Source organism: Thermodesulfobacterium hveragerdense DSM 12571 (genome assembly GCF_000423845.1).
GTDB lineage: Bacteria > Desulfobacterota > Thermodesulfobacteria > Thermodesulfobacteriales > Thermodesulfobacteriaceae > Thermodesulfobacterium > Thermodesulfobacterium hveragerdense.
Genome location: NZ_AUIT01000011.1, coordinates 12,919 through 54,418 on the forward strand (window position 1 = coordinate 12,919; position 41,500 = coordinate 54,418).

At 37.7% G+C, this 41,500-nt stretch carries 46 protein-coding genes, 1 tRNA gene and 1 pseudogene; 12 read left to right on the plus strand and 36 right to left on the minus strand.

Features of this window, described 5'->3' with window-relative positions:
- Positions 1-353: 353 nt before the first annotated feature.
- Both G580_RS11845 and G580_RS0104845 read right to left on the minus strand, forming a co-directional pair.
- On the minus strand, positions 354-476 hold the full coding sequence (locus G580_RS11845; protein ID WP_281168578.1) for a hypothetical protein: 123 nt from the start codon (positions 474-476) through the stop codon (positions 354-356).
- A gap of 107 nt (positions 477-583) precedes the next feature.
- Positions 584-790: pseudogene (locus G580_RS0104845) on the minus strand (transposase); the annotation flags it as partial.
- A gap of 308 nt (positions 791-1,098) precedes the next feature.
- Here G580_RS0104845 and G580_RS0104855 point away from each other — a divergent pair.
- From G580_RS0104855 to ribD, 4 genes are read left to right on the plus strand one after another with little or no spacing between them, the layout of a single operon-like run.
- A complete protein-coding gene (locus G580_RS0104855) occupies positions 1,099-1,578 on the plus strand; it encodes a flavin reductase family protein (RefSeq protein WP_028841264.1) in 480 nt (159 codons plus the stop codon).
- Positions 1,579-1,581: 3 nt separating this feature from the next.
- Entirely contained in the window at positions 1,582-2,190 is a 609-nt protein-coding gene (locus G580_RS0104860) for a tetratricopeptide repeat protein (protein ID WP_028841265.1), read from the plus strand.
- 3 nt (positions 2,191-2,193) lie between these two features.
- Positions 2,194-2,655 (plus strand): DnaJ family domain-containing protein, encoded by a 462-nt coding sequence (locus G580_RS10065; protein WP_083960806.1) that lies wholly within the window; start codon positions 2,194-2,196, stop codon positions 2,653-2,655.
- 3 nt (positions 2,656-2,658) lie between these two features.
- Positions 2,659-3,792 (plus strand): bifunctional diaminohydroxyphosphoribosylaminopyrimidine deaminase/5-amino-6-(5-phosphoribosylamino)uracil reductase RibD, encoded by a 1,134-nt coding sequence (gene ribD / locus G580_RS10070; protein ID WP_051173113.1) that lies wholly within the window; start codon positions 2,659-2,661, stop codon positions 3,790-3,792.
- Here the strand turns inward: ribD and coaE are convergent.
- The 3 genes from coaE to G580_RS0104885 are packed head-to-tail and all read right to left on the minus strand — an operon-like array spanning position 3,770 to position 6,303.
- Positions 3,770-4,330: a dephospho-CoA kinase gene (coaE, locus tag G580_RS0104875; RefSeq protein ID WP_028841266.1), complete on the minus strand. Its 561-nt coding sequence runs from the start codon at positions 4,328-4,330 to the stop codon at positions 3,770-3,772. The genes ribD and coaE overlap by 23 nt on opposite strands.
- On the minus strand, positions 4,327-5,244 hold the full coding sequence (locus tag G580_RS0104880) for an RluA family pseudouridine synthase (protein ID WP_028841267.1): 918 nt from the start codon (positions 5,242-5,244) through the stop codon (positions 4,327-4,329). The genes coaE and G580_RS0104880 overlap by 4 nt, the downstream gene beginning before the upstream one ends.
- Positions 5,245-5,256: 12 nt before the next feature.
- Positions 5,257-6,303, minus strand: a complete 1,047-nt coding sequence (locus tag G580_RS0104885) for a histone deacetylase family protein (RefSeq protein WP_028841268.1) — start codon at positions 6,301-6,303, stop codon at positions 5,257-5,259.
- Positions 6,304-6,649: 346 nt separating this feature from the next.
- On the opposite strand from G580_RS0104885, the gene G580_RS0104895 reads away from it, so the two are divergent.
- Entirely contained in the window at positions 6,650-6,877 is a 228-nt protein-coding gene (locus G580_RS0104895; RefSeq protein ID WP_028841269.1) for a MarR family transcriptional regulator, read from the plus strand.
- A gap of 3 nt (positions 6,878-6,880) precedes the next feature.
- Here the strand turns inward: G580_RS0104895 and G580_RS0104900 are convergent, their stop codons facing one another.
- From G580_RS0104900 to G580_RS0104950, 10 genes are all read right to left on the minus strand, one after another.
- The gene (locus G580_RS0104900) at positions 6,881-7,801 is read right to left on the minus strand and encodes a bifunctional riboflavin kinase/FAD synthetase (protein WP_038041611.1); all 921 of its coding nucleotides are present in this window, start codon (positions 7,799-7,801) and stop codon (positions 6,881-6,883) included.
- Positions 7,782-8,915 (minus strand): glutamine-hydrolyzing carbamoyl-phosphate synthase small subunit, encoded by a 1,134-nt coding sequence (gene carA, locus G580_RS0104905; protein WP_028841271.1) that lies wholly within the window; start codon positions 8,913-8,915, stop codon positions 7,782-7,784. Before carA ends, G580_RS0104900 begins: the two co-directional genes overlap by 20 nt.
- A 17-nt stretch (positions 8,916-8,932) precedes the next feature.
- Positions 8,933-10,076, minus strand: a protein-coding gene (prfB, locus tag G580_RS10075) for a peptide chain release factor 2 (protein ID WP_211211364.1) whose coding sequence is annotated in 2 segments (ribosomal slippage) — positions 8,933-9,982 and positions 9,984-10,076 — 1,143 coding nt in all. Because the reading frame shifts where the segments join, the coding sequence is not laid out codon by codon here.
- 32 nt (positions 10,077-10,108) lie between these two features.
- Positions 10,109-10,786, minus strand: a complete 678-nt coding sequence (locus tag G580_RS10080) for a DVU0298 family protein (protein ID WP_156874787.1) — start codon at positions 10,784-10,786, stop codon at positions 10,109-10,111.
- Between the two features lie 61 nt (positions 10,787-10,847).
- Positions 10,848-12,038 carry an FprA family A-type flavoprotein gene (locus tag G580_RS0104925; protein ID WP_028841272.1) on the minus strand — a complete coding sequence of 397 codons (1,191 nt, stop codon included), beginning with the start codon at positions 12,036-12,038 and terminating at the stop codon, positions 10,848-10,850.
- 38 nt (positions 12,039-12,076) lie between these two features.
- The gene (locus G580_RS0104930; protein WP_028841273.1) at positions 12,077-12,424 is read right to left on the minus strand and encodes a hypothetical protein; all 348 of its coding nucleotides are present in this window, start codon (positions 12,422-12,424) and stop codon (positions 12,077-12,079) included.
- A gap of 62 nt (positions 12,425-12,486) precedes the next feature.
- Positions 12,487-12,648, minus strand: coding sequence for a rubredoxin (rd, locus tag G580_RS11275; RefSeq protein ID WP_022855307.1), 162 nt, complete (start codon positions 12,646-12,648; stop codon positions 12,487-12,489).
- Between the two features lie 49 nt (positions 12,649-12,697).
- Entirely contained in the window at positions 12,698-12,919 is a 222-nt protein-coding gene (locus G580_RS0104940; protein ID WP_425425822.1) for a rubredoxin, read from the minus strand.
- Positions 12,919-13,095, minus strand: a complete 177-nt coding sequence (locus G580_RS11280; RefSeq protein WP_083960807.1) for a rubredoxin — start codon at positions 13,093-13,095, stop codon at positions 12,919-12,921. The genes G580_RS0104940 and G580_RS11280 overlap by 1 nt, the downstream gene beginning before the upstream one ends.
- Positions 13,096-13,118: 23 nt before the next feature.
- Entirely contained in the window at positions 13,119-13,499 is a 381-nt protein-coding gene (locus G580_RS0104950) for a desulfoferrodoxin (protein ID WP_028841275.1), read from the minus strand.
- Positions 13,500-13,717: 218 nt separating this feature from the next.
- Here G580_RS0104950 and G580_RS11445 point away from each other — a divergent pair, with 218 nt between their 5' ends.
- Together G580_RS11445 and G580_RS11965 are read left to right on the plus strand one after the other, a co-directional pair.
- The gene (locus tag G580_RS11445; RefSeq protein ID WP_156874788.1) at positions 13,718-13,885 is read left to right on the plus strand and encodes a hypothetical protein; all 168 of its coding nucleotides are present in this window, start codon (positions 13,718-13,720) and stop codon (positions 13,883-13,885) included.
- 4 nt (positions 13,886-13,889) lie between these two features.
- On the plus strand, positions 13,890-14,051 hold the full coding sequence (locus tag G580_RS11965) for a transposase (protein ID WP_156874789.1): 162 nt from the start codon (positions 13,890-13,892) through the stop codon (positions 14,049-14,051).
- 168 nt (positions 14,052-14,219) lie between these two features.
- On the opposite strand, the gene G580_RS0104970 is transcribed toward G580_RS11965, so the two are convergent.
- On the minus strand, positions 14,220-14,534 hold the full coding sequence (locus G580_RS0104970) for a hypothetical protein (RefSeq protein ID WP_028841276.1): 315 nt from the start codon (positions 14,532-14,534) through the stop codon (positions 14,220-14,222).
- Positions 14,535-14,815: 281 nt separating this feature from the next.
- Between G580_RS0104970 and G580_RS0104975 the strand changes: the two genes are divergently transcribed.
- The 3 genes from G580_RS0104975 (at position 14,816) to hslU (ending at position 17,887) form a co-directional block, all read left to right on the plus strand.
- Entirely contained in the window at positions 14,816-15,850 is a 1,035-nt protein-coding gene (locus G580_RS0104975) for an alcohol dehydrogenase catalytic domain-containing protein (protein WP_028841277.1), read from the plus strand.
- Between the two features lie 184 nt (positions 15,851-16,034).
- Positions 16,035-16,562 (plus strand): ATP-dependent protease subunit HslV, encoded by a 528-nt coding sequence (gene hslV / locus G580_RS0104980; protein ID WP_022855295.1) that lies wholly within the window; start codon positions 16,035-16,037, stop codon positions 16,560-16,562.
- Positions 16,559-17,887: an ATP-dependent protease ATPase subunit HslU gene (gene hslU, locus G580_RS0104985; RefSeq protein ID WP_028841278.1), complete on the plus strand. Its 1,329-nt coding sequence runs from the start codon at positions 16,559-16,561 to the stop codon at positions 17,885-17,887. The genes hslV and hslU overlap by 4 nt, the downstream gene beginning before the upstream one ends.
- Here hslU and rimO read toward each other — a convergent pair.
- From rimO to G580_RS0105005, 4 genes are read right to left on the minus strand one after another with little or no spacing between them, the layout of a single operon-like run.
- A complete protein-coding gene (rimO, locus tag G580_RS0104990; protein WP_028841279.1) occupies positions 17,877-19,163 on the minus strand; it encodes a 30S ribosomal protein S12 methylthiotransferase RimO in 1,287 nt (428 codons plus the stop codon). The genes hslU and rimO overlap by 11 nt on opposite strands.
- Positions 19,164-19,168: 5 nt before the next feature.
- A complete protein-coding gene (gene panD / locus G580_RS0104995; RefSeq protein WP_028841280.1) occupies positions 19,169-19,531 on the minus strand; it encodes an aspartate 1-decarboxylase in 363 nt (120 codons plus the stop codon).
- Positions 19,532-19,547: 16 nt separating this feature from the next.
- The gene (panC, locus tag G580_RS0105000) at positions 19,548-20,393 is read right to left on the minus strand and encodes a pantoate--beta-alanine ligase (RefSeq protein WP_028841281.1); all 846 of its coding nucleotides are present in this window, start codon (positions 20,391-20,393) and stop codon (positions 19,548-19,550) included.
- A 5-nt stretch (positions 20,394-20,398) separates the two neighbouring features.
- The gene (locus tag G580_RS0105005) at positions 20,399-21,274 is read right to left on the minus strand and encodes a L,D-transpeptidase family protein (protein ID WP_028841282.1); all 876 of its coding nucleotides are present in this window, start codon (positions 21,272-21,274) and stop codon (positions 20,399-20,401) included.
- Positions 21,275-21,463: 189 nt separating this feature from the next.
- Between G580_RS0105005 and flgM the strand changes: the two genes are divergently transcribed.
- Positions 21,464-21,784, plus strand: coding sequence for a flagellar biosynthesis anti-sigma factor FlgM (gene flgM / locus G580_RS0105015; RefSeq protein ID WP_028841283.1), 321 nt, complete (start codon positions 21,464-21,466; stop codon positions 21,782-21,784).
- Here the strand turns inward: flgM and rfaE2 are convergent.
- The 5 genes from rfaE2 to G580_RS0105040 form a co-directional block, all read right to left on the minus strand.
- Complete coding sequence (gene rfaE2, locus G580_RS11285) at positions 21,768-22,949, minus strand: D-glycero-beta-D-manno-heptose 1-phosphate adenylyltransferase (protein ID WP_083960808.1); 1,182 nt, start codon at positions 22,947-22,949, stop codon at positions 21,768-21,770. The genes flgM and rfaE2 overlap by 17 nt on opposite strands.
- 11 nt (positions 22,950-22,960) lie before the next feature.
- Complete coding sequence (locus tag G580_RS0105025) at positions 22,961-23,674, minus strand: ComF family protein (RefSeq protein WP_028841285.1); 714 nt, start codon at positions 23,672-23,674, stop codon at positions 22,961-22,963.
- A complete protein-coding gene (locus G580_RS0105030) occupies positions 23,658-24,797 on the minus strand; it encodes a M20/M25/M40 family metallo-hydrolase (protein WP_028841286.1) in 1,140 nt (379 codons plus the stop codon). The genes G580_RS0105025 and G580_RS0105030 overlap by 17 nt, the downstream gene beginning before the upstream one ends.
- Positions 24,797-25,069: an acylphosphatase gene (locus G580_RS0105035; protein WP_028841287.1), complete on the minus strand. Its 273-nt coding sequence runs from the start codon at positions 25,067-25,069 to the stop codon at positions 24,797-24,799. The genes G580_RS0105030 and G580_RS0105035 overlap by 1 nt, the downstream gene beginning before the upstream one ends.
- 91 nt (positions 25,070-25,160) lie before the next feature.
- On the minus strand, positions 25,161-28,379 hold the full coding sequence (locus G580_RS0105040; RefSeq protein WP_028841288.1) for a PDZ domain-containing protein: 3,219 nt from the start codon (positions 28,377-28,379) through the stop codon (positions 25,161-25,163).
- A 295-nt stretch (positions 28,380-28,674) separates the two neighbouring features.
- Between G580_RS0105040 and rpsO the strand changes: the two genes are divergently transcribed.
- Positions 28,675-28,944 (plus strand): 30S ribosomal protein S15, encoded by a 270-nt coding sequence (rpsO, locus tag G580_RS0105045; protein ID WP_022855282.1) that lies wholly within the window; start codon positions 28,675-28,677, stop codon positions 28,942-28,944.
- 84 nt (positions 28,945-29,028) lie between these two features.
- Here rpsO and rpoC read toward each other — a convergent pair whose 3' ends face one another.
- From rpoC to G580_RS0105100, 11 genes are all read right to left on the minus strand, one after another.
- Positions 29,029-33,090 (minus strand): DNA-directed RNA polymerase subunit beta', encoded by a 4,062-nt coding sequence (gene rpoC, locus G580_RS0105050; RefSeq protein ID WP_028841289.1) that lies wholly within the window; start codon positions 33,088-33,090, stop codon positions 29,029-29,031.
- 24 nt (positions 33,091-33,114) lie between these two features.
- Positions 33,115-37,203 (minus strand): DNA-directed RNA polymerase subunit beta, encoded by a 4,089-nt coding sequence (gene rpoB, locus G580_RS0105055; RefSeq protein WP_038041612.1) that lies wholly within the window; start codon positions 37,201-37,203, stop codon positions 33,115-33,117.
- A 114-nt stretch (positions 37,204-37,317) separates the two neighbouring features.
- Positions 37,318-37,710 carry a 50S ribosomal protein L7/L12 gene (gene rplL, locus G580_RS0105060; protein WP_022855279.1) on the minus strand — a complete coding sequence of 131 codons (393 nt, stop codon included), beginning with the start codon at positions 37,708-37,710 and terminating at the stop codon, positions 37,318-37,320.
- 41 nt (positions 37,711-37,751) lie between these two features.
- On the minus strand, positions 37,752-38,279 hold the full coding sequence (gene rplJ, locus G580_RS0105065; protein WP_028841291.1) for a 50S ribosomal protein L10: 528 nt from the start codon (positions 38,277-38,279) through the stop codon (positions 37,752-37,754).
- Between the two features lie 160 nt (positions 38,280-38,439).
- Positions 38,440-39,162 carry a 50S ribosomal protein L1 gene (rplA, locus tag G580_RS0105070; RefSeq protein ID WP_028841292.1) on the minus strand — a complete coding sequence of 241 codons (723 nt, stop codon included), beginning with the start codon at positions 39,160-39,162 and terminating at the stop codon, positions 38,440-38,442.
- Between the two features lie 11 nt (positions 39,163-39,173).
- Entirely contained in the window at positions 39,174-39,599 is a 426-nt protein-coding gene (gene rplK / locus G580_RS0105075; protein ID WP_028841293.1) for a 50S ribosomal protein L11, read from the minus strand.
- A 15-nt stretch (positions 39,600-39,614) separates the two neighbouring features.
- On the minus strand, positions 39,615-40,142 hold the full coding sequence (gene nusG / locus G580_RS0105080; protein WP_028841294.1) for a transcription termination/antitermination protein NusG: 528 nt from the start codon (positions 40,140-40,142) through the stop codon (positions 39,615-39,617).
- 1 nt (position 40,143) lies between these two features.
- A complete protein-coding gene (secE, locus tag G580_RS11290) occupies positions 40,144-40,365 on the minus strand; it encodes a preprotein translocase subunit SecE (protein WP_083960809.1) in 222 nt (73 codons plus the stop codon).
- 28 nt (positions 40,366-40,393) lie between these two features.
- Positions 40,394-40,470, minus strand: a tRNA-Trp gene (locus G580_RS0105090).
- Positions 40,471-40,475: 5 nt separating this feature from the next.
- Positions 40,476-40,646, minus strand: a complete 171-nt coding sequence (rpmG, locus tag G580_RS0105095; RefSeq protein ID WP_022855273.1) for a 50S ribosomal protein L33 — start codon at positions 40,644-40,646, stop codon at positions 40,476-40,478.
- A 17-nt stretch (positions 40,647-40,663) separates the two neighbouring features.
- Positions 40,664-41,500, minus strand: an 837-nt coding sequence (locus G580_RS0105100; protein WP_028841295.1) for an elongation factor Tu, incomplete at its 5' end; no start/stop codon positions are given.

Sequence of the window (41,500 nt, forward strand, 5' to 3'; positions counted from 1 at the left end):
AACCACTTCCTTTAATTAAGTCTGCTTTATACGAATTGAGGCAAATGTTTGTAAAGAGATTTTATAAGGAGACACAATTCTCTTGACAAGTGTCTATCTTTTTCTTAAAATTCTTAACCATAAAACCTTCCCTGTAAGATTTTATAGTAATTAAAGAATAAAACAATTTCTAAGAAAAGCCAATATTAGGGTTACATTAATCGACACTTTAAATCACAACGTCTTGTTCTTATGTTCTTTATATACCTAAAATAATACCTAACATAGTGTTTATTTAATTGTGTCTACCAATTTGGTGTAAGAAAGCCTCCCTCCTAAAATTAGATATCGCTTCTTTAAATCCAGGTAAACTCCTACTCCTGTATCTCTCGTTCATCTCCAACAATACAAAATATACCACCTTGTAAACTACAATCTACCCCTGAAAATACCTCTATCACCTTAGCCCTCATCAAGATATCCTTCATTAGCCCCATCTCTACTTAAACTTCATCACCCCCTGCCTCGCTTCCTCTCGATTGAGGCGATTTCACTGCCTCCTTTAGCCCCCTCAATCCGTCTCCTATGACTACCTCTACCCTCTTTAGCCCCCTACCTTAAGCTCTACCAATACCTCCCTCCAATTAATCGCGATTTTCCCCTCAGAACCAAAAAGCCAAAAACCCAATATCTCCCTCCTCCCCTCACACGTAAGCATAACAACCACGTATACCGGCTCTTTACTAACACCCCCTCTCCTTACACTTAAAAACGTAGCATCTACATACAAAGCAAAATACTCCTTTTCAACCTCTCGATTCCTCTATTTATCTATCTCTTGAGTCGTTACCTCTATAAGTCGACTAATGCTTGCAGGAGAGTAATAGAGGAAGGATTTTCGGTTTAAAATCTCTTTTAAGTCTTTCATAGGCTTCCCCTCCTTCTTAATTTTGGGTTTAACTTTATCATTTTTACCAGGAAGGGAAGCCCTTTACCCCTAAAATTTAGACACAATTAATGAAACACTACCTCGGGAAAATCGGAACTGCATTTTCCTTTTTCTAATTTTATAGTAAAATTAAATTACATAAGCTTTAAATTTCATCAAGGAGGGAAACGATGGGGCTTCAAAAAATAATAACTCAATATCTTCCGCAAGGCGTTTTTATCATTACCTCTAAAGCTAACGATAAGATAAACGGGATGACGGCAGCCTGGGTGTCTCAAGTATCTTTTAGACCAAGACTCATAGCCGTCTCCATCGCTCCTCAAAGATATACCTATGAACTTATCAAAGAATCTGGATTTTTTTGCATCAACGTCTTAGGCAAAGGGCAACAGGACCTTGCTAAACACTTTGGTTTTAAAAGTGGAAAAACCTACAACAAATTCGAAAACATACCCTACACCTTTTCGTTAAACGGGATGCCTGTGTTAAAAGACGCCATAGCCTACTTTGAGTGTGAGGTCTACGGAGAATGTAAAGCAGGAGACCACATCATAGTAATCGGAGAGGTTGGAGATTATAAGATTTTAAAAGAAGGGCAAGAGCCTCTTATTTTTAACTGGGATGATTATTTTGGTGGACTTGAGGGATAGACCATGAACTTAGGAGACAAACTTTTGTACTATACTGAACGATTGCAACATTTTTTTGACCGCTATCTAAGGCTTATCTTAGCCTGTGTGGTAATTCTTATAGCTATAGGAATTCTATGGGGTGGGGTTAAATACTATTTTGCTAAAAAAGAAAAGGAAGCTGCTTTTGAGCTTTTAAAAGCTGTAAGCAGCCCTAACTTGATAGCCTCATTGGAAGAGGTAACCAAAAAACATAAAAACACCTCAGCTGGATTAATATCTGCCATGATCCTCTCAGACCATTATTACCAACAAAAGAATTTTAACAAAACCCAGAAACTTTTACCTGTCTTAGAGAAAAAATATCCTGAAAAAATCAAAGGACTTGTTTGGTATTACCAAGCTAAAATAGCCGAATCTCAAGGTAAATGGGACCAAGCCTTTGAACTTTATCAGAAAATCGACCAGAAATATCCTGACCTTCAAAATTTAATATTACTAGACTTAGGTCGAGCGGCTGAAAAAATCGGTAAAACCCATATAGCTAAAGAGTGTTATCAAAAGGCTCTAAATCAAACTCAAGATGAGGTTTTAAAAGGCATTGCCGAAACCAAAATAAAAAACCTAAACTAAACCATGAGCCTTCTTATTTTTAAAAAGTTGGCTGAAGAAAAAATAAGAGAAGCCATGGAAAACGGAGAGTTTGACCATCTTGAGCTTAAAGGGAAACCCCTTAAACTTGAAGAAAATCCTTTTGTTCCTGAAGACCTAAGGATAGTCTATAAAATACTTCAAAACGCAGGCTTTCTCCCTAAGGAAGTAGAGCTTCGAAAAGAGATCGCTAAATTAGAAGAACTTTTAGAAGAAGACTTGCAAGATGCTTATTCAAAGGTTAAAAAACTTTCAACCCTTCTTTTTCATCTAAACCAGATAAGAAAAGGCCCGATAAACATTCCTGACGAATATTTTTGCAAAGTAGCTGAAAAAATCAAGCTGGCTAAAGAAAGTAACAAAGAACCTGCAGAAAAGAAAGAAATCGACTGGATGAAACTTCAAACTTTTTTATACATTTCTTCTTTAAAGCCAAGAAGAAAATAAACGATGAAAAAGTTGTCTGACGAATTTTTCATGCAACTTGCTATCAAAGAGGCAGAAAAAGGATTAGGCTACACTTCTCCTAATCCAGTGGTAGGAGCGGTCCTAGTAGATCCTGTTACTCAAACAGTAATCTCCAAAGGTTATCATAAGCACTACGGAGGACCTCATGCAGAAATAGTAGCCATAGAAAAAGCAAGGGGGAAAACCCAAGGAGCTATCCTTTATGTTACCTTAGAGCCTTGCAACCATCATGGGAAAACCCCTCCGTGCACTGAAAAAATTTTAGCAAGCGGGATAAAAAAAGTGGTCTGTGGAATAAAGGACCCAAACCCTGTAGCTAAAGGAGGCCTTGAGTTTCTTGCCTCAAAAGGAATAGAAGTCAAAGCCGGGGTATTAGAAAGGAAAGTAAAAGTTTTAACCCGTTTTTTTCTTAGCAGAATCCTAAGAAAAAGACCCTGGATTTTACTAAAAGTTGCGGCAAGTTTAGACGGCAAGATTGCTACTTCTACCGGTGATTCAAAATGGATAACCGGGAAAAAAGCAAGAGCATACGCCCATAAGCTAAGAGGGATGTTTGATGCCATCCTAGTTGGGAAAAACACGGTAAGTAAAGACAATCCCCTTCTTACCTGCAGGTTAAAAAAAGGAAAAAATCCTATAAGGATTATTCTTGATACCAATCTAAGTCTTAGCTTGGATTATAAGGTCTTTCAAACCTTAGATGAAGCTCAAACGATTATAGTATGCCAGGAAAAGGTGCCTCAAGAAAAAGTAAAAGCCTTTCAAAACGCAGGGGTTCTCGTTTGGAAACTTCCGTTAAAAACCAGCAAAGTAGACCTGAACTTTTTGATGGAAAAATGTTTAGAACATGGTATCAACTCAATAATGGTTGAAGGAGGAGCCAAAGTTCATGGGAGTTTTTTAGAAGAAGGTTTGGTGGATGAAGTTTGTTACATAATCGGTCCTATGATTATTGGAGATAAAAGAGGAACTTCTGCGATAGAAAGAAACCCGATATCAAGCCTTCAAGAGGCTATACGCCTTTACGAGTTACGTTTAAAAAAATTATATGACTCTTATATGTTTAATGGATACACAGAACAAGGGATTAGTCTTATCGAAACTCCTTTAAAATAGTCATAATTTCTTCTTTAAGAACCTCTAAAGGTTTTTCTGAAGAAAAAACTCTATGAGCCCTTTTGGCTTTTTCTTCTAAGGGAAGTTGTAAACTTGCTAGTTTTAAAGAGAGGTCAGGACAGGTTGACCTTGTCTTAATCCTTTCTTGCTGGGTTTTTGAGGAACAAACAACCACCCAAACCTCATCAAACATCTTCTCCCATACACATTCAAACAAAAGCGGGACCTCCACAAAAACCACCCTTTCTCCTTTTTGATTACAGGCTTCAAGAAAGCTTTTTAATTCAACCCTGACCGCTGGATGCAAAACCTCCTCTAAAGACTTTTTTGCCTTTTCATCTGCTATGATTCTTTCCAAAATCTTTTTTTTATCTAAAGTCCCAAACAACTGGAAAATTTTTTCTCTAATCTCAGGTTGTTCATAGAGTTTTTTTACTACTTCATCACAAGAAAACACAGGATAGTCTAATCCTTTTAAAAGGTTTAGTAAAGTGGTCTTACCTGTAGCAACTCCTCCGGTGATGGCTATTTTTTTCATTTTTTAACCAGATTTAAATAGACTTGGAAATCCTCAGGAATAGGGGCCTCAAATTCCATCTCTATGTTTGAGATAGGATGGAAAATTTTTAACCGAAAGGCATGAAGCATCAGCCTTGGTGGTTTAGGAGCATCAGGCTTTAACCCTCCATAGATAGGATCTCCCAGGATTGGGTGCCCTAAAAAAGAAAAATGAACCCTTAGTTGATGGGTTCTTCCGGTAACAGGTTTGGCAACAACCAAACACGCTTTGTTAAGATACTTTTTTACCTCATATAAAGTAATAGCAAGCCTTCCTTCTTTCAAAACCGCCATCTTTTTTCTGTGGGTAGGATGGCGTCCGATAAAGTTTTCTATTTTACCTTGCTGGGGTTTAAGGTGTTTGTAGAGAATGGCTAAATAGTTTTTCTCTATTAATCTTTGCTTAAAAGCCTCTACCAGCAACTTATGAGACATGTCATTTTTGGCAACCAGCATAAGACCTGAGGTATCCTTGTCTAAACGGTGCACTATCCCAGGACGTATTTTCCCTCCGATGGCTGAGAGATTCTTAAGTTTTTTTAATAAGCCATGGACCAAAGTATCGTCCAAATGCCCTGGGGCAGGATGAACGACAATTCCAGCAGGTTTGTTGATAACAGCTATATGTTCATCTTCATAAATTATATCAAAAGGAACATCCTTAGGATTAAGCTCTAAAGGTTTAGGATCAGGAATTTTAACCTGAATAAAGTCTTGCATCTTGATTTTATAACTTGGTTTTACTGGTCTACCGTTTACTAAAACCAAAGACGTTTCGATCAACTCTTGGACTCTACTTCGACTTAGGTCTGAAATTTTTTCTTTTAAAAAAACATCTAACCTTTTTCCTCCATCATGTTCCTCTACCCTAAGTTCTAACATTTTTTCTTCCATAGCTACATAACCTTAAATCTCCCAAAATCCTTTAAAAGCAAGCAAATCCTTTATTTTTCTAAAAAGCTCTAAAGCATAAGTGGAAGGGGAAACCTCATAAGAAGAATATTTTGTTTCTTCTTCTACCAGTTTTTTGATTATGGTAACAATCCCTTCTGAAAGATTGTTAAGGTCATACCCTCCTTCTAAAGAAAACAAAATTTTACCATCACAAAAATTATAGGCTATCTCTTTAAAGATCTCGGTAATCCTGACGATTCCTTTAGCAGTGACCTCGAGATCTCCTAAAGGGTCACCTACCATACAATCAAAACCTGCAGAGATAAGTATTAACTGAGGTTTATATTGAAACGCTATAGGTTTAAGAAGGTTTTGATAAAAGAAAATAAAGTCGTCATCTCCACATCCATGCTTCAGGGGAACATTTATCGTATAGCCTCTTCCATAACCTGTTCCTATTTCATCATAGTTTCCAGTTCCTGGATAATAAGGATATTGATGGGTAGAGAAAAATAAAACTTCATCAGTATGATAAAAAGACTTTTGGGTCCCATTTCCATGATGAAGGTCAAAGTCTACTATTAAAATCCTTTTAATTCCGTAATAATTTCTTGCATAATAAGCTGCAAGAGCTATGTTGTTAAAAAGGCAAAAACCCATGGCCCGATCTCTTTCTGCATGATGTCCAGGTGGTCTAACTAAGGCCAACACGTAATTTAATCCCTCTTCAAAAAGAAGCCTTAATCCTGTTTTTTGAGCACCGACTGCATAACAAGCAGCCTCAAAAGAATGTTCATTTACTGCTGTATCTCCATCTATCTGAAAAAAACCCTTTTCTGAAGAGGTCTTTATTAAATTATACAAACCTTCTGTATGGTTCCAAAGTATTTCTTCCTTAGTGGCTCTATCAGGAGAAAAAATCTCTATCATGTGGTTTACATCTCTCTCCTTTAGTCTCTTCACTATAAATCTAAGCCTTTCAGGACTTTCAGGATGAAAATTACCAGCCCTATGTTTAAAAAAAATTTCATCAAAAATAACAGCTACCTTCTTTAACATCGTAGCTCCCTACATTTTTTAATTTTACTCAATTTAGTATAAAACTAATTATCTTTAAAGCAACACTCCCTATAAATTTGTGTCCTTTTTTTCATAAAAGTGTTTAAGAGGAGAGCAGCAGACATTCTTACACCTTCTATGGATTCATTTCTTGAGTTTTCATCAAGTACTTTTTTCAGTTTTAGTTTTATGTTTTTTTATTTCTAAAATATTTGCTACACTAAATATTATATATACAATTTCTATCATAACTTTCCCTTTTAAAAAGTATCTATTTCTGGTTGTTTTCTTTACGATTTATAGTACAATTGTATAACATAACAAAACCCTACCAGGGAGATGTAAGATGAAAAAAAGAAGCAGATTTGTTACCATAGATGATGTAAAATTTGTGTATGAAAATTATGCCAAGATGAGAGCATCTGAAATAGCGGAAAAATTAGGGATTAGTAAATTTCAAGTAAACAAAATAGTAAATGAACTGAGAAAAAGAGGTATTAATATTCCTAAAAAAATCGGTAAAAAGATGAATGTTTATGATCAATTTGTAGAAATGTTAAAAGAAGGAAAATAAAGCTTAATCGTTTAAGATTGTTTCTATCAATTCACAATCTTTACTAATTTGGGTCTTAAGTTCTTCTATAGAGCCAAATTTCCTTTCTGGTCTGATTTTTTTGACAAATTCTACCTTAAGTTGTTTTCCATACAATTCTTGGTTAAATCCTAACAGGTGGACTTCTACAGAGAGTTCTTTTTGTTCAAAGGTAGGTTTAAAGCCGATGTTCATAGCTCCTTTAAACCTTTGATTTTGGTAGTAAACCCACACTGCGTAAACCCCTGAGGGGGGCAAAAGTTTGTTTTTAGGGATTTCTATGTTAGCCGTAGGAAATCCAAGTTTTTTCCCTATCCCTTGACCTTTTATCACCTTTCCTATCAGAAAGTAGCGATGTCCAAGGAAAAGGTTGGTCTTTTCTATATCTCCTTTTTCGATGGTCTGTCTTATCAAAGTACTTGAAACAGTTGTATGGTCAACAGTAACAGGATTTACCATCTTTACCACAAAACCAAACCTTTCTCCTAATCTTTTTAAAAATTCTGGGTCACCCTCTCTTTTTCTGCCAAACCTAAAGTTAAAACCTATGACTATCCCTTTAGCCTTAAAGTTATCTACTAAGTATTCTTCTACAAAAAGATCTGGGGTAAGTTGAGCTACGCTAACTGAAAAAGGTATTATAGCGATATTTTCTATGTTTAGACGAAAAAAAAGGTCAAGTTTTTCTTCAAAGGTGGTTAAAAGTTTAAAGTTGGCCTCAGGGAACAAAACAGTTCGAGGATGGGGGTCAAAAGAAACTAACAAAGGGGTTACACCTAATTCTTTACTAAGGGCAAAAGTTTCTCTAAACAGGTTTTTATGTCCTAAATGAATACCATCAAAACTTCCTATGGTAACAGCGGTTTCGAAAGGCAAAGGGAAATCCTTAGGGGTATATATTTTCAACCTTCCCCTCCACCAACTTTAAAAAGCTGTCAAAAAGATAGACTGAATCATGAGGCCCCGGGGCGTTTTCAGGATGGTATTGGACTGACATTGCCCTAAGGTCTGGCACAAAAATTCCTTCAAGGGTATCATCATTAAGATTTACATGGGTAATCACCGTATCCTTAGGAAGCTCTTCTTTTCTAACGCAAAAACCGTGGTTTTGAGAGGTAATTTCTACCTTTTTGTTTATAAGGTTTAAAACAGGATGGTTTATGCCTCTATGTCCAAACTTTAGTTTATAAGTAGTAGCTCCTAAGGCTTGCCCTAAGATCTGATGACCTAAACATATACCGAAAAAGGGTTTTTTACCTAAAAGTTGTTTTACCGTTTTTACGATGTGTTGTAAAGGTGCAGGATCTCCTGGACCGTTAGAAAGAAAAATTCCGTCAGGGTTATGGGCAAGGATCTCTTCAGCTGAAGTATAGCAAGGAAATACCAAGCACTCAGCATCTCTTTCTACAAACAACTTTAACTGATTAAACTTTAAACCACAATCTAACACCGCTATTTTATATTTAGCTTCACCCTTAAAAGAGGCTAACCTTTCCTTCCCCTGTTTTCCGTAATAATAAGGCTCTTTACAGGTAACATATTGAACTAAGTCTCTACCTACATAATCAGGACTTTCTTTTATCTTTTCTAAAAATTTTTTAGGATCCAAAGTCTCAGTGGTTATCCCTCCCTTCATAGAACCGTAAAGTCTAAGGTGCCTGGTTAAAGCCCTGGTATCTATACCCTCTACACCTAAAACGTTATTTTCAGTCAACCACTCTCCTAAGGACTTTTTAGCTCTCCAGTTGCTGTAAAAAGGTTGATACTCTCTTATGATAAATCCTGCTACCTGAACTCTTTCGCTTTCCATATCTTCAGAATTGATCCCATAGTTTCCGATAAGAGGATAAGTCATGGTCACTATCTGACCATAATAAGAGGGGTCGGTGAGTATTTCTTGATAACCGGTCATCCCTGTGTTAAACACTATCTCACCATAGGTTTCTCCGGTTATGGTAAAAGACTTACCCCAAAAATAGGTACCATCTTCAAGCATTACCAAGGCCTTGTGTCTGTCCATAGGGCACCTCTTATTTTTTAATTTTTATGGTTAAGCCTTTGTTTTGCTTCCCACAATAAATAATCTCGGATAAAGTCGTCTATCTCTCCGTCTAAAACATCTTCCACCTTAAAAACCTCTAACTGGGTACGATGGTCTTTAATCACCCTGTAAGGATGTAAGATATAACTTCTTATTTGATTGCCCCAACCTATCTCTTTTTTTTCTCCGATCAGGCTTTCTTTTTTCTGTTCAAGTTTTTGTTTTTCTAATTGATATAGTCTTGATTTTAATATTTTCAAAGCTATGGCCTTGTTAAGATGTTGGCTTCTCTCGTTTTGGCAAGTAACCACTATCCCTGTAGGAATGTGGGTAATTCTAACCGCACTTTCTGTTTTGTTTACATGCTGACCTCCATGACCTCCTGCCCTCATGGTTTCAATCCTTAAGTCTTCGGGCCTTATTTCTACTTCTATGTTTTCCTCTATTTCAGGAATTACCGTTACCGAAGCAAAAGAGGTATGTCTCCTTGCGTTGGCGTCAAAAGGCGAAATCCTAACCAACCTATGAACACCCTTTTCTCCTTTAAGATGGCCATAAGCCCAAGGGCCTTCAACCAAAACCACCGCACTTTTTATCCCTGCCTCTTCTCCAGGAAGACTGTCTACCAATTTTACAGAAAATCCTTTTTTTTCAGCCCACTTCACATACATCTTTAGCAACATATAAGCCCAGTCCTGAGCGTCTGTCCCCCCTGTACCAGCATGGATGCTTAAAATGGCAGAAGAATAGTCATACTCATCAGAAAGAAGAAGCTTACTTTCTTCTTTTTTTAGTTTTTTTTCAAACTGTTCTATCTCTTCAAAAAGAATTTCTAAATAATCTGGACTTTTTTCCTCTTTATAAAGTTCATACCACTCAGAAAGATTTCGAAAATCTTTTTCTAAATCTTCAAAGAGGTTTAACCTTTCTATCAGGTTTACACGCTCTTTAAGAAGGTTCTTAATAGAAGGTGATTCCCAATCGATGTCGTTTTTTTGAAAAACTTCTTCTATCTGAGAAAGGCGTTTTTTGATGGAATCGGGGTCAAAGACACCCCCTTAAATCTTGAAGCTGTTCAGCAAAATAATTTAACATCTTTTCTAAGTCTATGTTTTTATAAACCTGAGTTGCTGTTTTCATAGCGAGATAAATATAAAACAATTTTTTAAAAATTAAAGCCTAAAAACCAAACTTTCTGAACCTTTATATCTAATATCTTGGCCATCAAACATAAGGAGCTGAAATCCTTCTTTTTTTAACTCTTCTAACCGTTGTTTTACAGGAGCTGGGTCTAAGTTAAAGATAGACAAATCAGGAGAAAGCTGAGAAAGGGACCATAAACTTAAGAAGCTTACTATCTTATCTGTAGAAAAGATATGATCATACACATAAACATGTGCCTTTCTTTCGATAAGGTCCTCCGTCTTAGCTTGAGCTAATCTCCCTATTCCCCAGATTACCCCTCTCTGAGCCGGTGGAAACTCTAAGTAATTATCTGCCTTATATTTTCTTTCATCCTTCGGGTCCCAGATGTAGGAAACATAAATCGAAAGATATTCTTTCCTCAAAACCTCTGAGTAAAACATCGCCTCAGCAAATCCTTCAGGAACCCCCCAAGCCATGCTTCCTGACTCCTCGTTTAACATCCACATAAGCCTTCTGATTACTACCCTTGCCTTCTCTATATCTTGATCTGCTATTTTCTTTACGACCACACCAAAACAGGCTATAGCCTTCCATCTTACCCTTTCATCTTTATGCAAAAAAGCCCCTATTAAAAAGCTTACCACCTTAGAAGGAGGGAATAAGTTTATGGTTTCTAATGCTTTAAAAAGAGGGGCCTCCTCCAAAGTTTGGAGGACCCCCTTTTTAAGTGAACTCTGATAAAATTTATTCAAAACTAACCTCTTTTTATACCTCTTTTATCTTTTGACCTAAAAGCCTTCCCAAATCTTCGCAGCTTTTAAGTACTTCCTGATTAGGAGCATATCTACATTTTATCCCTTCATGAATAACCTCAGCCTGTATCTCTTTTAAATATTCGTTTAGCTGAGCAACTGCCTCCCCACTCCATCCATAGGAACCAAAGGCAAACCCTAACTTTTTCCTCGGCCTAAGTCCTTTCATGTAGGTCAAAAAAGAAGCCATAGTAGGAAGCAGGTTGTTGTTCAAAGTGGAAGAACCTAAAACTACACCTTTAGCAAGCATAACCTCAGTCATTAAATCTGTTATGTCAGAGACAGAAAGTTTAAACACCCTTGCCTCTAAACCTTCTTTAACAACTCCTTCAGCAATAGCATAAGCCATCTTCTCGGTGCTCTTCCACATGGTATCATAAATTATCACCACCCGATTATCTGCCTTATAAGAACTCCATTTATCATAAAGTTCAATAATCTCATTTATCTTGCTTCTCCAAACCACCCCATGGTCAGGACAAATGGTTTCTATTTCAAGACCTGAGTCTTTTATGGTTTTTAACAACTTTTGGACCTGAGGAGAAAAAGGTAAAACGATGTTAGCATAATATTTAGCAGCCTCTTGGATTAAGACACAAGGGTCTACCTCGTCATCAAACCTTACACTGGTTGCATAATGCTGGCCAAAGGCATCCTGAGAAATAAGAAGCTTTTCTTCAAGAATATAACTAACCATACTATCAGGCCAGTGTATCATCGGGGTTTCTATAAACCTAATGGTCCTTTTACCAATCTTTACTTCATATCCTGTTTTTACCTCTTCAAAAAGGAAGTCAGTGTTATGTAGATAGGCAGAAAGCCCTAATTTACCGTTTTTGGTAATAAAAATCTTTTCAGGTTTTATTTTTTGAACAATATAGCTAAAACCTCCAGCATGGTCGGGTTCAATATGGTTTACCACTAAATAATCAATTTTTTCAGGATTGATTATCTTAGAAATACGCTCAAGCATCTCATCTTCAAACCCGTGTTTTACGGTATCAAACAGCGTAACCTTTTCATCGATCACAAGATAGCTATTGTAGGTAGTACCCTTAATGGTTGTGTAACCATGAAAATTTCTTACATGCCAGTCTACTGTTCCTACCCAATAAATCCCTTCTTTGATCTTTACCGGCTCCATAAACCCCTCCTGTAATCGTTTACGTTTAAAATTTAACCTTAAAGTGTAATGATAGTATAACCTTTTTTTATAAAGTTTGCCATACCAGCATGCCCATACATATCTTCCAAAATCTCAAGACCTTTTTCTTTAGCTATCTCTAACGTTCCCATCTTTTGTGCACAAGCCTTACAAACACCTGCGATAAGATTTTTTTCTAAACATTTTTGAAAAAGATTGTATAACATACTCTTTTCTGAAAAAAGTTCAGGAATTAACTTGGTAGAAGCACCCTCTAAAACTACCTTTACTTCAATGCCTTTTTCTGCTATATCCAAAGCATTTAACAAAACATGGATAAAACACATAGGCTCTTCTTTAAAAGCAAAAAAAGATATTTTATTCACAACATCACCTCTCAACTTTTAAAGGTAAAGAAGGGAGGAAGATCCTCCCTTCTTTTAATCAATTAATCTTCTGGCACGAAATCACTCTTAGCTGCTCCACAAATCGGACAGGTCCAATCTTCAGGAAGACTCTCAAAAGGAGTGCCTGCAGGGATACCGTTGTCAGGATCCCCGTTGGCCGGGTCATAAACATAACCACAAACACTACACTTGTACTTTTTCATAAATAACCTCCTATTTTAATTTTTATTTTTATTGTTTAGGTAAAAAAACTTAAAAACCTCTTTCCTCTTCCTTAAACGTAGTCTTGTTAGCCCCACAATGAGGGCAAGTCCAGCTTTCAGGTAGGTCCTCAAAACAAGTCCCTGGAGGAGAAACAAACCTCGAAGGATCCCCTTTCTCTGGGTCATAAAGGTAACCACAACATTTACACCTATATTTTTTTCCTTTTTTTGGTTCTTTTCCATAAAACTTACTCCTGTTTATTTTACTAATTAATCGGGTAAAGGTAGAAACATATTTTTAGGAGCTCCACATCTTGGGCACTTCCAGTTGTCTGGAAGTTTCTCAAAAGGTGTCCCTGGAGGTATATTTCCTTTTGCATCTCCTTGCTCGGGGTCATAAATATAACCACATCTGCTACATTTATACTTTTTAGGTTTTTCAGTCATAACTTCACCTCTATCTTTAAAATTTATGCGCTTTGCCAATATCCATGAAGGTTGCACCACTCCTTAGCCACTACCTTTGCTGCTTTTACCTCAAAAATCGCCTCAGGAACCTCCCCAGGCTTCAAAAACTTAATGTAAACCTTATCTTCATCAGCATGCAACTCAATCCACTCTATGTAATGTTCTTCTGTCATGGGATGAGGCACACTTCCTACCTTTACCTTATAGACATCCCCTTCTTTTTCTATCACAGGAACATGTTTCTCAAGGGCTGCATCCACTGTATTAGGGTTTTGTAACTCCATCGGTTTCCCACAACACACTAACTGTCCCTTTCCCTCATGCATCACCAACACAATGTTTCCACAGACCTGACATTTATAAAGTCCTAGTTTTACCGCCATACCCCCCTCCTTTTTTATAAAAGTTTTTAATTTAAAATAATTCATTTTTAAATAAAAGTCAATCCCTCAGATAAATTTTTGTAAGTTTAAATGTCACAAAATTATATTAATCTTCCCGGTAGTGTTTCATTAATTGTGTCTAAATTTTTGGGGTAAGGGGCTCCCCTCCTGGTAAAAATGCTAAAGTTAAACCCAAAATTAAGAAGGAGGAGAAGCCTATGAAAGACTTAAAAGACATGTACAATTTCATTGAAAGTGCAGTTAAAAGAGTAGTAAAGGAAACCATAGAAGCTCTGGCTTTAGAAAAACGAAGAATATACCTTGATGAACATCCGGAAACTAAAGGAAATGGTTTTTTATACCAGAAGTCTTTTGCCTTAGTTTGATGATTTGGATAATCTTAAAGTCCACAGAGTCAGAGAAGGGGATTTTAAACCGAAAATCCTTCCAGAAAAAAGAAAAGTATCTATTGATCTTGGAGAAGTAATTTTTGGATTATTTGCTTCTGGGTCAAGTGTTAGGGATGTCACCAAATTTGCCGATATAAAATAAAATTAAAATTCCTCCTCTAATTTTTAGACTTAAAAAAACATATTCCTTAGTTACTTTCTATAGTTCTTGCTCAAATTTTACATAAAATCTATTCCATTTTCTACCTGTAACTACTTCTCTCAATCTTTTTTCCACTGATTCTAAATACATTTCTCCCATATCTTCCTCTTAACCATATCCTGGTATCCCTCTTAAAGAATTTGCATCTGTAGGGATATCTAAGACAAGTCTTGTTCTATGAACATAGACACCTGGAAGTTTATTTATTACATCATCTAAGGTTTTAATATTTCTTTTTTCCATATTTTGTTTTTTAATTACATTTACACTTGCAGAAGCAATTTCAACCTCTTTCTCAGTTCTCGTTGCAGTTACCACAATCTCCTCAAGCTTTGTCTCTTTTTCTTCAGCAAAAGAAGGAATAAAAGCTGTTAAAATCCACATCAAAACAAATAAAAACTTAACACAAAATCGAAAAAACATGTCTATACCTCCTAAAACTTTTATTTTGTAGCTACTTTTTAAAATACTTTTGAATTTTTTATAAAATATTTTATGTGTCTTTTAAAAATTTTTATAAAAATTTTTATTTTTAAAATTTATATAATATAAAATATTATCTTGTCAAGTTTAATAAGATTAAAAGAACTATAATTTTATGTTTGTTTTAAAAGATTTTTGTTCTGTTTATTATCTAAGTTTTCATATTATTTTTAAAAACAATGTATAGATTGCGGAGGTTGAATATGGAGAAGGGAAAAAAGATGAAGGCCTGGGTAATCGATAAGGTTGGGCTCCTTTCACCCGATTCTTTAAAGCTGGTTGAACTTCCTGTTCCAGAGGTTGATGAAGATGAAATTTTGGTTAAGGTTTCCTTTTGTGGGGTTTGTCATACAGAGCTTGACGAAATTGAAGGGAGGGCTACACCAGACATTTTACCTGTTGTTCCAGGGCACCAAATCGTAGGGGAGGTGGTTAAGACAGGCCCAAAGGTTAAAAGGTTTAAGATAGGGGATAAGGTAGGAGCGGGTTGGATTTATAGCTCTTGTCAAAAATGTGAATACTGCCAAAAAGGGTTGGAAAACCTTTGTGAGAAATTCAAAGCTACAGGTAAAGACGCTAACGGAGGATATGCGGAATATTTTAAAATAAAAGAAACTTTTGCCTTTGCCATCCCTGAGGGATTAACGCTTATGGAGGCTGCACCTTTATTTTGTGCAGGAGCCATCGGATATAGGGCTTTTAAGCTTACCCAGCTAAAGGGTGAAGAAGGAGAAACTTTAGGGCTTTCTGGTTTTGGAGCCTCAAACCATTTGGTCTTAAAAATGGTAAAAGCTCTATTTCCTCAGGTTAAAACCTATGTGTTTGCCAGAAATCCTAAGGAAAGAAAACATGCTATAAATCTCGGGGCGGATTGGGCAGGAGACTTTGAAGATACTCCTCCTGAGGGTCTTAAAGCCATAATAGATACCACGCCGGTCTGGCGTCCCATAATACTTTTGCTTAAGCATCTAAAACCAGGCGGAAGATTTGTCATAAATGCTATACGCAAAGAAGATAAGGATAAGGAAAAACTTGTTTTTCTTGATTATGGAAGAGATCTCTGGCTTGAAAAAGAGATAAAGTCTGTTGCCAACATCACCCGTCAAGACCTTGAAGAGTTTTTGGCTCTTGCTAAAAGGTTAAAACTTAGGCCAGACGTTATAGTTTATCCCTTTTATGAAGCTCCTAAGGCCCTTCTGGAACTTAAAGAAGGTAGGATAAAGGGAGCCAAGGTCTTAACCATGGTAAATTTTTAGTCATAAAGTATAACTTATAGCCTTTCTATGTTGTAGTTTTATTAACTTACCGTTGAAAGGTTCTTTTTAAGGTTTTAAAGTTTAAACCCAGATAAAAACAGATAGACTTTAGTTTATGATGTTTTCAGCATCAAAATCTTTATAAGTACTTTTTAATTTTAGTTTTTGTGGTATAAATAAATACATGTTTCATGGGACAACGGTTATAGCAGTCAAAAAAGACGGCAAGGTGGCTATAGCAGGTGACGGTCAAGTCACTTTTGGCAACACTATCTTAAAACACAAGGCCAAAAAAATACGAAAACTCTATAAAGGGAACGTGGTGGTTGGTTTTGCTGGTTCTACGGCAGATGCTTTAACCCTGTTTGAGAGATTAGAAAAAAAGCTTGAAGCTTATGGAGGGCAGCTCTTAAGGGCTGCGGTTGAGCTTGCTAAGGACTGGAGGACAGATAAGATCTTAAGAAGGCTTGAAGCCTTTTTAATAGCTTGTGATAAAGAGCACATCCTTCTCATCTCGGGGGCAGGAGATGTGGTAGAGCCAGACGAAGAGGTGGTGGCCATAGGTTCAGGGGGTCCGATGGCTTTAGCTGCAGCCAAGGCCTTACTCAGATACTCTGAGCTTTCTGCCAAAGAAATCGCAGAAACCGCCATCAAAATCGCAGGAGAAATCTGTATCTACACCAATTTAGAAATAACGGTTGAAGAGCTATGAATGAGCCAAAAGAGTTTACTCCAAGAGAAATCGTAGCAGAGCTTAACAGGTATATCGTAGGACAAGACAGGGCAAAAAAGGCTGTTGCCATAGCTATGCGTAACCGCTGGAGAAGACAACAGTTAAAAGAAGATTTAAAAGAAGAGATCTATCCTAAAAATATCTTGATGATCGGGCCTACAGGGGTTGGAAAAACAGAAATAGCAAGAAGGTTAGCCAAACTTTCTAACGCTCCTTTTCTAAAAGTAGAGGCCACCAAGTTTACTGAAGTAGGTTATGTGGGTAGAGACGTAGAATCGATGATAAGAGATTTAGTCCATATAGCTGTTAAAATGGTAAGAGAAGAGGAAGAGAAAAAGGTTTTAGAAAAAGCCAAAGTTTCAGCAGAAGAGAGGTTGGTAGACCTTCTTTTGCCCTCTACTTCTCCAAAGGTAGAATATGACCCTCTCACCAGGGAAAAATTTCTTAAAATGTTAAGGGAAGGGGTTTTAGATGAAAGGTATGTAGAAATCGAGGTTGAAGCCTCCCCAAAACCCCCTACCATAGAAATCCTTGCAGCCTCAGGGTTAGAAGAAATAGAAATGCAACTTAAAGATATGCTTTCCACCCTTTTACCGTTTAAACCAAAAAAAAGAAAGGTAAAAGTAAAAGAGGCTTTAGAAATTTTAACCAAAGAAGAAGCAGCTAAGCTTGTAGACATGGACAAGGTAGTAAAAGAAGCCATAAGAAGGACGGAGACAAACGGCATCATCTTCATAGATGAGATAGACAAGATTGCAAGTCGAGGAGAAGGGCATGGCCCTGATGTTTCAAGAGAAGGGGTTCAAAGAGACTTACTCCCCATCGTAGAAGGAACCACGGTTAACACCAAATATGGGATGGTAAGAACAGATTACATTCTTTTCATCGGAAGTGGAGCCTTCCATATAGCAAAACCCTCAGATTTGATACCTGAACTTCAAGGTAGGTTCCCTATTAGAGTAGAATTAGACCCTTTGACCAAAGAAGATTTTATCCGAATTCTTACTGAAACTGAAAACGCGATCATCAAACAATACAAAGCCTTATTAGCCACAGAACAAGTAGAGATAGATTTTACTCCAGAAGCTATCGAAGAAATAGCTAAAGTGGCCTTTGAACTTAATCAAAAAATGGAAAACATCGGTGCAAGAAGGCTCTACACCGTTATGGAAAAAGTCTTAGAAGATATCTCCTTTAAAGCACCAGACATCGCCCCTACTAGAGTAGTAATTACCCCAGAATATGTAAGAGAAAAATTAGAAAGTATTATACAAGATCAAGAGTTGGCAAAGTTTATTCTATAATAGGTTCAACATATAAGTCGTAAGTGGTTGTTTTTTTTACCTTTCCTTTGATTAATTCTCCTGGCATTAATTTAAGGTTTGACCTCTTAGGTGAAAGTAGATAGGTGATACCGTCTACCTCTGGAGCTTGAGCCTTAGATATCCCCCAAAACCTTCCTTTTTCATCCTCCCCTAACAAAAGCACCTCTTCTTCCTTCCCTTTTCTTAACTTTAACCTTTTTTTAGATATCTCTTTCTGTAGTCTCAAAACTTCCCGTCTTCTTATTAATCTTTCTCTATAAGGAACCTTATCTGGGAGTTTTTCAGCTAAGGTACCTTCTTCAGGATAAAAAGGAAATACCCCTAAGTGATCAAACTCAACCTCTTTCAAAAAACGACAAAGGAACTCAAACTCTTTTTCTCCTTCTCCAGGAAAACCCACCATCACCGTAGTCCTAAAGGCAACCTCTGGGATTACCGTTCTAAGGTAGGCGATTGTTTCTACCAAAGATTCTATGTGATTAGGCCTTCTCATGGCTTTTAAAATTTCTGGATGGGCATGCTGGATAGGGAGGTCAAAATAAGGAACTACCTTAGGTATGGCTAAAAGGTCCTCTAACAATAACCTTAGGTTAGGAACAGGATAAAGATAAAGGAGTCTTATCCTAAACTCAAAAGGAAGTTTACTCAGGGTTTTTACTAAGCTTACTAAATCTACTTTTGGTTTTAGGTCTAAACCATAGGAAGTTATGTCTTGAGCTACAAGGATAAGCTCCCTTACCCCAAGGGTAAGTAAAAACTCGGCTTCTTTTAGCAATAATTTTACAGGCTTACTTTTTAGACGCCCTCTTATACGAGGGATAGTACAATAAGCACAGCTTCTATTACAACCTTCTGAGATCTTTAAAAAGGCATAAAAGGGATTTTCTGTTAGTATTCTTTCGTACGGCTCTTGTTTGGTAAAATACTGATAAGGTTCTATACCATAGAATTCGTCTACCTCAGGTAAGAGTTCTTTTAATCTTTCTGCCCCGTATCTTTCTGTTAGACAACCAGAAACTATGAGGGTTTGCCCCTGTTTTTTGATCTCCCCTAAATCAAAGATATGTTCTAACGATTCTTCTACCGCTGGTTTGATAAAAGCACAGGTATTAACCCAAAAATGGGTTGCTTCTTCGGGAAGAAGAACTATCTCAGCTCCTCTTTTAATCAACAAGGCAAGTAACTTTTCAAAATCAGCCTTGTTTTTGGCACAACCAAGGCTTACAGGATAGATTTTTGGTCTTTTTTTTCTCACGACTCTTAAGAAGAAACTTTTTTAAGTTCTAAGACCTGATTTTTTTCGTCTAAATAAACTAAGGTGGTATAAAAACCCTCTAACTCCTTTTCAGAAACCCAAGCATAAGAGGCTATGATGATCCTATCTCCAACCTCTCCTAATCTTGCGGCTGCGCCGTTTAAAACTACCTCTCCTTTTTCTCCTTCTATAATATAAGTTTCAAACCTGATCCCATTGTTAAGGTTGTAAATCCATACAGCTTCAAAAGGTCTAAGATTAGCTTTTTTGATAAGCTCTTTATCTAAGGTTAACGAACCTTCATATAGCAAATTTTTATCAGTTATCGTAGCTAAATGAATTTTACTTTTTAGAAGCTTTATCAACATATAACATCCTCGTTTTTTAAGGTTCTATAAGCTTATTGTCTATGAGTCTTGCCTTTCCCACGTAGGCAGCGATTGCACAAACCACAGGTTTTTCTATTACTTCTATCGGGTCCAAAGTCTCTGGGTCTACGATTTCTATATACTGAACTATTAAATAAGGATGCATTCTTAGGAATTCAAAAAGGGTTTTCTTTATTTTCTCAGGATTTTTTTCTCCTTCTTTAACTAATCTTTCAGCCAGTTCAAGCGCCCGGTTTAAGCTTAACGCAGATTCTCTTTCTTTAGGAGACAAATAGATATTTCTTGAACTCATCGCAAGTCCATCTGGCTCTCTTACAGTAGGGCTACCAACGATTTCTATATCAAGGTTTAAGTCTTTTACCATCTGTTTTATAACCAAAAGTTGTTGGTAATCCTTTTCCCCAAAAACGGCTATATCAGGCTGTATGATGTTAAAAAGCTTTAAAACAACCGTGGTGACTCCTTTAAAATGTCCTGGTCTAAAAGCCCCACACAACTTATCAGTCAGGTTTACTACCTCTACATAGGTTTGATAATCAGAAGGATACATCTCTTCTGCAGAAGGTACAAACACCACGTCTACCTCTTCCTTTTCTAACAAACTTAAATCTCTCTCTAAATCCCTTGGATATTCTCTAAAATCTTCTTTTGGGCCAAACTGTAAAGGATTAACAAAAATGCTTACTACTACTTTATCTGCAAGAGATTTGGCCTTTCTTACCAAAGAAAGATGGCCTTCATGTAGATACCCCATCGTAGGTACAAAACCTATCTTATAACCTCGGCTTTTTAATTCTTTAACTTTAGCCTTCATCTCAGGAATGGTTTTTATTACCTCAATCATAGCTAAAACTCCAGATTTTTATAAGGATTTAATAAATTTTCTAAGTTTTCTAAAAGGATGTTTTTAAGTTGGTCTTCTTGATTAACCTTACCAAACTCATCACTCATCATCTGTTCTTTAAGCTCCCCTTGCACCCATTTTTTTATCTCTAAATAACGAGCTCCCTTATAGGTCTCTCTAAGGGTAAAGGTTAAAAATAAATAATCATTTAATTTTAAATATAACTCACCTTCCCAAAAATCCAAAGGCTTGATCCTAACAGGATAAACCAGTTTTTTTAACATTTCATAAAGAGGCTTCTGTGAGTTTAAAATAATCACCTTTTGCCCTTCAGAAATACTGTTTAAAAGGTCCCTCAAATCTCTATCCTCTAAAGCGATACACCCTTGGGTCCAAGAATAATTTCTTTTTCCTTTTTCTATTTTATAAGCACCTCCCCCATGTATTCCTATCTTACTTCCTAACGGAGTTTGTTCTAATTTAGCATTGGCTAAAAAGATTTCTAAATAAACAGCAAACTGTTCCTTAGAAATAAACCCCTTGTAATAAGCCCATCCAAGGTCGTTTAAATTAGGATAGTTTATTTCTATAAAATACCCAAAACTTTTAGAAGGTCTTATTTCAGTTATCTTATAAAGGCCCTCTGGGGTTAAAAAATCTCCTCTTTTTTCCTTAGGAAGTAGGCTTTCTAACCCCAACCCTACAGGATAAACTTTTTGGATTTTCTGATTCTCTAAAACCTTTAGGGTTCTTTCTCCCTTGTCTATCAAAAGTGTCAAACCATAACTTGAGCTTGTCATCAATAAGTTTGCAACTAAGAATAAAAAAACCCTTAAAAACCTGTGTTTTATTCCTAAGCAAAAACATGTTTTAACCATAATCTTAAAAAAACCTTTATTTTTTTTCTAAAATTATTCTCTTTTTAGTTTTTTACCAGAAGTAAAAGGTTTTTAATTAAAAGATTTGACAAAAATTTTTTTATGTTTATTATATAATAAAAAGGAACTAAAGAAATACTAACTTGTTCCGATATAAAATATAAACTGTAAAAAGCGAGGTGATATTTAATGAAAATCAACGACCTTTTAGGGGTCAACGTTGAGAACCTTAAAAATTTAAAAGAGGCTAAGAAAAGAGAAGAGGTAGTCCCTACTGAGGCCAAGCCAAAGGAAGGCGAAGCAAAGGCTAAAGAAGCTTCTCCCGCAGTAGTAGAGCTTTCTTCTCAAAACCTAATAGAAAAGACCGTTAAAAAGATTTCTCAACTTCCTGAGATAAGAGAAGAAAAGGTTGCTCAAATTAAAGCTCAGATTGAGGCTGGGACTTATAACGTTTCTAACAGAGAGATCGCAAGAGCTATGGTAGGTACCTTACTTAATGAGATTGCTTAATCTTACCTATTAACCCTGTAGTAGAAACTTGATAAGAAAAATCGATACGGATAACTTTTCCTCCATAACTTTTCACAAACTTTGCACCTACAATCTGGTCTTCTTTCCAGTCTGATCCTTTTACTAAAAAATCGGGTTTTAGCTCCTTTATAAGCCTTTCTGGGGTGTCTTCGTCAAAAAGAACTATGTAATCTACGCATTCAAGACCAGAGAGAACCCTGGCTCTAAATTCCTGAGGGTTAACTGGCCTTGCTGGTCCTTTGATTTTTCTTACTGAAAGGTCGCTGTTTAATCCTATGACTAAAAAATCCCCTAAGGACCGTGCCTTTTCAAGATAGTCTACATGACCGGCATGAAGCAGGTCAAAACATCCGTTGGTAAAAACCATCTTTTGACCCTTAGTCCTTCTTTTAGCCACATGTATTTTCAGTTCTTCAAGGGTTTTAAGTTTGTTTTTTTGGAGGAAAAATGGGGTTTTAAGCGGATAGATAAGAGGATTAAACCTTTCTGGTAATGTAAACTCAAAGACCTCTGGTTGTTTGTCAGTAAGCTGAGTTAAAACTTCACCTTCAGGAGAAACCACCAAAGAAAAGCCACATCCGTTGACCCCAACCAAACAAGTTTGATTTTCAACAGCCCTTGCCCAGCTTAGATTCAACCAGTGTTTAATCCTTTCTACAGGCCATAGAGCAAACACCAAAAGAATGTCTGCACCTGCCTTTATAAGGTCTCTGGCAAACTCAGGAGACCTAAGTTCAAAGCAAATCAATATCCCTAAGGAAAAACCTACTAATTCGAAAATCCTCGTGCCTACACCAGGGGTAAAAGGCTCGTCTAATCCTGGGAAAAGAAGGAGCTTTTGGGCTAAAGGTTCTACTTTATGTTTGGTTAACCGATAAACTGCGTTAAAAATTCTATCTTTATCATACCAGGGAGCTCCAAGAAGAACTATCTTATCGTTTGATAAAACCTTTGTTATTTCTAAAAGAAAAGATAAAACTTTTTCTTGGTTTAAACTTTTAAAATCTACATCATATCCAGTAAGGGCTAATTCAGGAAAAACCACTAAGTTTCCTTTAGCTTTGGTTAAAAGCTTTTTAATAGTCTCTACGTTTTGTTTTAAATCAGAGGTTGGTTTTATTTGAACTAAAGAAATGTTTAGCATCTTTTTCCCCTTTACATCAACTGATTCCTTGCTACCACCAACACGTATACCTCTTTTACTCCTTTCATCTTTAAGGCTTTAGCCACTTCGTTTACCGTAGCCCCTGTGGTCATTACATCGTCTATAAGAAGGACCTTCTTATCTTTTACCCAATCTTTGGCTAAAAAGGCTCCTTTTACGTTTTCCCAACGTTCTTTCCCGGTAAGCTCAGTTTGAGGTTTAGTGCATTTAAACCTTGATATGGCTTCTGAAGAGGGTTTTCTTCCAAGGAAACCCCAGGCTAAAAGTGTACTTTGGTTGAACCCTCGTTCTCTTAACCGCTCGTTAGAAAGAGGAACAGGGAGGATCATATCAACATCTCTAATTAAGAAAGAAAAAAATCCCCTTATCAGTTTTCCCAAGGCAAAAGCCAACCTAAAATCTTGAGCAAACTTTATCCGCACCAGCCACTCAGAAACAGGTTCTTTATACTGAAAAAGGGCAAAAACTCTATCAAAATAAAAATCTTTTTCTAAACAATAGGAGCAATATTCTATCCTATCTATACCTTTTTCAAGCAGGGTCTCAGAGACCAAACTTCCACATCTTTGGCAATAAAGCTTTAAAAAGGGAAGTGTTTTTAAACATCGCCTACATACAAATATTTCTTGAGGTTTAAGATGATGGTTGCAAACTTCACAAAACTCTAGAAAGAAAAAATCGAGAACTTTATTTAAAAGCCTCACCCTTAGCCTTTACGATCTCAACCACGATTTGGGTGGCTTTTACCAGATCTTTTACCTTGATGAACTCTTCTGTGGTATGAACCTTTTGCATCCCAGTACCTAAAATTACCGCTTTTTTCCCTCTCTCGTTAAAAATGTTAGCGTCTGACCCTCCCTCCTTTTTTATAAAGGAAAAACTTATTCCTAACCTTTCCCCAGCTTGTTTTATAGGTTGCAAAATAGGGTCATCAGGAGAGATAAAAAAAGCTTGATATAGTTTTTCAAACCTTACAGAAACCTTAGGTAAACCCTCTATTCTTGATTGATAACTTTTTTCTATTTTTACACCAAGGTCTTCTATCTGTTGGATCATACTTTCTAAGGTTTTTGCGTTATGACTTCTTATCTCTCCTTCTGCCTCTGCACTTTCTGGTACGATGTTAACGTATTTACCCCCTGAGATAATACCTATGTTCATCGTACTTTCTTGGTCTATTCTTCCGGGATTTAACTCAGTTATCAGTTTTGATAATACGTGGATAGCATTTACCCCTTTTTCTGGCTCAAGCCCTGCATGGGCAGCTTTTCCTTTAACCTTAATCTTAAACTTGTAAGAAGACGGGGCACCGATGGTTACTACCTCTGGATTTTCACTGTCTAAAACATATCCTTCTTTAGCATCTATCAATTCTAAATCAAGAACCTTAGCCCCTAACAACCCTATCTCTTCGCAGGTGGTAAAAATAAACTCTAAAGGTGGATGAGGGAATCGATTTTCTCTAAGAATTTTAGCTAATTCTACCAGTACAGCTATACCTGATTTATCGTCAGCTCCGAGGATGGTCCTCCCGTCAGTTTTAAAAACCCCGTTTTCAAAAATAATCTTAGGATTTTCACAAGGTCCTACTGTATCAAGGTGAGCACAAAAAAATATAGGAGGAGCTGGGATCATTCCAGGGATTTTAACTATAAGATTTCCTACCTCTGAACCGGTATTTTCTGCAGACTTATCAAAAAAACAACGATACCCAAGGGCCTCAAAGATGTCTGCCAGATAATGAGCAAGTTTTCCCTCTTTTTTCGAAGGACTTTCTATAGAGAGAAGGGTTTGAAATTCTAAAACTAATCTATCTATATCGATCATTAACGTCTTATCCTAAAGTCGTTAAATTCACCTTTATAAGGTTCTTCTATCACCTCTACGTGAGTCACCTTAGCATAAGGGGAGCCTCGATGACACCATGCTACCATCTTATCAACTGCCTCATCTTCGCCTTCAAACACCGCCTCAACCCTTCCGTCAGGAAGGTTTCTCACCCAACCTTTCACCCCAAGTCTTAAAGCTTCTTCTTCTGTATAGGCTCTAAAATAAACTCCTTGTACCTTACCAGAGATATAAACATGTACCCTTTTCATAAGGGCTCCACATAAATCTTTAGTTATTTTTAGAAATATAATAAACCTTCAACAAAAGTCAAGGTTAAAGGGGGCTTTCGCATAATCTAACTTATAGCTGAAGGGTTTCTTTAGCTTTAGCAAGTTTTTCCAACTCCTCTTCTATTTCCTTTATACGCTTTATAGTCTTAGCCATATATTCTTTTTGTATAGCTACAGCCTTAAAGTATAGATCTAAGTTCTTTTCAAACTCTTTCATCTTCTTCCAATAGATAAAGATCGTGGTTACATCATACCCAGTATTAACCAAATGATATAAAGTTTTGGTCAATTTTTTGGTGTAATCTCCTATACCAGGAAGGGCATTTACTGCTTTAACCAATCCTTCTGCTATATCTTCCCAGGTTTTGGGATCCATCGAGGCCCAATCTGTAAAATCTTTAGTATCTAAAAGTTGTTGAAATTTTTCAATTTCTTTCAACCGATCTGGATATTTAGAAAATTCATATTTTATATTTTCAAAAATGTTTTCCTGCATTATATCTAACATAATTTCTTTAAACCTTGCTTCACTGCTTGAAATAGCCCTTTCAGTCTTTTCCCTCCAACTCTCAAACTCTTTAGTATTTTCCATGATAATCTTGGTTAACTGGTCTAAGTTGATTTTTGCAAGCTCAAGTTGATGTCTTAGGTCTGTCAACTCTTCTCTAAGTTTACGCTCATCAGATAAAAGACCTTCTTTTTTGACTTTTTTATCCTTTTCAGTCTTAGGTTTTAAATCCTCAGGTTTAGACTTTAAAGCTGCTAAATCTATGAAAAAAGGTTTTTTGGGGTTTAATTGAACCAATTCCTGTTCTATTCTCTTGTAATCTAACGGGTTCTTCCTATAAATGTTTAAAAGTTCGTTAAGTTTTTGCAAAGACTCTTTTATCTTAACTTCTTTAACCTTAGCCTCAGTTAAAATTTGCTGGTATTTCTCTGGGTCAACGTCTTTATAACTTTCTGCCACCTTTAAATCTTTTTTTAATTTTACATATTCATCAAGATTAACCACTACGACTTCTAAAGTTTTTTGAGTAAAGACCCCTTGAGAGCCTGCTGGTAAAGAACTAAGTTTAGGACTAACTGTGGGAGGTATTTTCACCCCCAAGCTCCCAAGGTCGATATGACCAACCATAGCTTGAGCACTTTTTTCAGCAAGGGCTCTGGCAGCCTCAAGGTCGCCTGCAAGGGCTGAAACTACAGCCTTTTCGGCTAAATCTGAGCTTGCTACCAGCTGATGAAGTGCATCTTTGGTTTCTATATACTTTCCCTGTATCCAGACATTACTTTTTTCAGTATAGTCTACCCCTCCTCCATGGTTTTCAACAAAAAAGGAAAAAGTATCACTTGTTTTTGAAAAATAAAAGGTGGCTACAGTAGTTCCAGTAACCCCATCAAGGCTTTCTAATTCTACTTTTTGATAATGCGGTATGGTTACCTTAAGACCATTGGCATGAATCCATCTGGCTAAAGCTATTATCTTCTGAACCTCCCGCATAGTATGAAGAGAAGGAAATGTCTGAGCAAATTCTTCGTATCTTCCTGTTAACGTTTGTGAAAATTCTTTTAAGATCTCATTATACCAAGAAGGCATCCCTGAAGATAGACTTTCACTACCGATTTTAACCTCAGATTTCCCAAAATAAATCGCTGATTTATCTTGACTAACCTTTAACTCAACTCTCCCAGGAAAAAGCCAGTATCTATCAAAACCACTTTGCATCATCTGAAACTCTCTGCCTTTTCCCTTTTCCTCAGCTTTTTTACTAAGATAAACCACAAAAGGATCAAAATCTTTAAAAGTCGCTGTCTCAAGGTTTAGTGTGGTTAGATATTTTAAAGTATAGTCTGCATAAAAGAAAATTTTAGCCATATATGTGTCAGAGGGAAGGTTATGGTAAGTAGGCTTAACTTCAATAGCCGGCAGTCTAAAACGCTTTTTTAAAAAAGTATCACTTAAAACAAGGTTATTTATTAGAAAATTTATAAGGAAATCTGATTGGATTTTTTCTACCCTTTTATTAGCAAATTCACTTAGTTCTAAGTCTATTTTTCCTGTTTTTGGGGCTCTTCTTAATAGATCATTTATGGTATGTTCGTCTACCCCAATACCTTTAAAAAGGTTTCCGTAAAAAAGAAATAGCAATCTACGAGTGGCTTCCCAATTATCTATCTGACCGGTATTAAACAAAGTCCTTATTTTTTCAAACTCGTCTATAAGTCCCATTGTTTCGTAAACTTGTCTAAACCAGTGTCCTGCATTTTCCATACCATACGCTTCTGCAAACTTTTGAAATCCCCACCATTCAACCACAGCCTGCCCATACTTCCCTTCGAACCCTAACGCCTTAAAGACTTTAATGAAAAAACTTTGTAGATTAAAATACTTCTCAAACTGTTCTTTGTTGTCAAACCTCCATTTTTTTGATTTTGGATCCCACCTAAGATAAGCATCCAATTCCTCTGGAGTTATAGAAAATTTTTTAAGCCTTGTTAAAAATATCTGCTTTTCTGGCAGCTGGTTATCAGCATATAAAATCTCTTTTAAAATACTTGACAACCAGTTAGTCCCATAACTGGGGTCTCTATTAACCCTTGAGATCTCTCTATCAAAAATATTTTTTATCTCTTTTAACGCCCTTTCTGTGTTTAGGGTTGGGTCTAAAGAAAAAGATGGATAGGGATATTTCAAAGCCTCGTCTAATATCTGTAAATAAGGAAGGGCCCCTGTTTTATACCTGTCATCATAATGTCCAACAAACGTAATCTCTCCGGTGTTTTTATCGATAAAAACTGCGTCTAAAACGTTAATCGAAAGGAGCTTGGTAGATAACCTATCTTTTTCAGAAACCTCTACTCTTTTGTTTGCCTTTTCTATCAACCTCTGACCTGAATAACTATCAGAAGAAACCCTTTTAATTTCCTGAGGAGCTCTAACCATAATCCCTAAGTTTGGATTTTCCGGGAATACATGGATAGAAAGATTTAAAACTTTACCGTTTCTTAAAACTGACATCACGATGTTGGGGTTGTTACCACTGAGAGTCCCTGATAAGACAAGAGTTTTTATGTTTTCTACAGAAACCGGCTGGTTGTTAATCGTTAAAATGATATCTCCTGGGTTCAATCCTGCTTTAGCGGCTGGAGATCCAGTTACCACGTTGATTACATAAACCCCTTCAGTTTTTAACAATTCTGACCTTACCTCCCTCTTAGCCATAGACCATGATACAAAAATCAAGTTTATCAAGATTAGGAGAACCAAAACCCTGATCCCTATTTTAAACATCTCTGCACCTCTCTATTTTAATAGAGACCATAACAAACAGAATTGAAATCCCAAAATAAAAAACCTCACAAAAATATAATTAAAAACTTAAAAACTACATAAAATTATTTTTAATACATCTTAAAAATTTTTCAACATTAATTTAATGTTACTGCTAAAAAAAATTTTAGACAAGAGGGCGATGGACCACACTTAGGTTTGTATTTTTTCAAAAATCAGGTATATTTAAGATAACTGCTTGGGGGTGGAATAAGCCTTCCCCAGGCTTAAAAATACAAAAAGGAGGTTGAGTGTTATGCCTTTAGACCCAGAGTTAAAACAAGAGATCATCCAAACTTTTCAGCGTCACCCCAACGACACAGGTTCTCCAGAGGTTCAGATTGCCTTGCTAACCGCAAGGATAAAACAACTGGAAGAACACCTAAAAACCCATCGCAAAGACTTTCATTCAAGAAGAGGTCTTATGAAGCTGATCGGTCAGAGAAGGGCTCTTCTAAACTATCTTAAAAGAACAGATTTTAACAGATATCAGGCTTTGCTTCAGAAAATAGGACTCAAAAAGTAAACTCAAAAATTCAATCCTTTTAAAAATAATAAAAAAGGAGGGTTTTTTGGAACCCTCCCTTTTTTATTTAAAGTCTATTTGGTCTTACAGCCATCCTTTTTCTTCGTAAACGATCCTTCCTGTCCCTGCAGGAATTAACCTTCCGATGATTACGTTTTCTTTTAGTCCCTTTAGATAGTCTACCTTACCGGCGATAGAAGCCTCAGTAAGAACTCTCGTGGTTTCCTGGAAAGAAGCAGCAGACAACCAAGAATCAGTGAGTAAGGCCACTTTTGTGATACCAAGGATTACAGGTTCAGCTACTGCTGGCTTTCCTCCAGTAGCTATGATCTTTTCGTTTTCCTCCTCAAATCTAACTTTATCCACATACTCACCGATCATAAAGTTGGTATCACCTGGGTCTTTTATCTTAACCTTTTTAAGCATCTGTTTTACGATAACCTCAAAGTGTTTGTCGTTTATCTTAACACCCTGAAGCCTGTAAACTTCCTGAATCTCTTCAACCAAGAACCTTGCAACCCCTTTAACTCCTTTAACCTTTAAGATATCATGAGGATTAGGAGAACCCTCTACCAGAGGATCTCCAGCTTTAACCACATCGCCTTCTCTTACCAAGATGTGTTTACCTTTAGAAATATAATACTCTAAAGGTTCTCCTACCTCAGGTTGAATAACAACCTTTTTCTTACCTCTGGCTTCTTTTTCAAACACCACCGTTCCATCGATTTCAGTGATGGTGGCATACTCTTTAGGTTTACGTGCTTCAAATAAATCGGTAACTTTTGGAAGACCTCCGGTGATGTCTTTGGCTTTCAAAGTTTCTCGAGGAATTCTTGCGATGATATCTCCTGCCTTTACCATATCTCCTTCCTGAACGCTAATAATAGCTCCTACCGGTAGTTCATATCTGGCCTTACCTCTCCCATCTGGAAGGTCGATGGTTCTTCCTTTCTCATCTTTGATAGAAATCCTTGGTCTATAATCGGTAAGTTTATAGTCTCTTACTATGATACTTGCTCTACCGGTGGTTACGTCAATCTTTTCATCAACAGTTACTCCGTCTATGATATCTCCAAACTTTACCCTTCCAGAGACTTCAGCGATGATAGGTGTGGTATAAGGATCCCATTCTACCAAAAGGTCTCCAGGTTTTACCTCCTCTCCTTCTTCTACTTTAATCTTGGCACCATAGGTGACTGGATATTTTTCCAAAACCCTACCGTCAGGAGCAACGATAGCCACCTCTCCCTGTCTGTTTAAAGCAACTAAACTACCGTCTTCCCTTCTAACCAGTCTTAAATTTAAAAACTTTATCAAACCTCTTGACTGAGCTCTGTGTTCACTTTGTTCTAAAGCCTTACCTACAGCACCTCCAATGTGGAAGGTTCTCATCGTAAGCTGAGTTCCAGGTTCTCCGATAGACTGCGCAGCAATAATCCCTACGGCTTCTCCTATTTCCACCAACTTTCCAGTAGCAAGGTCTCTTCCATAACACTTTCTACAAACTCCATGCTTTGCCTCACAGGTAAGAACAGACCTTATCATAACCTTCTCTATCCCTGCTTCTTTAAGCTTTTTAACCCCTTCTTCGTCTATTTCTTGATTAGCTTCTATCAATACCTCTCCTGTAATAGGGTCTAAAATATCTTCTAAGGCAACCCTTCCCAAAACCCTATCCCAAACAGGTTCGATAATCTCACCTGCCTCGATAAGATGACCTACTTCTATACCATCTATGGTTCCACAATCTTCTTCAGTTACCACACAGTCTTGAGCAACGTCTACCAATTTTCTTGTTAAATATCCGGCATTAGCGGTTTTTAACGCTGTGTCTGCAAGTCCTTTACGGGCTCCATGGGTAGACACAAAGTATTCCAACACCGAAAGCCCTTCTCTGAAGTTGCTTTTAATCGGGGTTTCAATGATTTCTCCCGAGGGCTTAGCCATCAAACCTCTCATACCAGCAAGCTGTCTTATCTGATCTTTAGAACCACGAGCTCCAGAAAAAGCCATTATGTAGACTGGGTTAAAGCTGGGTCCTATCACTTTCTCTCCGTCAGGCCCGATGTATTCTCTGATTTCCATCTCCTTAATCATCTCTTCAGTAACACGTTCAGTAGCATTAGACCATATATCTATTGCCTTGTTATAACGTTCGCTCTCAGTGATCAAACCTTCTCTATACTGCTCCCAGATCTCCGCAATCTTTCTATCTGCCTCAGCTAAAATTTCTGTTTTTTTCTTAGGAATGGTGAGGTAATCTACTGAAATAGAAAGGGAGGCTTCAGTAGCTTTTGTAAAACCCAAATCTTTTAATCTATCTGCAAATATAACCGTCTTTTTAAGTCCTGCTCTACGATAAGAAATATCTATCAATTTTTGAAGCTCTTTTTTGGTTAAAGGTTTATTGTATTCTTCAAACGGAATTTCTTCAGGAACGATGGTCGAAAACAGCACTCTCCCCACCGTTGTATCTACAAGTTTGCCATCAATTCTTACCTTTACCTTAGCCTGTAGATGGACAGCTCCTGTCTGATAAGCAAGGATCACCTCATCTTTATCTCTAAAAACTTTACCTTCTCCCTTAGCAAAAGGACGTTCTAACGTCATGTAGTAAATACCTAAAACCATGTCTTGGGTAGGATAAACTACAGGAATACCGTTTGCAGGAAGGAGGATGTTGTTGGTTGAAAGAATAAGAACTCTATTTTCTATCTGCGCCTCTACTGAAAGGGGAACGTGGACAGCCATCTGGTCTCCGTCAAAGTCAGCGTTATAAGCTACACAGACCAGTGGATGTAGCTGGATAGCCTTGGTATCTATCAACACCGGTTCAAAAGCCTGAATACCTAACCTGTGCAAGGTAGGGGCACGGTTTAACATAACCGGATATTCTTTTACGATCTCATCAAGGGCATCCCAAACCGCAGGGTGTTCCTCTTCTACCAACCTTTTAGCGGTTTTGATGTTGGTAGCATATCCATGCTTTTCTAACCAACCATAAATATAGGGTTTAAAAAGTTCCAAGGCCATTTTCTTAGGCAAACCACACTGATACATCCTTAACTCAGGGCCTGCTGTAATAACAGACCTACCTGAAAAATCCACTCTTTTACCCAAAAGATTCTGTCTAAACCTACCTTGTTTACCCTTAAGGATATCAGAAAGACTTTTTAAAGGCCTTCTGTTAGGCCCCATCACAGGACGCCCTCTTCTACCGTTATCAAAAAGGGCATCAACAGCCTCTTGTAACATCCTTTTTTCGTTTTTTAAAATAATTTCAGGGGCATCAAGGTCTATCAACTTTTTAAGTCTCACGTTACGGTTGATAACCCTTCTATAAAGGTCGTTTAAGTCTGAGGTAGCAAACCTACCCCCCTCTAAAGGAACTAAAGGTCTCAATTCAGGAGGAATAACAGGTATAACCTTTAAAATCATCCATTCAGGTTTATTACCTGACTGTTTAAATGCCCTGGCTATCTGAAGCCTTTTGCCAAGTTTCTTTTTACGAGCCTCGCTGTGGGTGGTTTGAAGTTCTATCTGGATGTCCTGAATAAGTTTGTCAAGGTCTATATTTCTTAAAAGTTCATAAATAGCCGAAGCCCCTGTATCAGCTATTATCTGGTCTCCATACATCTCTCTTAAGGTGTAGTATTTATCTTCGGTAAGAATGGTGCCCACAGGAAATTCTTCAACCTGGCTTTCTATAACTACATATCTTTCTAAATAAAGAATAGACTCTACTTCTTTAAGGGTCATGTTGAGTAAAATACCTATTTTCGAGGGAATACTCCTTAGATACCAAATATGAGCTACCGGTGCAGCCAACTCAATATGTCCCATCCTCTCTCTTCTAACCTTGCTCTGGATAACCTCAACCCCGCACTTCTCACAGATAACTCCTCTATGTTTCATCCCACGATATTTACCACAGATACATTCATAATCCCTAACAGGACCAAAAATTTTAGCACAAAATAGACCATCCTTTTCAGGCCTCAAAGTCCTATAGTTAATCGTCTCCGGTTTTTTAACCTCTCCGTAACTCCATTCTCTTATCTTTTCAGGAGAGGCTAACCCTATCTTTAATGCCTTTATTTTCATCACATCCTTAGGTTTTTCTAAAATAGAAAGGAGTTCTTTCATTATATAAACACCCCCTTTGTTTTTTTATTCTTCTATAGGTTCTATATCAAGACAGAGACCTTCCAACTCCTTTGTTAAAACCTTAAAACTTTCAGGCATACCTCCTTCTAAAAAGTTCTTACCCTTAACCAGTTTTTCATACATCTTGGTACGTCCTTCTACATCGTCACTTTTAACCGTAAGGAACTCATGGAGGGTATAAGCAGCTCCATAAGCCTCTATCGCCCACACTTCCATCTCTCCTAATCTCTGTCCACCGAATTGAGACTTTCCACCAAGAGGTTGCTGAGTTATCAATGAGTAAGGCCCAGTAGAACGAGCATGGATCTTATCGTCAACCAAGTGATGAAGTTTTAACATGTGCATATAACCTACGGTTACCGGTTCGTAGAAAGGTTCTCCTGTCATACCATTATAAAGAACAGTAGTTCCACTTTCACTTAACCCAGCTAAAGATAGCCACTTTTTGATCTCTGCCTCCTTAGCTCCTGAAAAAACAGGGGTAGCAATAGGAATTCCATCAGCAAAACCCTTAGCAAGTTCTAATATTTCCTCATCGGTCTTACCTTCTACCAACTTCTCATATTCGTCTTCATAAAAAATCTCTTTTAAAAGTGCCTTCACACTCTCTACCTGGTATTCATTTGACAACTTACTTAACTTTTTACCTAACTCCTTACAAGCCCACCCCAGATGGGTTTCAAGAAGCTGACCTATGTTCATACGAGAAGGAACACCTAAAGGTGAAAGGATCATATCTACCGGTGTTCCGTCAGGTAAATAAGGCATGTCCTCGATAGGAACGATTTTAGAGACCACACCTTTGTTTCCATGCCTTCCTGCCATCTTATCTCCTGGTTGAAGCTTTCTCTTCATGGCTACGTAAACCTTCACCACCTTCAAAACACCAGGGGGTAGTTCGTCTCCTTTCTTTATCCTGTTGATATGGGCTTCATATTCTTCCATAATCTCTTTTCTCTTCTTTTCATAGGCCTTTATGATCTCCGAAACTACCTCTTTTTTAGAAGAAGAAACTACCTCTTTCAACTTAGATAGTAGAGAAGTGGGCAAAGTCTTAAGTTTCTCTAAGGTTAAAGCCTCTCCTTTGTTGATAAAAACCTGCCCCTCTCTTTCCAGATCAGTAGTAGCTACCTCTCCATTTAAAACATAGGCCAATCTGTTTACCGTATGTCTAAAAAGAACCTCTAAAACAGCTGCTTGGTTTCTCAAAAGCTTAGCTATGGTTTCATCTTCCTTTTGTTTAGCCCTTGCATCTTTTTCTATACCTTTTCGGGTAAGAATCTTGGTATCTATCACAATACCTTCTATACCTGCAGGAACTTTTAAAGAGGTATCTTTTACATCTTTTGCCTTTTCTCCAAAAATGGCTCTTAAAAGTTTTTCCTCAGGGGTAAGAGTAGTCTCTCCTTTAGGGGTTACCTTCCCTACCAAAATATCTCCAGGTTTTACATAACTACCTATTTTTATTATACCACTTTCATCAAGATTGATTAAAAGTTCTTCGCTTACGTTAGGAAGATCCCTTGTAATTTCTTCCCTTCCAAGCTTGGTCTCCCTGGCAACACATTCAAACTCCTCTATATGGATAGAGGTAAAAACGTCATCCTTTACCAACCTCTCAGAGATGATGATAGAGTCCTCAAAGTTATAACCTCTCCAAGGCATAAACGCTACCAAAACATCTTTACCCAGCGCCAACTCTCCTTGGCTAATCGAAGGACCGTCTGCTAAAATCTCTCCTTTTTTGACCCTCTGCCCTGGTTTCACTATAGGTCTTTGTAAAAAGCAAGTATTCTGGTTAGATTTTTTCCATTTTATCAACTCATAAATCTTTACCTCAGGAAGCTCTCCCTCTTTAGCGTCATACCTTACTACTATCCGTGTGCTATCTACATCTTCAACCACGCCATCAGCTTCTGCCACTACCACCATACCTGAGTTTAAAGCCACCACCCTTTCCATACCAGAACCAACCAAAGGAGCTTTGGTTTTTATCAAAGGCACAGCCTGCCGTTGCATGTTAGATCCCATAAGTGCACGGTTAGCGTCATCATGTTCAAGAAAGGGTATCAAAGAGCTGGAAACACTGACCACTTGAGCAGGCACAAGGTCTATCAAATCAACCTCGTCCTTATGGGCTATAACAAACTCTCCGTTTTTTCTGGCAGGAACATATTCATCCAAAATATTCCCTTGTTTATCCAGTCTAATGGTAGACTGAGCTATAACCATATCTTTTTCTTCGGCAGCATTCAGATAAATTATCTGGTCTGTAACCCTACCTTCTTTAACCATCCTATATGGGGTCTCTAAAAATCCATAAGGATTGGTCTGGGCAAAGGTGGTAGGAGAAACAATCAAACCAATGTTTGGACCTTCAGGGGTTTCGATAGGACAGATCCTCCCATAATGGCTGGGATGAACGTCTCTAACCTCAAAACCTGCCCTTTCTCTGGTCAAACCACCTGGCCCTAAAGCAGAAAATCTTCTTTTATAGGTAAGCATGGAAAGAACATTTGTTTGGTCCATAAACTGAGAAAGCTGTCCCTGGGCAAAAAATTCTTTTACCGCAGCCACAACAGGCTTGCTGTTTATAAGCTCTACAGGGGTTATCTCCTCAAGTTCCTGAAGCTGAAGTTTTTCTTTTATCGACCTCTCCATTCTCATAAGACCGATAAGGAACTGATTTTCTACCAACTCTCCTACTGCTCTAACCCTTCTGTTGGAAAGACTGTCTATATCGTCTCCTTCCTCCTCTCTTTCTCTAAGCCTTATCAATTCCTTTAAAATGGCTATGACATCCTGCTTGGTAAGCACCCTTTGAGTAATCGGAATATCCAAGTTTAAACGTAGGTTGATTTTATAACGTCCTATTTCAGAAAGGTCATAAGTCTCTGGGTCAAAAAAGAGAGACCTGAAGTAAGCCTCTGCCACTTCATAACTTACAGGGCTTGAAGGACGCATTTTTCTATAGATTTCAATAAGCGCCTCTTCTGAATTTCTTACTTTATCGCTTTTTAAAGCTTCTCTTACAGAAGAAGTATAGTAATGAAGGTCTACAAAAAGGACCTTTATCTCTTTTATACCTTTTTCTCTCAGCAAATCTAATTTTTCTTTGGTTATTTCCTGGTTGGCTTCTAAAAGGACCTCCCCTGTTCCCTCTGGGTCTACTATATCTTTAGCACAAATCTTCCCTATCAAAGCCTCGTCAGAAAGTTTAATAGAACCAATCCCTAACCTTTTTAACTTTCTTATCAGACCTGCTGTGATAACCTTACCCTTTTTAACGATAACCTCTCCGGTCTCAGGATTAACGATATCAGAAACCGCCTTTTGTCCTGCTAAAAGTTCATAGTCTAAGAGCTTTTCAACCCCTTCTTCCAAGATTAAATAGGTTTCAGAAGGATAAAAAAGAGAAAGAATTTCTTCTTCGTTCATCCCCATAGCCTTAAGGAAAATAGTAGCTAAAATATTCTTTCTCTTATCTATCCTTACGAAAAACCTACCTTTATAATCGTAAATAAAATCCAACCAAGATCCTTTAACCGGAATAACCCTGGCAATATAGGTTAACCTACCTGCTTTAGCATGGGTTTTCTCTTTTTCAAAGATAACACCAGGAGAACGTTGAAGCTGATTGACAATAGCCCGTTCTGTCCCATTTATGATAAACCTTCCGTCTTCAGTCATCAAAGGAATGGTGCCAAAATATACCTCTTGCTCTTTAACATCTTTAATACTCTTTATACCAGTTTCTGGGTCTAAGTCATAGGTTACTAACCTTACCTTTAATTTCATCGGGGCTTCATAGGTTAAACCTTTATCTTTAGCCTCTTCTGGGGCATACTCTGGTTCTAAAATCTTATAATCTATATATTCTAAAACCGCTGTCTCAGAGTAGTCTCTTATCGGAAATACAGACTTTAAACACCTATGGATACCTATGTCTATTCTGTTTTCTGGAGGGGTTTTGGCCTGTAAAAACTTATCATAGGATTCCTTAGGTATTTTTAAAAGATTGGGTGCTTCTTGGATCTGTTTTACTTTAGAAAAACTTTTACGAACAGATAAGTTTCTTTGGTTGTTTAGCATTTTTATGATCCCCTCCCTGGATTTTTATAAATGACGAAAAGGGTTTCCCCAGGGACAGGGGAAACCCTTTGAAAAAGTAGATTTTGGAAAATAAAATTTTAAACTATACAAGGCTTACTTGATTTCTACTTTGGCACCTACTTCTTCTAATTTTTTCTTAATCTCTTCTGCTTCATTCTTGCTAACACCAGTTTTTACTGGCTTGGGTACACCTTCAACCAAATCCTTAGCTTCTTTTAACCCTAAGCCTGTAATTTCTCTTACCACCTTAATCACGTTGATCTTGTTACCTCCTACATCAGTCAAAACCACATCAAACTCTGTCTTTTCCTCAGCCTGAGCAGCTTCAGCAGGAGCACCAGCCACAGCACCCACAGCTGCCACAGCAGCTACAGGAGCAGCCGCAGTTACACCAAACTTCTCCTCTAACTCTTTGATAAACTGAGAAAGTTCTAACACACTCATGTTAGCGATAAACTCGATGACTTCCTCTTTGGTTACTGGCATTTCCTAATCCCTCCTTTTGCTTTTTTTCTGTTTTTTAAATTTTACTCACCCTTTGACTTTTTTTCTTCAATAGCCTTAAGCACATAAAGGAATTTCCTGATAATAGCCGCCAATACCCCAACAAAATTGGATACCGGAGCCTGAATGGTACCAAGTACCTGAGCCAACAAAACCTCTCTTCGAGGAAGCTTAACCAGATCCTCAATAAATTCAGGCTTATAGCCTTTACCCTGAATAACAAAACCCTTTATCTGTAAAGCCGGATGTTTTTTAACAAAATCATTTAAAACCTTAGCAATCTCTACAGGGTCTTGATATGCAAAAACCAAAGCTGTAGGCCCTTCGATGTAATCGCTTACAGGTTTAAAATCTGTGTTTTCAGAAGCAATCCTGATAAGGGTATTTTTAATAACCCTAAACTCTCCTCCTCTTTCCCTAACAATCCTTCTTATTTCATTGCTCTCAGCTACCGTAAAACTTCTAAAAGAAGTAACAAAAACCCCTTGTGACTTAACAAACTTCTCATTTACATCTTTGATGATTTCTGCCTTACGAGCTCGGGTAAGCAAGTCTATACCTCCTTATAAAATTTAACCACATGAAAGGGTACCCTTTCGCCTATAGTAGGCTGAGGAAGCTTCCTCATTTAAGCCAAAATGGCACCTACTAATCTCTGGCCCCAAGAGACACCCTGCTTTTGAAGGACCTCAAGGGGCTCAAACCTCTAATTTAATCTCCAGAATATCTCTGGATTAAAATCCTCACCTCGTTAGGGTCAACCTTAATTCCCGGACCCATTGTAGTAGATATAGCAACACTTCTTATATATTGTCCCTTGGCTGCAGAGGGCTTAGCCTTTAATAAAGCTTCAAAAAACGCAGCCATGTTTTCTAAAATCTTCTTTTCACCAAAAGAAACCTTACCTACAGGAACATGCACCACCGCACCTCTATCAACTCTAAAATCAACCTTACCTGCCTTAATATCCTTCACTGCCTTGGCCACATCAAAAGTTACTGTGCCAGTCTTAGAACTTGGCATAAGACCTCTTGGCCCTAAAATCTTCCCTAACTTACTAACAGCAGGCATCATATCTGGAGTGGCTATTACCTTATCAAACTCAAGCCAATTTTCTTTCTGAATCTTTTCAATAAGGTCCTCGTCCCCTACATAATCCGCACCAGCCTCTAAGGCTTCTTTAGCTTTATCTCCTTTAGCAAAAACCAACACCCGAGCTGTCCTTCCTGTTCCATGAGGTAAAACCACAGACCCCCTAACCATTTGGTCTGCATGTCTTGGATCAACCCCCAATTTTACTGCCACCTCTACCGTTTCGTCAAACTTAGCATGAGCTGTCTCTAAAGCAAGTTTAACCGCCTCTTCAAAAGAATATTTTTTCGTTCTATCAACTTTAGCCAAAGCCTCTCTATACTTCTTACCGTGCTTAGCCATACCACCTCTCCTTAATCTACAATTTGAACGCCCATACTTCTGGCTGTACCCTCTATAGTCCTAATAGCAGCCTCTAAAGATGCCGCCGTAAGGTCCTGCATCTTCATTTTGGCTATTTCTTCCAACTGTTTTCGGGTTATCTTGCCCACCACCTCTTTACCAGGAGCATGTGCTCCTGTCTCAATACCAATCGCCTTTTTAATAAGCACCGCAGCAGGTGGAGTCTTCAACTCAAAAGTAAAAGAACGGTCTGCATAAACGGTAATTACCACAGGAATGATATAACCTTCCTGGCCACGGGTCTTCTCGTTAAACGCCTTAACAAACTCCATAATGTTAACACCATGTTGACCCAAAGCCGGACCAACAGGAGGTGCCGGAGTAGCTTGCCCTGCAGGCAGCTGCAACTTTATTTGTGCTATTACCTTTTTAGCCATACCTCCCTATCCCCCTTAAATCTTCTGTAAATAAGCAAACTCTATTTCTACAGGAGTCTCTCTCCCAAATATACTTACCAACACCTTAACCTTACCTTTATCAGGCTTAACCTCATCTACCACCCCTATAAAGTTAGCAAAAGGTCCCTCTGTAATCCTAACCCTGTCACCTTGAGCAAATTGATAACGAGGTTTAGGCTTTATTTCTTCTACTACCAACTGAGAAATAAGTTTATCAACCTCCTCAGTTCTAAAAACATAAAGCCTGTCTCCACCAATCACGTCAAGGACACCTTCAAGACTTTTTATCTCTTCCTTCAACTCCTCATCAATCTCACCTAACATCAAAAAATATCCAGAATAAAAAAACTTAACAAATTGCTTTTCTGGAGAAAAATTAACCTCTATCTCCTTTGGGGGAGGCACAAAAAAGCGTTCTACCTTTTCAGATATCCCCTTACGGGACAAAAGTTCTTCTACCATAGCCTTAACTTTTTCTTCCCAACCAGACCAAACCTGGACTGAATACCAAACTTTAGCCACCTTATCTCACCAAAATAGAAATTATAAAATTATATATTATATCCAAAATCCCTAAATATGCACCTATAAATAGGCTAAAAACAACCACCATCAACGTTCCCATTAAAACTTGCTTCTTAGGAGCCCATGTAATCTTTTTAGCTTCTATTTTAACCTCTTTTAAAAATCTTACCACCCTATCTTTAAAGTTTTCTTTATTTAAATCTTGATCTTTTAAAGCCATACAATCCCTACCTTTAGAAATAAAAAAATGGCAGGCCAGGAGGGACTTGAACCCCCAGCCTTCGGATTTGGAGTCCGACGCTCTGCCAAGTTGAGCTACTGGCCTACCATTTATTTTTTAACTTCTTTATGTACGGTATGCTTTTTATCCCAAGGGCAATACTTCTTAAGTTCTAACCTATCAGGTGTATTTCTCCTGTTTTTGGTAGTGGTATAATTATTTCTCTTACATTCTGTGCACTGCAAATGAATGATAACCCTTGCCTCTCCCTTTTTAGCCATCCCTAAAAACCCCTATATTATTCTATAATTTTAGTTACTACGCCAGCACCAACTGTCCTTCCACCCTCTCTAATCGCAAACCTCAAACCCTCTTCCAAAGCAACAGGCTTGATCAACTCAACCTCTAACTCCACATTGTCACCTGGCATCACCATCTCAACCCCGTCTGGTAACTTCACCACACCTGTCACGTCTGTTGTCCTAAAATAAAACTGAGGCCTGTACCCGTTAAAAAACGGTGTATGCCTCCCTCCCTCCTCCTTCTTCAACACATATACCTCTGCCTTAAACTTCGTATGCGGCTTAATACTACCAGGCTTTGCCAACACCTGACCCCTCTCTACCTCATCCTTTCCTATACCCCTCAACAACACCCCTACGTTATCACCAGGTAACGCCTCATCCAATATCTTCCTAAACATCTCCAAACTCGTAGCCACCGTCTTCACCGTAGGCCTAAGCCCTACTATCTCAACCTCCTCCCCAGGCTTAAGCACTCCCCTCTCTACCTTACCCGTTACCACCGTCCCCCTTCCAGATATGCTAAATACGTCCTCAACAGGCATCAAAAACGGCTTGTCTACATCCCTCACAGGCTCAGGTATATAATCATCCATCGCTCTCACCAACTCCCATATCCTCCCACACCACTCACATTCCTCCTTACCACATCCACACTCAAGTGCCTTCAACGCACTACCCCTAACCACCGGCACATCATCCCCTGGAAATCCATACTTGCTAAGCAACTCCCTAACCTCTAACTCCACCAAATCCAATAACTCTGCATCATCTACCATGTCCACCTTGTTCATAAACACCACTATCGCAGGTACGTTAACCTGCCTCGCAAG

What these genes read in the sequence shown, in the direction of transcription:
- G580_RS11845 (WP_281168578.1), bottom strand. Translation starts at nt 476, where the DNA reads ATGGGGCTAATGAAGGATATCTTGATGAGGGCTAAGGTGATAGAGGTA.
- G580_RS0104855 (WP_028841264.1), top strand. Translation starts at nt 1,099, where the DNA reads ATGGGGCTTCAAAAAATAATAACTCAATATCTTCCGCAAGGCGTTTTT.
- G580_RS0104860 (WP_028841265.1), top strand. Translation starts at nt 1,582, where the DNA reads ATGAACTTAGGAGACAAACTTTTGTACTATACTGAACGATTGCAACAT.
- G580_RS10065 (WP_083960806.1), top strand. Translation starts at nt 2,194, where the DNA reads ATGAGCCTTCTTATTTTTAAAAAGTTGGCTGAAGAAAAAATAAGAGAA.
- ribD (WP_051173113.1), top strand. Translation starts at nt 2,659, where the DNA reads ATGAAAAAGTTGTCTGACGAATTTTTCATGCAACTTGCTATCAAAGAG.
- coaE (WP_028841266.1), bottom strand. Translation starts at nt 4,330, where the DNA reads ATGAAAAAAATAGCCATCACCGGAGGAGTTGCTACAGGTAAGACCACT.
- G580_RS0104880 (WP_028841267.1), bottom strand. Translation starts at nt 5,244, where the DNA reads ATGGAAGAAAAAATGTTAGAACTTAGGGTAGAGGAACATGATGGAGGA.
- G580_RS0104885 (WP_028841268.1), bottom strand. Translation starts at nt 6,303, where the DNA reads ATGTTAAAGAAGGTAGCTGTTATTTTTGATGAAATTTTTTTTAAACAT.
- G580_RS0104895 (WP_028841269.1), top strand. Translation starts at nt 6,650, where the DNA reads ATGAAAAAAAGAAGCAGATTTGTTACCATAGATGATGTAAAATTTGTG.
- carA (WP_028841271.1), bottom strand. Translation starts at nt 8,915, where the DNA reads ATGGACAGACACAAGGCCTTGGTAATGCTTGAAGATGGTACCTATTTT.
- G580_RS0104925 (WP_028841272.1), bottom strand. Translation starts at nt 12,038, where the DNA reads ATGGAGCCGGTAAAGATCAAAGAAGGGATTTATTGGGTAGGAACAGTA.
- rd (WP_022855307.1), bottom strand. Translation starts at nt 12,648, where the DNA reads ATGAAAAAGTACAAGTGTAGTGTTTGTGGTTATGTTTATGACCCGGCC.
- G580_RS11280 (WP_083960807.1), bottom strand. Translation starts at nt 13,095, where the DNA reads ATGACTGAAAAACCTAAAAAGTATAAATGTAGCAGATGTGGTTATATT.
- G580_RS0104950 (WP_028841275.1), bottom strand. Translation starts at nt 13,499, where the DNA reads ATGGCGGTAAAACTAGGACTTTATAAATGTCAGGTCTGTGGAAACATT.
- G580_RS11445 (WP_156874788.1), top strand. Translation starts at nt 13,718, where the DNA reads ATGAAAGACTTAAAAGACATGTACAATTTCATTGAAAGTGCAGTTAAA.
- G580_RS0104970 (WP_028841276.1), bottom strand. Translation starts at nt 14,534, where the DNA reads ATGTTTTTTCGATTTTGTGTTAAGTTTTTATTTGTTTTGATGTGGATT.
- G580_RS0104975 (WP_028841277.1), top strand. Translation starts at nt 14,816, where the DNA reads ATGAAGGCCTGGGTAATCGATAAGGTTGGGCTCCTTTCACCCGATTCT.
- hslV (WP_022855295.1), top strand. Translation starts at nt 16,035, where the DNA reads ATGTTTCATGGGACAACGGTTATAGCAGTCAAAAAAGACGGCAAGGTG.
- hslU (WP_028841278.1), top strand. Translation starts at nt 16,559, where the DNA reads ATGAATGAGCCAAAAGAGTTTACTCCAAGAGAAATCGTAGCAGAGCTT.
- panD (WP_028841280.1), bottom strand. Translation starts at nt 19,531, where the DNA reads ATGTTGATAAAGCTTCTAAAAAGTAAAATTCATTTAGCTACGATAACT.
- G580_RS0105005 (WP_028841282.1), bottom strand. Translation starts at nt 21,274, where the DNA reads ATGGTTAAAACATGTTTTTGCTTAGGAATAAAACACAGGTTTTTAAGG.
- flgM (WP_028841283.1), top strand. Translation starts at nt 21,464, where the DNA reads ATGAAAATCAACGACCTTTTAGGGGTCAACGTTGAGAACCTTAAAAAT.
- rfaE2 (WP_083960808.1), bottom strand. Translation starts at nt 22,949, where the DNA reads ATGCTAAACATTTCTTTAGTTCAAATAAAACCAACCTCTGATTTAAAA.
- G580_RS0105030 (WP_028841286.1), bottom strand. Translation starts at nt 24,797, where the DNA reads ATGATCGATATAGATAGATTAGTTTTAGAATTTCAAACCCTTCTCTCT.
- G580_RS0105035 (WP_028841287.1), bottom strand. Translation starts at nt 25,069, where the DNA reads ATGAAAAGGGTACATGTTTATATCTCTGGTAAGGTACAAGGAGTTTAT.
- G580_RS0105040 (WP_028841288.1), bottom strand. Translation starts at nt 28,379, where the DNA reads ATGTTTAAAATAGGGATCAGGGTTTTGGTTCTCCTAATCTTGATAAAC.
- rpsO (WP_022855282.1), top strand. Translation starts at nt 28,675, where the DNA reads ATGCCTTTAGACCCAGAGTTAAAACAAGAGATCATCCAAACTTTTCAG.
- rpoC (WP_028841289.1), bottom strand. Translation starts at nt 33,090, where the DNA reads ATGAAAGAACTCCTTTCTATTTTAGAAAAACCTAAGGATGTGATGAAA.
- rpoB (WP_038041612.1), bottom strand. Translation starts at nt 37,203, where the DNA reads ATGCTAAACAACCAAAGAAACTTATCTGTTCGTAAAAGTTTTTCTAAA.
- rplL (WP_022855279.1), bottom strand. Translation starts at nt 37,710, where the DNA reads ATGCCAGTAACCAAAGAGGAAGTCATCGAGTTTATCGCTAACATGAGT.
- rplA (WP_028841292.1), bottom strand. Translation starts at nt 39,162, where the DNA reads ATGGCTAAGCACGGTAAGAAGTATAGAGAGGCTTTGGCTAAAGTTGAT.
- rplK (WP_028841293.1), bottom strand. Translation starts at nt 39,599, where the DNA reads ATGGCTAAAAAGGTAATAGCACAAATAAAGTTGCAGCTGCCTGCAGGG.
- secE (WP_083960809.1), bottom strand. Translation starts at nt 40,365, where the DNA reads ATGGCTTTAAAAGATCAAGATTTAAATAAAGAAAACTTTAAAGATAGG.
- rpmG (WP_022855273.1), bottom strand. Translation starts at nt 40,646, where the DNA reads ATGGCTAAAAAGGGAGAGGCAAGGGTTATCATTCATTTGCAGTGCACA.